The organism is Streptomyces sp. NPDC001351 (genome assembly GCF_042896045.1).
Taxonomy (GTDB): Bacteria; Actinomycetota; Actinomycetes; order Streptomycetales; family Streptomycetaceae; genus Streptomyces.
On the sequence record NZ_JBIAWS010000017.1, the window covers coordinates 1 to 57,671 of the forward strand.

47 protein-coding genes and 2 pseudogenes (1 of these 49 running past the window's edge) are annotated in these 57,671 nt (G+C 71.9%); 27 read left to right on the forward strand and 22 right to left on the reverse strand.

Annotated elements, in window-relative coordinates:
* The 8 genes from ACFY1U_RS42125 to ACFY1U_RS42160 all read left to right on the forward strand — a co-directional run.
* A partial coding sequence (locus ACFY1U_RS42125) for an alpha-glucosidase C-terminal domain-containing protein (protein ID WP_390699365.1) occupies nt 1–405 on the forward strand: 405 nt, incomplete at its 5' end.
* Between the two features lie 25 nt (nt 406–430).
* Nucleotides 431–2,155, forward strand: coding sequence for a maltose alpha-D-glucosyltransferase (gene treS / locus ACFY1U_RS42130; RefSeq protein ID WP_390699366.1), 1,725 nt, complete (start codon nt 431–433; stop codon nt 2,153–2,155).
* Between the two features lie 22 nt (nt 2,156–2,177).
* Nucleotides 2,178–3,539: a maltokinase gene (locus ACFY1U_RS42135; RefSeq protein ID WP_390699368.1), complete on the forward strand. Its 1,362-nt coding sequence runs from the start codon at nt 2,178–2,180 to the stop codon at nt 3,537–3,539.
* A 4-nt stretch (nt 3,540–3,543) separates the two neighbouring features.
* A complete protein-coding gene (gene glgB / locus ACFY1U_RS42140) occupies nt 3,544–5,754 on the forward strand; it encodes a 1,4-alpha-glucan branching enzyme (RefSeq protein ID WP_390699369.1) in 2,211 nt (736 codons plus the stop codon).
* Nucleotides 5,755–5,818: 64 nt separating this feature from the next.
* Complete coding sequence (locus ACFY1U_RS42145; protein WP_390699371.1) at nt 5,819–6,907, forward strand: glutamate--cysteine ligase; 1,089 nt, start codon at nt 5,819–5,821, stop codon at nt 6,905–6,907.
* A gap of 124 nt (nt 6,908–7,031) precedes the next feature.
* On the forward strand, nt 7,032–8,939 hold the full coding sequence (locus ACFY1U_RS42150) for an AMP-dependent synthetase/ligase (protein WP_390699372.1): 1,908 nt from the start codon (nt 7,032–7,034) through the stop codon (nt 8,937–8,939).
* A 232-nt stretch (nt 8,940–9,171) separates the two neighbouring features.
* Entirely contained in the window at nt 9,172–10,545 is a 1,374-nt protein-coding gene (locus ACFY1U_RS42155) for an NAD(P)/FAD-dependent oxidoreductase (protein ID WP_390699373.1), read from the forward strand.
* Nucleotides 10,546–10,624: 79 nt separating this feature from the next.
* Complete coding sequence (locus tag ACFY1U_RS42160; protein ID WP_390699374.1) at nt 10,625–12,868, forward strand: FUSC family protein; 2,244 nt, start codon at nt 10,625–10,627, stop codon at nt 12,866–12,868.
* A gap of 11 nt (nt 12,869–12,879) precedes the next feature.
* On the opposite strand, the gene ACFY1U_RS42165 is transcribed toward ACFY1U_RS42160, so the two are convergent.
* The 5 genes from ACFY1U_RS42165 to ACFY1U_RS42185 all read right to left on the reverse strand — a co-directional run bounded on the left by ACFY1U_RS42165 (nt 12,880) and on the right by ACFY1U_RS42185 (nt 16,326).
* Nucleotides 12,880–13,311, reverse strand: coding sequence for a hypothetical protein (locus ACFY1U_RS42165; protein ID WP_390699375.1), 432 nt, complete (start codon nt 13,309–13,311; stop codon nt 12,880–12,882).
* 28 nt (nt 13,312–13,339) lie between these two features.
* A complete protein-coding gene (locus tag ACFY1U_RS42170; RefSeq protein ID WP_390699377.1) occupies nt 13,340–14,179 on the reverse strand; it encodes a DUF1206 domain-containing protein in 840 nt (279 codons plus the stop codon).
* A 100-nt stretch (nt 14,180–14,279) separates the two neighbouring features.
* Complete coding sequence (locus tag ACFY1U_RS42175; protein ID WP_390699378.1) at nt 14,280–14,513, reverse strand: DUF5133 domain-containing protein; 234 nt, start codon at nt 14,511–14,513, stop codon at nt 14,280–14,282.
* Nucleotides 14,514–14,539: 26 nt separating this feature from the next.
* A complete protein-coding gene (locus tag ACFY1U_RS42180; protein ID WP_390699379.1) occupies nt 14,540–15,391 on the reverse strand; it encodes a SigB/SigF/SigG family RNA polymerase sigma factor in 852 nt (283 codons plus the stop codon).
* Between the two features lie 476 nt (nt 15,392–15,867).
* Entirely contained in the window at nt 15,868–16,326 is a 459-nt protein-coding gene (locus tag ACFY1U_RS42185; protein WP_390699380.1) for an ATP-binding protein, read from the reverse strand.
* Nucleotides 16,327–16,578: 252 nt separating this feature from the next.
* Between ACFY1U_RS42185 and ACFY1U_RS42190 the strand changes: the two genes are divergently transcribed.
* The 3 genes from ACFY1U_RS42190 (at nt 16,579) to ACFY1U_RS42200 (ending at nt 19,090) form a co-directional block, all read left to right on the forward strand.
* Entirely contained in the window at nt 16,579–16,791 is a 213-nt protein-coding gene (locus ACFY1U_RS42190; protein WP_390699381.1) for a hypothetical protein, read from the forward strand.
* 87 nt (nt 16,792–16,878) lie between these two features.
* On the forward strand, nt 16,879–18,366 hold the full coding sequence (locus ACFY1U_RS42195) for an aminotransferase class I/II-fold pyridoxal phosphate-dependent enzyme (protein WP_390699382.1): 1,488 nt from the start codon (nt 16,879–16,881) through the stop codon (nt 18,364–18,366).
* Nucleotides 18,367–18,634: 268 nt separating this feature from the next.
* A complete protein-coding gene (locus tag ACFY1U_RS42200; RefSeq protein ID WP_390699383.1) occupies nt 18,635–19,090 on the forward strand; it encodes a cyclic nucleotide-binding domain-containing protein in 456 nt (151 codons plus the stop codon).
* Nucleotides 19,091–19,336: 246 nt separating this feature from the next.
* Here ACFY1U_RS42200 and ACFY1U_RS42205 read toward each other — a convergent pair whose 3' ends face one another.
* Nucleotides 19,337–20,635, reverse strand: a complete 1,299-nt coding sequence (locus tag ACFY1U_RS42205; protein WP_390699384.1) for an MFS transporter — start codon at nt 20,633–20,635, stop codon at nt 19,337–19,339.
* A 108-nt stretch (nt 20,636–20,743) separates the two neighbouring features.
* Nucleotides 20,744–21,358, reverse strand: a complete 615-nt coding sequence (locus ACFY1U_RS42210) for a LysE/ArgO family amino acid transporter (RefSeq protein WP_390699385.1) — start codon at nt 21,356–21,358, stop codon at nt 20,744–20,746.
* A gap of 66 nt (nt 21,359–21,424) precedes the next feature.
* Here ACFY1U_RS42210 and ACFY1U_RS42215 point away from each other — a divergent pair, with 66 nt between their 5' ends.
* Both ACFY1U_RS42215 and ACFY1U_RS42220 read left to right on the forward strand, forming a co-directional pair.
* Entirely contained in the window at nt 21,425–22,351 is a 927-nt protein-coding gene (locus tag ACFY1U_RS42215; protein ID WP_390699386.1) for a LysR family transcriptional regulator ArgP, read from the forward strand.
* A gap of 32 nt (nt 22,352–22,383) precedes the next feature.
* Nucleotides 22,384–22,869 carry a winged helix-turn-helix transcriptional regulator gene (locus ACFY1U_RS42220; protein ID WP_390699387.1) on the forward strand — a complete coding sequence of 162 codons (486 nt, stop codon included), beginning with the start codon at nt 22,384–22,386 and terminating at the stop codon, nt 22,867–22,869.
* Here the strand turns inward: ACFY1U_RS42220 and ACFY1U_RS42225 are convergent.
* The 3 genes from ACFY1U_RS42225 to ACFY1U_RS42235 all read right to left on the reverse strand — a co-directional run bounded on the left by ACFY1U_RS42225 (nt 22,827) and on the right by ACFY1U_RS42235 (nt 26,763).
* Nucleotides 22,827–24,506, reverse strand: a complete 1,680-nt coding sequence (locus ACFY1U_RS42225; protein WP_390699388.1) for an MBL fold metallo-hydrolase — start codon at nt 24,504–24,506, stop codon at nt 22,827–22,829. The two genes, ACFY1U_RS42220 and ACFY1U_RS42225, sit on opposite strands and share 43 nt — an antisense overlap.
* Nucleotides 24,507–24,525: 19 nt before the next feature.
* Entirely contained in the window at nt 24,526–25,941 is a 1,416-nt protein-coding gene (locus ACFY1U_RS42230) for a DHA2 family efflux MFS transporter permease subunit (RefSeq protein WP_390699389.1), read from the reverse strand.
* 114 nt (nt 25,942–26,055) lie between these two features.
* Nucleotides 26,056–26,763, reverse strand: a complete 708-nt coding sequence (locus ACFY1U_RS42235) for a TetR/AcrR family transcriptional regulator (RefSeq protein ID WP_390699390.1) — start codon at nt 26,761–26,763, stop codon at nt 26,056–26,058.
* Nucleotides 26,764–26,872: 109 nt separating this feature from the next.
* Between ACFY1U_RS42235 and ACFY1U_RS42240 the strand changes: the two genes are divergently transcribed.
* Nucleotides 26,873–28,087 carry a saccharopine dehydrogenase family protein gene (locus ACFY1U_RS42240; protein ID WP_390699391.1) on the forward strand — a complete coding sequence of 405 codons (1,215 nt, stop codon included), beginning with the start codon at nt 26,873–26,875 and terminating at the stop codon, nt 28,085–28,087.
* A 110-nt stretch (nt 28,088–28,197) separates the two neighbouring features.
* Nucleotides 28,198–28,455 carry a WhiB family transcriptional regulator gene (locus ACFY1U_RS42245; RefSeq protein ID WP_390699392.1) on the forward strand — a complete coding sequence of 86 codons (258 nt, stop codon included), beginning with the start codon at nt 28,198–28,200 and terminating at the stop codon, nt 28,453–28,455.
* 202 nt (nt 28,456–28,657) lie between these two features.
* Here ACFY1U_RS42245 and ACFY1U_RS42250 read toward each other — a convergent pair whose 3' ends face one another.
* From ACFY1U_RS42250 to ACFY1U_RS42265, 4 genes are read right to left on the reverse strand one after another with little or no spacing between them, the layout of a single operon-like run.
* Nucleotides 28,658–30,484, reverse strand: a complete 1,827-nt coding sequence (locus ACFY1U_RS42250; protein ID WP_390699393.1) for a sensor histidine kinase — start codon at nt 30,482–30,484, stop codon at nt 28,658–28,660.
* On the reverse strand, nt 30,481–31,179 hold the full coding sequence (locus ACFY1U_RS42255) for a response regulator transcription factor (protein WP_390699394.1): 699 nt from the start codon (nt 31,177–31,179) through the stop codon (nt 30,481–30,483). The genes ACFY1U_RS42250 and ACFY1U_RS42255 overlap by 4 nt, the downstream gene beginning before the upstream one ends.
* A 19-nt stretch (nt 31,180–31,198) precedes the next feature.
* Nucleotides 31,199–31,963 (reverse strand): L,D-transpeptidase family protein, encoded by a 765-nt coding sequence (locus ACFY1U_RS42260; protein ID WP_390699395.1) that lies wholly within the window; start codon nt 31,961–31,963, stop codon nt 31,199–31,201.
* A 41-nt stretch (nt 31,964–32,004) separates the two neighbouring features.
* Nucleotides 32,005–33,459 (reverse strand): M1 family metallopeptidase, encoded by a 1,455-nt coding sequence (locus ACFY1U_RS42265; protein WP_390699396.1) that lies wholly within the window; start codon nt 33,457–33,459, stop codon nt 32,005–32,007.
* A 120-nt stretch (nt 33,460–33,579) separates the two neighbouring features.
* Between ACFY1U_RS42265 and ACFY1U_RS42270 the strand changes: the two genes are divergently transcribed.
* Complete coding sequence (locus tag ACFY1U_RS42270; protein WP_390699397.1) at nt 33,580–33,939, forward strand: DUF488 domain-containing protein; 360 nt, start codon at nt 33,580–33,582, stop codon at nt 33,937–33,939.
* Here the strand turns inward: ACFY1U_RS42270 and ACFY1U_RS42275 are convergent.
* The 5 genes from ACFY1U_RS42275 to ACFY1U_RS42295 all read right to left on the reverse strand — a co-directional run bounded on the left by ACFY1U_RS42275 (nt 33,894) and on the right by ACFY1U_RS42295 (nt 40,323).
* Nucleotides 33,894–35,750 (reverse strand): GMC family oxidoreductase N-terminal domain-containing protein, encoded by a 1,857-nt coding sequence (locus ACFY1U_RS42275; RefSeq protein WP_390699398.1) that lies wholly within the window; start codon nt 35,748–35,750, stop codon nt 33,894–33,896. The genes ACFY1U_RS42270 and ACFY1U_RS42275 overlap by 46 nt on opposite strands.
* Nucleotides 35,747–37,129, reverse strand: a complete 1,383-nt coding sequence (locus tag ACFY1U_RS42280; RefSeq protein WP_390699399.1) for a hypothetical protein — start codon at nt 37,127–37,129, stop codon at nt 35,747–35,749. Before ACFY1U_RS42280 ends, ACFY1U_RS42275 begins: the two co-directional genes overlap by 4 nt.
* Nucleotides 37,126–37,812 carry a FadR/GntR family transcriptional regulator gene (locus ACFY1U_RS42285; RefSeq protein WP_390699400.1) on the reverse strand — a complete coding sequence of 229 codons (687 nt, stop codon included), beginning with the start codon at nt 37,810–37,812 and terminating at the stop codon, nt 37,126–37,128. Before ACFY1U_RS42285 ends, ACFY1U_RS42280 begins: the two co-directional genes overlap by 4 nt.
* Nucleotides 37,813–37,970: 158 nt before the next feature.
* Nucleotides 37,971–39,641 carry an FAD-binding dehydrogenase gene (locus ACFY1U_RS42290; protein ID WP_390699401.1) on the reverse strand — a complete coding sequence of 557 codons (1,671 nt, stop codon included), beginning with the start codon at nt 39,639–39,641 and terminating at the stop codon, nt 37,971–37,973.
* A 55-nt stretch (nt 39,642–39,696) separates the two neighbouring features.
* Nucleotides 39,697–40,323: a TetR/AcrR family transcriptional regulator gene (locus tag ACFY1U_RS42295; RefSeq protein ID WP_390699402.1), complete on the reverse strand. Its 627-nt coding sequence runs from the start codon at nt 40,321–40,323 to the stop codon at nt 39,697–39,699.
* A gap of 122 nt (nt 40,324–40,445) precedes the next feature.
* Here ACFY1U_RS42295 and ACFY1U_RS42300 point away from each other — a divergent pair.
* The 3 genes and pseudogenes from ACFY1U_RS42300 to ACFY1U_RS42310 all read left to right on the forward strand — a co-directional run bounded on the left by ACFY1U_RS42300 (nt 40,446) and on the right by ACFY1U_RS42310 (nt 43,318).
* Nucleotides 40,446–41,076, forward strand: a pseudogene (locus tag ACFY1U_RS42300) (alpha-ketoglutarate-dependent dioxygenase AlkB).
* A gap of 218 nt (nt 41,077–41,294) precedes the next feature.
* On the forward strand, nt 41,295–42,041 hold the full coding sequence (locus tag ACFY1U_RS42305) for an MBL fold metallo-hydrolase (protein WP_390699403.1): 747 nt from the start codon (nt 41,295–41,297) through the stop codon (nt 42,039–42,041).
* Between the two features lie 41 nt (nt 42,042–42,082).
* Nucleotides 42,083–43,318 (forward strand): DUF4032 domain-containing protein, encoded by a 1,236-nt coding sequence (locus ACFY1U_RS42310; protein ID WP_390699404.1) that lies wholly within the window; start codon nt 42,083–42,085, stop codon nt 43,316–43,318.
* A 1-nt stretch (nt 43,319) separates the two neighbouring features.
* Here the strand turns inward: ACFY1U_RS42310 and ACFY1U_RS42315 are convergent, their stop codons facing one another.
* Complete coding sequence (locus ACFY1U_RS42315) at nt 43,320–44,192, reverse strand: universal stress protein (RefSeq protein WP_390699405.1); 873 nt, start codon at nt 44,190–44,192, stop codon at nt 43,320–43,322.
* 61 nt (nt 44,193–44,253) lie between these two features.
* On the opposite strand from ACFY1U_RS42315, the pseudogene ACFY1U_RS42320 reads away from it, so the two are divergent.
* From ACFY1U_RS42320 to ACFY1U_RS42340, 5 genes and pseudogenes are all read left to right on the forward strand, one after another.
* Nucleotides 44,254–44,476, forward strand: a pseudogene (locus ACFY1U_RS42320) (VOC family protein).
* 129 nt (nt 44,477–44,605) lie between these two features.
* The gene (locus tag ACFY1U_RS42325; protein WP_390699406.1) at nt 44,606–46,282 is read left to right on the forward strand and encodes an FAD-dependent oxidoreductase; all 1,677 of its coding nucleotides are present in this window, start codon (nt 44,606–44,608) and stop codon (nt 46,280–46,282) included.
* Nucleotides 46,279–47,736 carry an ATP-binding protein gene (locus ACFY1U_RS42330; RefSeq protein WP_390699407.1) on the forward strand — a complete coding sequence of 486 codons (1,458 nt, stop codon included), beginning with the start codon at nt 46,279–46,281 and terminating at the stop codon, nt 47,734–47,736. Before ACFY1U_RS42325 ends, ACFY1U_RS42330 begins: the two co-directional genes overlap by 4 nt.
* Entirely contained in the window at nt 47,733–48,083 is a 351-nt protein-coding gene (locus ACFY1U_RS42335; protein WP_390699408.1) for a UBP-type zinc finger domain-containing protein, read from the forward strand. Before ACFY1U_RS42330 ends, ACFY1U_RS42335 begins: the two co-directional genes overlap by 4 nt.
* Nucleotides 48,084–48,281: 198 nt before the next feature.
* Nucleotides 48,282–51,254, forward strand: coding sequence for an AAA family ATPase (locus ACFY1U_RS42340; RefSeq protein ID WP_390699563.1), 2,973 nt, complete (start codon nt 48,282–48,284; stop codon nt 51,252–51,254).
* Between the two features lie 2 nt (nt 51,255–51,256).
* Here ACFY1U_RS42340 and ACFY1U_RS42345 read toward each other — a convergent pair whose 3' ends face one another.
* Nucleotides 51,257–52,504: an SGNH/GDSL hydrolase family protein gene (locus tag ACFY1U_RS42345; RefSeq protein WP_390699564.1), complete on the reverse strand. Its 1,248-nt coding sequence runs from the start codon at nt 52,502–52,504 to the stop codon at nt 51,257–51,259.
* Nucleotides 52,505–52,768: 264 nt separating this feature from the next.
* Nucleotides 52,769–54,574 (reverse strand): M4 family metallopeptidase, encoded by a 1,806-nt coding sequence (locus tag ACFY1U_RS42350; protein WP_390699409.1) that lies wholly within the window; start codon nt 54,572–54,574, stop codon nt 52,769–52,771.
* A gap of 262 nt (nt 54,575–54,836) precedes the next feature.
* On the opposite strand from ACFY1U_RS42350, the gene ACFY1U_RS42355 reads away from it, so the two are divergent.
* The 3 genes from ACFY1U_RS42355 to ACFY1U_RS42365 all read left to right on the forward strand — a co-directional run.
* On the forward strand, nt 54,837–56,030 hold the full coding sequence (locus ACFY1U_RS42355; RefSeq protein WP_390699410.1) for a serine hydrolase domain-containing protein: 1,194 nt from the start codon (nt 54,837–54,839) through the stop codon (nt 56,028–56,030).
* Between the two features lie 81 nt (nt 56,031–56,111).
* Nucleotides 56,112–57,599, forward strand: coding sequence for a CAP domain-containing protein (locus ACFY1U_RS42360; protein WP_390699411.1), 1,488 nt, complete (start codon nt 56,112–56,114; stop codon nt 57,597–57,599).
* Between the two features lie 64 nt (nt 57,600–57,663).
* Nucleotides 57,664–57,671 carry the 5' portion of an AIM24 family protein gene (locus ACFY1U_RS42365; protein ID WP_390699412.1) on the forward strand. Its footprint extends 670 nt past the window's final position, so only the first 8 of its 678 coding nucleotides appear in the window; its start codon is at nt 57,664–57,666; its stop codon lies off the right edge, out of view.

Genomic DNA, 57,671 nt, shown 5'->3' on the forward strand with positions numbered 1-57,671 from the left:
GAGAAATACCAGCTGCGCCCCCGCGACTGGGAAACGGCCGAACGCGAAGGCCGCACCATCACCCCCCTCATCACCCGGCTCAACACCATCCGGCGGCGTCATCCGGCTCTTCAGCGCCTCAGGAACCTACGCTTCCACCACACCGACAACGACATGGTCATCGCGTACAGCAAGACCACGGGCCGGGACACGGTCCTCGTCGTCGTCAACCTCGACCCGCACCACACCCAGGAGGCCACGGTCTCGTTGGACATGCCGCAACTCGGTCTGGAGTGGCACGCATTCATGTCCGCGCACGACGAACTGACGGGTGAGACCTATCACTGGGGCAGAACCAACTATGTGCGCCTGGATCCCGGGCGGGCCCCGGCACACGTGCTCCACATCCAGCAGTCGTCCGCGTAGCCACCGATCGGAGATTCAGAGCGACATGACCGTCAACCAGCCCGTCCCGGACACCTTCGAGGACACTCCCGCCAAGGACCGGGACCCGGAGTGGTTCAAGCGTGCCGTGTTCTACGAGGTCCTCGTCCGTTCGTTCCAGGACAGCAACGGCGACGGCATCGGCGACCTCAAGGGCATCACCGCCAAACTCGACTATCTGCAGTGGCTGGGCGTCGACTGCCTGTGGCTGCCGCCCTTCTTCAAGTCACCCCTCCGCGACGGCGGCTACGACGTCTCCGACTACACGTCGGTCCTGCCCGAATTCGGTGATCTCGCCGACTTCGTCGAGTTCGTCGACGCCGCCCACCAGCGCGGCATGCGCGTCATCATCGACTTCGTCATGAACCACACCAGCGACCAGCACCCGTGGTTCCAGGAATCGAGAAAAGACCCGGACGGCCCCTACGGGGACTATTACATGTGGGCCGACGACGACAAGCAGTATGCCGACGCGCGGATCATCTTCGTCGACACCGAGGTCTCCAACTGGACCTTCGACCCGGTCCGCGGACAGTACTTCTTCCACCGCTTCTTCTCCCACCAGCCGGACCTCAACTACGAGAACCCGGCGGTGCAGGAGGAGATCCTGGCCGCCCTGCGTTTCTGGCTGGACCTGGGCATCGACGGCTTCCGCCTCGACGCCGTGCCCTATCTGTACGCGGCCGAGGGCACCAACTGCGAGAACCTGCCCGCCACCCACGCGTTCCTCAGGCGCGTCCGGCGCGAGATCGACGCGATGTACCCGGACACCGTGCTGCTGGCGGAGGCCAACCAGTGGCCGGAGGACGTCGTCGACTACTTCGGCGACTTCCAGAACGGCGGCGACGAATGCCACATGGCATTCCACTTCCCCGTCATGCCCCGCATCTTCATGGCGGTACGACGGGAATCCCGCTACCCCGTCTCGGAAATCCTCGCCAAGACCCCCGCCATCCCCGCGGGCTGCCAGTGGGGCATCTTCCTGCGCAACCACGACGAGCTGACCCTGGAAATGGTCACCGACGAGGAACGCGACTACATGTGGGCGGAGTACGCGAAAGACCCCCGCATGCGCGCCAACATCGGTATCAGGCGCAGGCTCGCCCCGCTCTTGGACAACGACGAGAACCAGATCGAGCTGTTCACCGCTCTGCTCCTGTCGCTGCCCGGCTCGCCGATCCTCTACTACGGCGACGAGATCGGCATGGGCGACAACATCTGGCTCGGCGACCGGGACGCCGTACGCACCCCGATGCAGTGGACACCCGACCGTAATTCGGGTTTCTCGTCCTGCGATCCGGGGCGGCTGTTCCTGCCGACCATCATGGACCCCGTCTACGGCTACCAGGTCACCAACGTCGAGGCGTCGATGTCCGACCCGTCCTCGCTGCTGCACTGGACCCGCCGGATGATCGAGATCCGCAAGCAGAACCCGGCCTTCGGCCTCGGGTCCTTCACGGAACTCCCCTCCTCCAACCCGGCGGTACTGGCCTTCCTGCGGGAGTACGGCGACGACCTGGTGCTGTGCGTGAACAACTTCTCCCGGTTCGCGCAGCCCACCGAGCTCGATCTGCGGGCCTACGACGGGCGCCATCCCGTGGAGCTCATCGGCGGGGTGCGCTTCCCGGCCATCGGTGAGCTGCCGTACCTGCTGACCCTCGCCGGCCACGGCTTCTACTGGTTCCGGCTCACCCGAGTCGCATCCCGCATCGGCCGCCGCCCTCGAGCGTGAGGCGAGGAAAGGACGCGTCACCATGGCGAAGACCGCATCGCTCCGCCCAAGAACCAGCCTCGCCGCCGGGCCCATGGCCTCGCTCGCCGGGCTGCTGCGCGAGTGGCTGCCGCGGCAGCGCTGGTTCGCGGGCAAGGACCGGCCCGTCACGGACCTCGGCCTGCTGTCCATGACGGAGCTGTTCCCCGGCTGTCTGCATCTGCTGGTGCACACCGGTCAGAGCGGCCTGCCCGCGCCCAGCGGCGCCACCCCGGCCGGTGACTGCTACCAGCTGCTGCTCGGCGTGCGCCGGCACATGTCGCCGAGGCTCGGACGGGCCCTGATCGGCAGGGCGGAGGAGGGCCCGCTGGCCGGTCTGACGGTGTACGACGCGCTGCAGGACCCCCGTTCGGCGCAGTTGCTCCTGGAGCGGCTGCGGCAGCCCGGTGCGGCGGGCCCGCTGCGCTTCGAGGCCGACCCGTCCGTGCATGTGCCCGCCGGGCTGGTGCCGCGGGTGCTGGAGGCCGAGCAGTCCAACTCCTCCCTGGTGTACGGCGACGAGTTCATCCTGAAGGTGTTCCGGCGCGTGCAGCCCGGCATCAACCCCGACCTGGAGGTGCCGAGTGCGCTGGCCGGGCAGGGCTGCGGACGGGTGCCGGCGCCGGTGGCGTGGTTCCGCACGACGCATCCGCAGCAGGCGACGCTCGGTGTGCTGCAGCCGTTTCTGCCGGATGCCTCCGACGGCTGGGCGCTGGCCCTGCAGGCGCTCGCCGCCGGCGACGAGTTCACCGTGCAGGCCCGCGAGCTGGGCCGGGCCACCGCGGAGGTGCACCTCGCGCTGGCGGCCGCCTTCCCGGCCGGGGCCCACGACGAGAGCGTGCGGACGGCCGCGGCCATGACCGAGCGCCTGGACGCCGCGGCCCACTGTGTACCGGCGCTGCGCCCGTACGTGCCCCGGCTGCGCACCGCCTTCGGCGCGCTCGTCGCCTGCGATCCGGGGCCGCCCGCCCAGCGCATCCACGGCGACCTGCACCTGGGGCAGGTGCTGCGGGCCGGCCGGGACTGGTTCGTCATCGACTTCGAGGGCGAGCCGTCCCGCCCGCTCGCGGAGCGGCGCAGCACCCAGTCCCCGGTGCGGGACATCGCGGGCATGCTGCGCTCCTTCGACTACGCCGCCCGCCAGCGCCGCCCGTGGCGCCCGGAGTGGGCGCGCCGCTGCCGCGAGGCCTACTGCGCGGGCTATGCCGAGCGGGCCGGCTGGGACCCGCGCAAGAAGCACGGACTGCTGCGTGCCTATGAGACCGATCGAGCCGTGTACGAGGTCCTGTACGAAGCCCGGCACCGGCCGGACTGGCTCCCCGTACCGATGGCGGCGATCGAGCGTCTCGCCGTAAGAGGAGGCTGAACCCGTGGCCCTGCGTGACACCTCGCTCCCCGAGCCGTCCGGACCGGTCACGGCCGGATGCGCGACCGCGCCCGCCCTGGATCCCGGCGAACGCGAACGCCTGCTCTCCGGCCGGCACCACGACCCTCATGCGCTGCTGGGCGCCCACCCGGTCCCGGGCGGCATCGTCTTCCGGGCGCTGCGACCCTACGCCCGCGCGGTGAGCGTCGTCGTCGACGGGAAACGGCGCACGCTGGCCTCGGAGGGCGACGGCCTGTTCTCCGGAGTGCTGCCACTCGACGCGATCCCCGCGTACACGCTGCTGGTGCGGTACGCGGACGGCGAGCACGAGACGGCAGACCCGTACCGTTTCCTGCCCGCCCTCGGTGAGCTCGACCTTCATCTGATCCGCGAGGGCCGGCACGAGCAACTGTGGAAGGCGCTCGGCGCCGAGCCCATGGAGCACGAGGGCGTGAGCGGCACGCGGTTCACCGTGTGGGCGCCGAACGCCCAGGGGGTCCGGGTCGCCGGGGACTTCACCTGCTGGGACGGAACGGCCCTGCCGATGCGGTCCCTGGGCGCCTCGGGGGTGTGGGAGCTGTTCGTGCCCGGTATCGGGGAGGGCGCGCTCTACAAGTTCGAGATCACCTCCCGCTACGGCGGCCGTTTCCTCAAGGCCGACCCCATGGCGCGGTACGCGCAGGTCCCGCCGGACACGGCGTCGGTCGTACACGCCTCGCACTACGAGTGGGGCGACGACGAGTGGATGGCGCACCGCGGTGACCTCCCGGTGCACGAGGCACCCTTCTCGGTCTACGAGATCCATCTCCCCTCCTGGCGGCACGGGCTGACCTACCGTCAACTCGCCGAGCAGCTGCCGCCGTACGTGAGCGGTCTGGGATTCACCCACGTCGAGTTCATGCCGGTCGCCCAGCACCCTTTCGCCGGTTCCTGGGGCTACCAGGTCACCGGCTTCTACGCGCCGATGTCACGGCTGGGTACGCCCGACGACTTCAAGTACCTGATCGACGCCCTGCACCGGGCCGGGATCGGCGTGATCATGGACTGGGTGCCCGCCCACTTCCCCAAGGACGACTGGGCGCTGGCGCGGTTCGACGGGGATCCGCTGTACGAACCGGGGGACTCCCGGCGGGCCGAGCATCCGGACTGGGGGACCTACGAGTTCGACTTCGGGCGCATCGAGGTGCGCAACTTCCTCGTGGCGAACGCTGTTTACTGGTGCGAAGAGTTCCACATCGACGGTCTGCGGGTGGACGCCGTGGCCTCCATGCTCTACCTGGACTACTCGCGCGACTCGGGCCAGTGGACGCCGAACGTGCACGGAGGGCGGGAGGACCTGGACGCGGTGGCGTTCCTGCAGGAGATGAACGCGACCGTGTACCGGCGGGCACCCGGCGTAGTGACCATCGCGGAGGAGTCCACGGCGTGGGACGGGGTCACCCGCCCCACCGACAGCGGCGGGCTGGGCTTCGGCCTGAAGTGGAACATGGGCTGGATGCACGACTCCCTCGGCTACATGGAGCACGAGCCGGTGCACCGCAAGTACCACCACAACGAGATGACCTTCTCGATGGTGTACGCCTACAGCGAGAACTACGTGCTGCCCATCTCGCACGACGAAGTGGTGCACGGCAAGCAGGCGCTGGTGTCGAAGATGCCCGGCGACTGGTGGCAGCGACGCGCCAACCACCGGGCGTATCTCGGGTTCATGTGGGCCCACCCCGGCAAGCAGCTCCTGTTCATGGGGCAGGAGTTCGCCCAGGGCTCCGAATGGTCCCAGGAGCACGGGCCGGACTGGTGGCTGGTCGATCCCGGCTACGGCGCGGAGTCCGACCACCGCGGGGTCCGCGACCTGGTGTGCGACCTCAACGCGGTCTACCGCCGCACCCCCGCGCTGTGGCAGCAGGACACCCGGCCCTGCGGGTTCCAGTGGGTGATGGGGGACGCCGCGGAGGACAACATCTTCGCGTTCCTGCGCTTCGCCACCGACGGCAGCCCGCTCCTCGCGGTCTCCAACTTCTCCCCCGTCGTGCGTCACGACTACCGCCTCTGGGCGCCCGACGAGGTGCCCGCCTGGCGGGAGATCCTCAACACCGATGCCATGCGCTACGGCGGCAGCGACGTCGCCAACCCCGACGACGTCAAGGTGGAGGAGCAAAGCATCACGCTCACCCTGCCGCCGCTCGCCACGATCTGGCTGACCCCGTTGCTGTGACCGGTCAGGCGGGGTACTCGGTCCTCGTCGTAGCCGCAGCGCGGCCACAGAAAGGCGGCCTCACGTGCGCACCGTCGGAGTGGAGGAGGAACTCCTCCTGGTGCATCCGGAGACGGGCGAGCCCAAGGCACTGTCCGCAGCGGTGCTCGCCCGTGCGGCGCGGGACGACACGTGCGAGGGCGTGTTCGAGAAAGAGCTGTACAACCAGATGCTGGAGTTCAACACGCATCCCCAGGCCGACATGGCGGACCTCGGCGCGGAGATCGTGCGCTGTCGCCGGGAGGCCGCCCGGCACGCCGGGGGAATCGGGTGCACGGTGGCCGCGCTCGCCACCTCACCCCTGCCCGTCAGCCCGACCGTCACCAGGGGAAGCCGCTACCAGTGGATGGAGGAGCAGTACGGCATCGCCGTACAGCAGCAGCTCGTGCTCGGCTGTCACGTCCATGTCTCCGTCGACTCCGACGAGGAGGGCGTCGCGGTCCTCGACCGCATCCGGCCCTGGCTTTCGGTGATCTCCGCGCTCAGTGCCAACTCCCCGTTCTGGCAGGGCAGGGACACCCGCTACAACAGCTATCGCAGCCGGGTGTGGCAGCGCTGGCCGTCGGCCGGACCCACCGAGGTCTTCGGCTCGGCCGAGCGCTATCACGGACGAGTGGCGGACATGGTCGCCAGCGGGGTGATCCTCGACGAGGGGATGATCTACTTCGACGCACGTCTGTCCCGGCAGTACCCGACCGTCGAGGTCCGGGTCGCGGACGTCTGCCTGCACGCCGCTACGGCCGCCCTCGTCGCCACGCTGACCCGGGGGCTCGTGGAGACCGCCGCGCGGGAGTGGTGGGACGGCCACCCGCCTCTCAATCACAGTGTCAGCCTGCTCCGGCTGGCTGCCTGGCAGGCCGCGCGCTCCGGTCTCGCCGACGAGCTGCTGCACCCGGTGACCATGCGGCGGCAGTCCGCCGAGAGCGTGGTGGGGGCGCTGCTGGAACACATCGGCGGCGCGCTCGCCGACAGCGGCGACCTGGAGCGTGCCCGGGAGACGTGCGTCCGGCTGCTGAAAGGCGGCACCGGCGCGCAGGTGCAGCGTGAACTCCTGGCGCGCAACCGCAATCTGCGGGAGGTCGTCACGGGGTGCGTGCGCCACACCCAGGCCTGATCATCACGGATCCGCAACTTCGCAGGTTCCGGTCACCATCCGCACCCACCTGGGCTAGATTCGAGCACCGTCGACAACGGAACTCGTCGGCATGGTCACCCTCCGTACAGCTCAGGAGCAGCGCATGCGGGACTTCGCCCTCGCTCCCCCCACCGTCTCGCCCCTGACCGGCGGACTGGCCGACACGATCTTCGACACGGCAGCGCTCAATCCCACCCTGCCGATGCTGGCGCGGCGCCCCACCCCCGCCTCCACCACCTGGGAGGAGCTGACCGCCGTGGAGGTGCGGGACGAGGTGGTGGATCTGGCCAAGGGGCTGGTCGCGTCCGGCATTTCGCCGGGCCACCGCGTCGCGATCATGGCGCGCACCCGGTACGAGTGGACGCTGCTCAGCCACGCCCTGTGGGCGGTCGGCGCCGAAGTCGTACCGATCTATCCGACGTCCTCGCGCGATCAGGTGGAGTGGGTCCTGCGGGACGCGGGCTGCGTGGCCGTGGTGGTGGAGGACGAGCAGGCGGTGATGACGGTCGGCTCCGTCTGCGGGGCACTGCCGCTGCTGCGCCATGTCTGGCAGTTGGACGCGGGGGCGCTCGACGACCTGCGGGAGCGCGGCAGGTTCATCCCGCTCGCCACGGTCGACTCGCTGCGCCGCATCGTGCTGCCGGACTCCACGGCGGCCATCAGCTACACCTCCGGCACCACGGGCCGGGCGCTGGGCTGTGCGCTCAGCCACCGCAACCTGGCGAGCGCCTGCGACACACTGCTGACGGGCTGGGGCCACACCGTGATCCCGCCGGGCGAGCAGCAGGCCTCGGTGCTCGCCTTCCTGCCCTTCTCGCACGTGTACGGCCTTCTGGTGCAGACCCTGTGCGTTCGCGGCGGCATGGTGATGGCACACGAGCCCGACATGAGCGAGGAAGCGCTCTCGGCGTCCCTGCTCTCCTTCCGGCCCACCTATCTGTGCGCGGTTCCCTCGCTCCTGGAGAAGATCTACAAGAACTTCCTGCGCGTCGCCCAGGAGGCGGGCCGCGGCGCGCTGTTCGAGCGGGCCGCGGACACGGCACGCGACTTCGCCGCGGCGCTGGAGCGGCAGCGGCTGGGCGGCGGTTCGGGCCCCGGCTTCGATCTGCGCCTGCAGCACGCCCTGTTCGAGCGGACGGTGTACCGCAAGCTGCGTGCCGCGATCGGCGGCCGGGTGATGCGGGCGACGTCCGGCGGTTCGCCCCTCAGCCGTGAACTGACCCTCTTCTACGAGGGTATCGGAATCTATGTGAACGACGGGTACGGCCTGACGGAGGCCGCCGGCGGCGTCACCGCGCAGCCGCTGGGCCGGGAGATGTCGGGAACCGTCGGACAGGCGCTGCCGGGCAACGAGATCGCCGTGGCCGAGGACGGCGAGATCCTGGTCCGCGGCCCCTCGGTGTTCCAGGGCTACATCAACGCCGAGGCGGCGACGCGGGCCGTCCTGCGCGGCGGCTGGCTGGCCACCGGCGACCTCGGGCGGATCGACGCGCAGGGCTATCTGACGATCACCGGCCGCAAGAAGGACATCATCGTCACCAGCAGCGGCAAGAACGTCGCCCCGGCCGCCCTGGAGCAGCGCTTGAGGATGCATCCGCTGATCCACCAGGCGGTCGTCGTCGGCGACAACCGGCCCTGTGTCGGGGCGCTCATCACCCTGGATCCGAAGTTCCTGGCGTACTGGCGCGGTTCCCTGTCGCTGCAGAGCGACACGCCGAGCCACCAGGCCCGCGAGGAGAACGCGCTGCGGGAGGAGATCGGGCGCGCCGTGGCCGCGGCCAACAGCGCCGTCTCACGCTCGGAGTCGATCCGGGTCTTCCGGGTGCTGCCGGAGCAGTTCGACATGTCCAACGGGCTGCTGACGCCGTCGATGAAACTGCGCCGGGACGCGATCGTGCGGCACTACGCGTTCGAGATCGACGCGATGTACCAGGCACGCACCCGCGCTCCCCGGCAGACCGTGCCGGACGAACTGTCGAGCTGGGACGAGGCCGACAACGTGTTCCGCTGACCAAGCCGAACACGATCTCGCCACTTCCTGTGCGGCACGTGATCCAAAAGGTTCACTCCTGACCGGTGCGTTTCGGCACGCGGGCGGGCATGGTGGTGCTCGACGCGTTCGTCTGCCTGCCGCACCCAGCTGGCGGAACGGCTGAGGCCTCGGTGGGATCGATGTGGTGCAAGCAGCGATCCAGGGCATGCGAAGGGCGTTGGATGCAGACCGCCTGGAGCCGCAGAGAGGGATGAACACCGTGACACGACCCAGGATCCTGGTGGTTGGCGCAGGTTTCGCCGGCGTGGAATGCGTACGCCGGCTGGAGCGGAAACTCGCGCCCGACGAAGCGGACGTCACCCTGGTGACGCCGTTCGCCTACCAGCTCTATCTGCCGCTGCTGCCCCAGGTCGCCTCCGGCGTGCTGACGCCGCAGTCGATCGCGGTCTCGCTGCGGCGCAGCAAGAAGTACCGCACCCGGATCATTCCGGGCGGAGCCATCGGCGTCGACCTGAAGGCCAAGGTCTGCGTCATCCGCACCATCACCGACCAGATCGTCGACGAGCCGTACGACTACATCGTGCTGGCCCCCGGCAGCATCACCCGCACCTTCGACATCCCGGGGCTCACCGATCACGCGTACGGCATGAAGACCCTGGCCGAGGCCGCCTACATCCGCGACCACGTCATCTCCCAGCTCGACCTGGCCGACGCCAGCGACGACCCGGCGGAGCGCGCCTCGCGCCTGCAGTTCGTGGTGGTCGGCGGCGGATACGCCGGCACGGAGACCGCCGCCTGTCTGCAGAAGCTGACGCACGCCGCGGTCAAACGCTACCCGCGCATCGACCCGGCGCTGATCAAGTGGCATCTCATCGACATCGCCCCGAAGCTGATGCCGGAGCTGGGCGACAAACTCGGCCGCAGTGCGCAGGAGATCCTGAAGCGGCGCGGCATCGAGGTCTCGCTGGGCGTCTCCATCGAGAAGGCGGGTCCCGAGGAGGTCACCTTCACCGACGGCCGGGTGATCCCCACCCACACCCTGATCTGGACCGCCGGCGTCGTCGCCAGCCCGCTCATCGCCACGCTCGGCGCGGAGACCGTGCGGGGCCGGCTCGCGGTCAACGCCGAGATGCAACTGCCGGGCCACGACGGCGTGTTCGCGCTCGGCGACTCCGCCGCGGTGCCGGACAAGGCCAAGGACGACGAGGCGGCGATCTGCCCGCCGACCGCGCAGCACGCGATGCGGCAGGGCAAGGTCGTCGCCGACAACGTCATCGCGACCCTGCGCAACCAGCCCCTGACGCCGTACGTCCACAAGGACCTCGGTCTGGTCGTGGACCTCGGTGGCACGGACGCCGTCTCCAAGCCGCTCGGCATCGAACTGCGCGGCCTGCCCGCCCAGGTCGCGGCCCGCGGCTACCACTGGGCGGCGCTGCGCACCAACGTCGCCAAGGTCCGCGTCGCCACGAACTGGACGCTCAACGCGATCGCCGGCGACGACTTCGTCCGCACCGGCTTCCAGGCCCGCAAGCCGGCCAAACTGCACGACTTCGAGTACACCAACGCCTATCTGACGCCGGACGAGGTGCGGGCACACGTCGAGGGAACGGACCGCAGGGAGTGAGACGGGTGGCGCCGCTCCGGTCTCGCCGTGTCATGCTGAGATCCGGATCATGACGTGAAGCGGGAGTGAGTACGGCGGCGTGAGGGCAGCGGGATGGTCGGTCCGGGCACGGCTGCGCGATCTCGTCGCGGCCTCCGATCCCGGGTTGCTGCGGCTGGCCGCGGGCCTGAGAACGGTCGGCGCCATCGCCCTCACGCTGGCCGTGCTCTCCCTGTTCGGCGCCGACGTGCGCCATCTGGTGGCGGGCGCCATCGCGGCGATGGTCTCCACCTTCGCCATCCGGGAGAAGCAGCGCGGGCGGCAGGCCGTCACGCTCGCGCTGGGCCTCGCGGTGGCACTGGCCTCCGTGTCGCTGGGTGCGGTGCTGCACTCCCGGGTGGTGGGCGGAGACCTCTTCTTCGTCGCGCTCATCTTCTGCGCCGTCTACGCGCGCCGCTTCGGCGACCGCGGCACCACGCTCGGGCTGATCGGCTTCCAGGTCTACTTCATGTCCCTGTTCGTCGGGGCCACGGTGTCGGCGCTGCCGCAGCTGTGGGGCGTCGTGGCCGTCGCCGTCGCCTCCAGCGCCGTGGTGCGCTTCGCGCTCGTGCCCGAGACGCCCGCGGGCATCCTGCAGCGGCTGCGGGAGGCCTTCCGTGCCCGGCTGGCCCAGCTGGTGACCGCACAGCTCGCTCTTCTCGACGCCGGCCCGGACGAGATCGACAAGGCGCTTCAGGACGTGCGCGACGGCACCGCCCGGCTCAACGAGACGGCCATGATGATCCAGGGGCGGCTGGAGGAGGGCGCCGCTGACGAGGCCGTGGCCCGGCTCGTGCAGCGCCGCATCGCGGACGCCGAGATCGCCGCCGAACGCCTCGGACTGCTGCTGCTGACGGCCCGCAGCGCCGAGCGGGCGGACACGCTGACCCTGCACCTGCCGGGCGCGCCCGTCCCGCCGGGCGGCCGGCTGCCCGTGCAGGACGAGTCGACGGCGACCCTGCGCCGTGACCTGGAGGCGCTGCGCCTGCTGGTCCTGCGGCCCGTCTCCGAGGACCTGGGAACCGGTCTGGCCCGTCTGCGCAACCGGCTCCTCGGCTACCGCGACGAGGAGAACCTGCCGAAGGCCTCCCCCGCAGTGCAGGACGTCTTCCGCGGTGTGGGCGAGGCCGCCCGCGCGGTGCTCGGCCTGCGGATCGCGCTCGACGGCCCGCAGGACGACTCGGACGACACCCCGTCGACGGCCCGCTCACGCGAGGAACTGGACGCGGAGGACGCGGCGATCGACGGCGGCGGGGAGGCCTCCGAGGAGGCGCCGACGGGGCTGCAGCGGCCCACCACGCGCGCCGCCGTGCAGGTCGCGGTCGGATCGGCGCTGGCGATCGTCGGCGGCGAGTTCCTCTCCAGCCAGCGCTGGTACTGGGCGGTGCTGACCTGCTGGATCGTGTTCATCAACACCGCCTCGACCGGAGAGATCCTGGTCAAGGGCTACCGGCGGCTGCTGGGCACGGTGCTCGGAGTGGTGGCCGGTCTGCTGCTCGCGGGGCTGGTCGGGCACCACACGTGGACGGCGTTCGCGCTGGTGCTGCTGTGTGTGTTCGCGATGTTCTACACCGCCCCGCTGTCCTACACGCTGATGTCCTTCTTCGTCACCGCGGCGCTGGGCGTGCTGTACACGCTGCTGCACACCTACAGCCTGTCGGTGCTGGTGCTGCGGGTGGAGGAGACGGCGCTGGGGGCGGCCTGCGGGATCATCGCGGCTGCGTTCGTCCTGCCGGTGCACACCGACCGCCGTACCAATGACCTCCTGGTCACCACCCTGGACCGGCTCGCCGACGTCACCGAGGCCGCCGTCGACCAGCTCAGCGGCGGGGAACCGGCCGAGCTCCTCGACAGGGCACGCGAACTCGACCAGGCGCTGGCCGACCTGCGCACCGCCACCCAGCCGCTCACCCACCCGGTCACTCCGCTGCGGGCCCGGCGCGACACCGCCCGCTATGTCGTCGCACTGCTGGAGACCTGCGCGTACCACGCGCGTTCACTGGCCGCGATGGCCGAGCTGCTGCCTACGCATCCCTCGATCGCGGCGGATCCGCGGCTGCGGGGGGCCGGCAAGCGCATCCTCCGCAACATCGGGACGATCGCCGCGCGGGTCGCCGACGAGCGGGCCGCCGTCGAGGTCGAGACGGGGGCGAGCATCGCCGCCCTCCTGGACTCCGAGGTGCCCGGCGGCTCGCGCTACGGCCGCGTCACCGACCGGGTGCTGCGGCATCTGCAGCGCCTGGACGAGGCGGTGGTAGGCCTGGCCCGGCCGCTGAAGGTGCCGGTGGCGACGCCGAAGCGGTGAGCGCCCCGCCCTCAGAAGTCGGTGGGCAGACCGCTCACCTCGGCGATGCCGCGCAGCTCCTCGTCCTGGCGGTGCCGTTCCCGGATGTAGTCGGCGATCTCACCCAGCCGCACCGGGTCCGAGGCGGTGTCCGCATCGGTGATCACTCTGACCGGGCCGGTCCCCTCGAGGTCGATCTCGACGACCTCGTTGTCGAGCCGGCCGGTCACGGCGGCGGCGATGACCAGGGCGGCCTCGTCACGGACCTCCTGGGACAGCCCCTCCCCTTCTTCCCCGCCGAGCGCGAAGTCCACGGAAGGCATGCGCTGCTCCTCGAGCGCCCGCAGGACCGGTTCGACCACGTCCAGCAGCTGCCGGAAGTCCTCCGTGTCCATCCGGGTGCGCAGGAGGCCGAGGTAGAGATCGACGGGCCGGTGCTCCGGTGGAAACTCGGATTCGCTCATCAGATCCGTGTTCCCCGTGTCGCGCGTGTCAGACCTTGCACCAGCGGGCGAGCGCGAACGAGAACAGCCCGAACAGGGCGAAACCGGCCGCGACGCAGGCCAGCAGCGACGGACCGAGCGGAGTGTGGGCGAACGAGCGCAGCGTGTCGTCGAGCCCCTTCGCCCGCTGCGGGTCGTAGTCGACCGCGGCGCGCACGGCGAAGGTGCCCGCGGCGGCGAACACCAGGCCGCGCGCCGCGCCGCCGGCCACACCGGTGACGTCCACCAGCCGTCGGGCCCAGGGGGCCATCTCACCGAGCTTGAGCTGCTCGCGGTAGTCACGCCGCACGGCTTGTGCACCGATCCACACGCCCGCCACGACAATGCCGGCCCCTGCCGCGCCCACCAGCCACTGCCCGCCGGGCAGGTCCAGAGCCCGGGCCGTGACGTCGCGGGACTGCACGTCACTCGATCGGCTGCCGCCGCCGCGGGGACCCGCCGCGAACGTCAGCACCGAGTAGGCGACCACCGCGTAGAAGACGCAGCGGGCGAGGGCGACCAGCCGCTTTCGTGGCGCACGGCCGTCCGGGCCGACCGAGCCGAAGACGGCCTCCGACAGCCCCCACACCGCCATGCCGGCCAGCCCGAGACCGAGCGCCCACAGCAGCACGGTGCCGAACGGCTGCCCGGCCAGCGTGGCGAGGGCGCCGCCGCGGTCCGCCTGCCGACTGCCGTCGCCGAAGGCGATCTGCAGCGCCAGGACGCCGACCAGCAGATAGATGACTCCGCGGGCGGCGAGCCCCGCCCGGGCGGCGCCCTCGGTCACCGAGCCGCGCGCCGCCCGCTCGGCCTCGAGCCTGCCCCTCCGCGCCATGGCACTGGAGTTCACAGACGCCTCCCCGGGTCCGTGGGGCAGGTGTGCTTCCCGCTGCCCGGGCCACGCTCCGCCCGGGCAGCAACCTCGACGTTGGCCTTTCCCATGCCCTGTGTCACCGGATTCCGATGTCCGGCGCCTGCGATCTCGGCGGCAGTGTGGCCGCGAGCAGCCGGTGGGCTGCTTCCAGGGCCCGCCCCACGTGGCGCGTGCCGGTCGACACGCACAGGGTGTAGGCCAGATCCTGAACCCGCGGGCTCGCCCCGCCGCCGCGCTCGGCCTCCTCGGCCAGCGCGCTCTCGTACTCCTCGACAAGCCTGCGCAGGACGGCAGGATGGGGGATCAGCATCGGTCCTCCTCCTCGCTGCGGGCCGCTCAAGCCGCGGCCGCCCGCCCGTTGCTGCCCGCCTGCCCCAGTGCCTCCGCCCGCACCCGGGCGCAGCTGCGGCTGATGAGGCGGGAGACATGCATCTGGGAGATGCCGAACCGGTCGGCGATCCGGCTCTGTGTCATGTCCTCGAAGTAGCGCATGTAGAGGATGGCGCGGTCGCGTTCGGGCAGGCGGCGCAGGCCTTCCTTGGCGGCCTCGCGGTCGATCACGATGTCGTACGCGGAGTCCGCCGCGCCGAGGGTGTCGACGAGGCTGTACCCGTCCTCGTCGCCCGAGAGTTCGGCGTCCAGCGACAGGGTGCTGAAGCTGTCGAGGGCTTCCAGGCCCGAGTTGACCTCGTCCTCGGTGAGCCCGGTGTGGGCGGCGATGTCTGCGGCGGAGGGTTCGGGGCTGCCCGGGGTCTGGGTCAGCTCGCGGCGGGCCACCCGTACCTTGTTGCGGAGTTCCTGGATGCGGCGGGGCACCCTGAGGGCCCACATGCGGTCCCGGAAGTGGCGCTTCACCTCGCCGGTGATGGTGGGCACGGCATAGCTCTCGAAGGCTCCCCGCTCGGGGGCATACCGGTCGATCGCCTTGACCAGGCCGAGTGCCGCGACCTGGCGGAGGTCCTCGACGGACTCACCGCGGTCGCGGAACCGGCCGGCGATCCGGTGGGCCATGGGCAGCCAGGCCGTGACGAGCTCGTCGCGGACCGCCTCCCGCTCGGAGCCGTCCTCCAAGGTGACGAGGCGGGCGAAGAGGTCCGCCGTGTCGGGGGCGTCGTCGTGCCGCCGCCGGGTGGGGGCGGCCGTCCGGGCCTGGGTGCCGGAAGTGCTGGTCGACATGTCGATAAGCATGCGGATTCGCTCCTGAACGAGGGGTTTCAGGGACTACCGCGGGAAGGCCGACGCCCGGACCGACTGGAGGGTCCAGGGCAGCCATGTCGCTCCCGCTGGCGCGCCTCCGGTCCGAAGCACGAACATCCGTATGCCCGGCGATCGGGGGAACAAACACCGCCCTACGCTGGAGGGTCTTCAGCAGGATCCTGCGAGCAATCCCAGAGCTTCGGTCCTGGGGAAAATCGCAACCTCTCCGTCGCGGCGCCGAGGCACTGCGGTGGCACCGCTTGTGACCGCCGGTCGGGTGAAGCCGGTACTGCGCGCGCAGTGCCAGGATCACCCGGTCGAGTGCGCAACGTCCGCGCGAGAGCGTGGGAGTTGTGGCGCCGCGGGGCGCCTTCGGTCGTCCCAGGCCCGTCCCCGGCGCCTGAGGATGGGACCGGAGGCGAGCGCAGCACCACAGCCGGTGGCGCACGCTGTGCAAGCCCGTCGCTCTAGCGGCAGATCGTCGCCCGGAAGGGGACCACGGCCGTGATGCACTTGCCGCCGACGGGCAGTTCCGACACCCGCACGTCGCGGGCCAGCCGGCACACGATGGGCCAGCCGTGGCCGCCGACGCGGTGCCGGCGCCGTGGATCCGAGGACGGCCTGGTCACGGGCAGCCGGTCACTGCGGTCGCTCACCGAGACGCGCACGCCCGTCCCCAGGACGTCGACGCGAAAGTCCGTGACGCCGCCGCCGTGCAGGATCGCATTGGTCGTCAGCTCGGTGGCGACGAGCAGGGCGTCCCCCAGGGCCTCCTCGTCGCAGTGGGTGTGGTTGGCCCTGCAGCGTTCCGTGACCGCCCGCTCGACCGCCCTGCGCGCCTCGGCGGGCTTGCACGAGCGCGGCGGTCCGGTCCGCTGCGCGCCCAGTCGCCCGAGGGCGGATTCGGTCCCGTGCTCCTCGCACATCGCCTGGCTCCCTGATCGGTGAAGAACCGGCCTCCTTCTGCGGGGGTAAGGAAGCCGGACCCTGCCTCGCCCGCGGCCGCCGCGGTCCGGGCAAGCGCCTCTCGGACACGGCTGTTCCCCCGCCCGTCCGCAGCGATTCCGCCTCCGCTGCGCGAGCACCGCGGGTCTCCTTCTTCGGCTCACCTGCGCGGGCCCCGCCAAACCTCCCGGCGGAAAGTACGTGCCCCGGCCATCGGGGGGTACGCGGATGTCATGACCGATGTCGTGGACTCAGACGAACTGCTGCGGCGCATCCAGCGTGCGCGGGCCTGCGCACAGCAGGAGAAGCGCCGGTGGCGGGAGCGGGACGAGGGCCTGCGGGCGGACGAGCCGGAGGCGGCGCGCGAGGCCGCCGTACGGACGCTGGCCTACGAAGCCGTCCTCAGGGTGCTGGACGAGATCCTGACCCCGGGCAAGGCCGGCTGACGGGGCTGAGGGTCGGGGTGGGCGTACGCCTCGACGCCTCGGTGTGCGCCCGATTCGCGGTGCCCGATGCCGGGAACCCGGGTGCGCATGACAGTCGATCACAGCCGAGCGCCCATTCTGGAAGCACTGACCGAATACCACCGCCGCGGGCGGTTGGGGTTCACGCCTCCGGGCCACAAGCAGGCTCGTGGCGCCGATCCCGCCGTGCGGGAGGTGCTGGGTGACGCGGTGTTCCTCGGTGACGTACTGGCATCGGGCGGGCTGGACGACCGGCTGACCCGGGGGCGGGTGCTGGTCCGCGCCGAGGAGCTGATGGCCGACGCCGTGCACGCCGAGCACACGTTCTTCACCACGTGCGGCAGTTCGCTGTCGGTCAAGGCGGCGATGCTGGCCGTCGCGGGACCGCACGAGCAGCTGCTGGTCGGCCGGGACGCCCACAAGTCGGTGGTGGCTGGGCTGATCCTGTCGGGCATCGAGCCCGTCTGGGTCGAGCCGCGCTGGGACCCGCGGCGTCACCTGGCGCATCCGCCCTCCGCGGACGGCTTCGAGGCGGCCTTCGAGGCTCATCCCGGCGCGAAGGGCGCGCTGGTCACCAGCCCGACGCCGTACGGCAGCTGCGCGGAACTGCAGGCGATCGCCGAGGTCTGCCACCGGCGCTCCGTGCCCCTGGTCGTGGACGAGGCCTGGGGCGCCCATCTGCCGTTCCATCCCGACCTGCCGACATGGGCGATGGACGCGCGCGCGGACATCTGTGTGACGAGCATCCACAAGATGGGCAGCGGACTGGAACAGGGATCCGTCTTCCACCTCCGCGGCGACCTCGTCCCGCCGGAACTGCTGAAGACGCGGGCCGACCTGCTGGGCACCACCAGCCCCTCGGTGCTGATCTACGCCGGACTCGACGGCTGGCGCCGCCAGATGGCCCTGCGCGGCAGGGAGCTGATGGGCGGCGCGCTGGACCTCGCGGCCGAGGTCCGTGCCGCGGTCGAGGAGATCGACGGGATGCACGTCAACGGCCGGGAGGACTTCTGCGGTCCGGGCCTGGCCGACGACCTCGATCCGCTGCCGGTGATCATCGACATCGACGGGCTGGGCATCACGGGGTTCAGGGCCGCGGACTGGCTGCGGGAGCAACGGGCCCTGGACGCCCATCTGGTGGACCACCGCCGCATCGGCGCGCAGATCACCCACGGCGACGACCGGCAGACGGCGGGCGAACTGCTCGCCGCGCTCAAGGACCTGGCCCGTGCCGCGCCGGGCCTTGGACCGGGCCCGCGGGTGGACGTGCCGTCGCCGTCCGAGCTGCGCCTGACCCAGGCCGCGCTGCCCCGGGACGCCTTCTTCGGCCCCGCGGAGAACGTACCCACCGAGGATGCCGCGGGCCGCGTCGCAGCGGAGATGATCACGCCGTACCCGCCGGGGATCCCGGCCGTACTGCCCGGCGAGCGGCTCACCGAACCCGTGCTGCGCTATCTGCGCACCGGCCTGGAGGCGGGGATGTACCTGCCGGACCCCAGCGATCCGAAGCTCGAGACGATCAGGGTCGTGGCGGCCGGCGAAGAGCCCGAGGAGTGAAACCGGTCACGTGACCCGGTTGTGGGTGAGCAAAACAGCGGCAGATGGTTTACGGTTCATTCATACGTGGTGACGGAGTCGACCGTACCGTCCTCCGACGCCACCGCTTACGGCCCTGGCTGGCCTCCCCCGTCCAGCCAGGGCTTTTTCATGTCCTGGGGGTTCTCGGCAGGAACTGCTGTCCGCCGAGGTGCTCGGGGCGCCGGCAGCGGCTGAAATGAGCGTAGGGAAAGCACCGGAACCGATCCCCGGCGAGGAGCCCCGCGTCATGACCAAAGCGATAAAACTGCTGACCGCCCTTCCCCCACCCCAGCGGCAGAGCCTGATGACGCTCGCGCAGGAGGTCTCCTTCCCGGAGGACACCCGGATCTTCGAGGCGGGCGGCAGGGCCGACCGCTTCTGGGTCATCCGCTCGGGCGCCGTCTCGCTCGACCAGCGGGTCAACTCCCTGCAGCGGGTGACCGTGGCGAGCCTCGGCGCGGGCGATCTCCTCGGCTGGTCCTGGCTGTTCCCGCCGCACGAATGGGACTTCGGCGCGGAGGCCTTCAGCCCCGTCCGGGCCTACGAGTTCGACGCGGCGGCGGTGCTGCGGCTGTGCGAGCAGGACACCCAGCTCGGACTCGCGCTGGTGCGCAGCGTCGCGGAGATCCTCGCGCACCGGCTGGAGATGACCCGGGGCAAGCTCATGGAACAGCACGCGGGCCGCGGACGCAGCGCGCTCTAGGCCTGTACGGCGGATCTGGCCGGCTGGAGGGAACTGCGCGTCGTGGCCGCCCCGAGGGGGGTCATGGGCGTGCAGCTGCAAGGTGGAGGAGGCTGCCCCGGGAGCCGGTGCCGCGGCGGGCGACGCAAGCTCGGGCAGCCGACGGCACGCGCCGGGTCCCCACGCTCTCAAGGCAGTGCAGGAACGCGTGCCAGGGACCGCGACGCCGGGCTGATCCGGCGGACGGTCCCTGGTCCGGCCCCGCGGTCAGATGCGGTAGCGGCGCAGGGCCGGGATCGCGGCGGCCAGCGCCAGCATCACGGCGACGACGAGGAGCCCACCGCCCGCCACGGCCGCGCGCGGGCCGAAGGCCGAGCCCGCGGTGCCGTGCAGGACGTCGGCCAGGCGCGGGCCGCCCGCGACGACGACCGTGAAGACACCCTGCATACGGCCGCGCATCTCGTCGGTGGCGGCGGACAGCAGGATCGCCCCGCGGAAGACCATCGAGACCATGTCGGCGACCCCGGCCAGGGCCAGGAACGCGGCCGCGACCCACAGGTTGCCGCTCAGCCCGAAGCCGGTGATCGCCGCGCCCCAGGCGACTACCGCGCCGATCACCATCCAGCCGTGCCGGCGGGCCCGGGAGAAGGTGCCCGAGAACAGTCCCCCGAGCACCGCGCCGATGGGGATCGCCGCGAACAGCAGGCCCAGGGCGAGCCCTTCGCCGTAGGAGCCGTAGGTCTCTGCAGCGAGCTGCGGGAACAGGGCGCGGGGCATACCGAGGACCATCGCGACGATGTCGGCGAGGAAGGACAGCAGCAGCACCTTGTGCAGGGAGATGTAGCGGAAGCCCTCCGCGATCTCCCGTACGCCTGCGCGTCGTTTTTCCGTGCCCGCCAGGGGCGGCAGGGAGGGCAGTCGGTAGACCGCCCACACCGTGACACAGAGAGCGAGGGCGTCGATCAGATACAGCTCGGGCAGGCCGATGACCGGGATGAGGGCACCCGCGAGCAGCGGTCCGACCACCTGCCCGGTCTGCATGACCGTCGAGCCGAGCGCGTTGGCGGCGGGCAGCTGGCCCTCGGGGACCAGGCGGGCTATGGAGGCGTTGCGGGCGGGGGCGTTCAGGCCCCAGAACGCCTGCTGCATCGCGAGCAGCACCATCAGCGCGGCCACGGACTCGAGCCCCGTGAAGGCCTGGAGCCAGAACAGCAGCGAGGTGACGGCGATGCCGCTGTTGGTGATCAGGAGCAGCCTGCGGCGGTCCATGCTGTCGGCGACCGCGCCGCCCCACAGCGCGAACACGATCAGCGGCAGCAGCCCGGCGAGGCTCGCCGCGCCGACCCACGCGGAGGAACCGGTGATGTCGTAGATCTGCTTGGGCACGGCGACCGCGGTGAGCTGGCTGCCGACGGCCGTGACGATCGTCGAGGACCACAGCCGGCGGTAGGCCGGAATGCGCAGCGGACGGGTGTCCATGGCCCACCGGCGCCAGCCGCGCCGGGGCGGGTCGACCGCGACCGGGTCCGGTGTCTGCGGTTGGGTGCTGCTCTCGCTGGTGTCCACGGGCTTCCTGGGTGCTCGATACATCTTTCGGGTCCGGGTTCACTATCCCAGCACCGCCCGGGAGTTCGGGACACGCGATCTCAGCTTGTGGACCTCACACCGCGGACTTCACGCCCTCGCAACGAGCATGCCGCCCAGGGCGAGCATCGTTGCGGCGACCAGTCCGTCCAGTACCCGCCAGGCCGCGGGCCTGGCCAGGAAGCGGCCGAGCCCGCGGGCGCCGAAGCCGAGCGCGGCGAACCAGCACAGGCTGGCGAGGGCGGCGCCGAGGCCGAACGTCCAGCGCAGTGTGCCGCGGTGGGCGGCGATCGAGCCGAGCAGGAACACGGTGTCGAGGTAGACGTGCGGGTTGAGCCACGTCAGTGCCAGGCAGGTGAGCACGGCCCGCCTGCGCGAGCCCGTCGTCTCCCCCTCGGTCCGCAGGGCGCCGCCCGGCTTCAGCACCCGGCGGGCGGCGAGGGCGCCGTAGCAGAGCAGGAAGGCGCCGCCGACCCAGCCGACCGCGGTGAGCGCCTGCGGGTACGCGACCACCACCGCGCCCACGCCGCCGACGCCGAGTGCGATGAGGACGGCGTCGGACAGGGCGCAGATGCCGACGACGGCGAGGACCGCGTCGCGGCGGATCCCCTGGCGCAGGACGAAGGCGTTCTGGGCGCCGATGGCGACGATGAGCGAGAGGCCGGTGCCGAAGCCTGCGGCCGCGGCGGTCAGAGCATGGGTCATGACCTTGACGCTACGGAGCCGATCATTGCACGTACAGCTAAAGATTCTTACGTATCATTAGCTGATGTGAAGACGGAGTTGACGGAGCTGCCCCTCGACCAGGTGCGGACGCTGCTGGCCGTGGTGGACGAGGGCACGTTCGACGCGGCGGCCGCGGCGCTGCATGTGACGCCCTCGGCGGTCAGTCAGCGGGTGAAGGCGCTGGAGCAGCGCACCGGCCGGGTGCTGCTGATGCGCACCAAGCCGGTGCGGCCGACCGAGTCGGGTGAGGTCGTCGTGCGGTTCGCCCGTCAGCTGGCGCGGCTGGAGCGCGATGCACGCGCGGAACTGGGCATGAGCGGGGCAGGCGAGCCGACCCGCGTCTCGATCGCGGTGAACGCCGATTCCCTGGCGACGTGGCTCCTGCCGGCGCTGACGCGGGTGCGGCATGAGCCCCGGCTCTGTTTCGAGCTGCGCCGCGAGGACGAGACGCGTACGGCGTCGCTGCTGCGGGAAGGGCTGGTGATGGCGGCGGTGACCTCGTCCGCCGAGCCCGTCACGGGCTGCAGCGTGCGCGCGCTCGGGCGGATGCGCTATGTGCCGGTGGCCAGTCCGGACTTCGCCCGGGAGCATTTCGGCGGGCCGTTGCGGGAGGCGCTGGCGGCGGCGCCGACGGTGGCCTTCGACCGCAGCGACGACCTGCAGGACGCCTTCGTGCGCAGGCTGCGACGCGGCAGGCGCGGTGCCAGTGCGGTACGGCACTTCGTGCCGACCTCGGAAGGGTATGCCGAGTCCGTCGCGGCGGGCCTGGGCTGGGGTCTGGTGCCCGAGGTGCAGGCCGAGCCGCTGCTGCGGACCGGGCGTCTGGTGCACCTCGCGCCGGACCGGGCCCTCGACGTCCCGCTGTACTGGCAGCAGTGGAAGCTGGACTCCCCGGCGCTCGCCGCGGTGGCCGAGGCGGTGACGGAGGCGGCTGCCGGGGCGTTGCGGGGCGGGGCCGCCGGGCGCCACTGACTTGCGTGATGCAATCGACGTACGATGGGGGCGTGCTTCCTCGTACGTACGAAGGTCAGGTCTGCTCGATCGCCCGGTCGCTCGAAGTGGTGGGTGAGCGCTGGACGTTGCTGATCGTGCGGGACGCGCTGCGCGGCACGCGGAGGTTCGAGGACTTCCGCAGCGGCCTGGGCATCGCGCACAACGTGCTGTCCGACCGGCTGGGCAAGCTCTGCGAGGCGGGGATCCTCGAGCGGCGGCTCTACCAGACCCGGCCGGAGCGGTACGAGTACGTGGTGACCCCGGCGGGCCTGGACCTGTGGCCGGTGATCATGTCCTTGCTGCTGTGGGGGGACGGGCACCGGGCGCCGCAGGGGCCGCCGCTGGTGGTCGTGCACCGCGGCTGCGGCGGCCGGCTGCGGCCCGGGCTCACCTGTTCCGCCTGCGGGAAGCCGCTGGGGCCGTACGACTGCGAGATGGAGCCCGGGCCCGGCGCTCAGCCGGCGGGTTCCACGGTCAGTCCCGCGAGCCCCGCGTAGTAGGCGAACCTGAACGGGCTGAAGAGCTGGTGCCGTTCGACGAGAGCATGCAGGATCCGCCCGCGCAGCTCGGCGAGCGGCGTGTCGTCCGGGTGGCTGAGCAGGGCGGAGTCGACGATCCTGAGCGCAGCGGCCGGCTCCCCGCGCGTCAGCAGTTCCTCACCCGCCGCGGCGAACGCCTCTGCCCGGCCGCCGGCCAGCAGGTCCAGCGCCGCGGCCCACTGCGCCCGGCCGACGGGGTCCACGCCCTCTCCGTCCGCCTTCCAGTAGCCGGTCCGCTGATCATGGACGCGCTGCACGAAGCCCTCACGCATGATCAGGTACGGGAGGACCGCGGCCGGATGCCCGCGCAGCACCTCGGGAAGGTGGTCGCGCTCCAGCACGTCGGTCAGCGACCGGCCCGCCACGATGTCGTCCGCGACGACGGCGTGCAGGTCCCGCAGGGCGGCGAGCAGGCCGGGCAGCGCCTCGACGGTGAAGTTCTCGGTCAGCGGCGGGTGGCCGTGGATCAGCAGCCGGGGGCGCAGGTCCTGGACCGTCCGCAATGCGTCGAACAACCCCTCGGCCGAGCCTTCGGCGAAGAACGGCGCACCGAGATACGGCATGCACATGTCCCCGGTGAACACCACGCCCTCGTCGGGCAGTTGGACGAGAAGGCCGTCGCGGGTCTCGCCCCCGGCGACGGGAATGAGCGTGAACCTCCGACCGCCCACGGTCAGGGTCTCGGGCTCCTGCACGAACCGGTCCGGGACGACGTCCGGACGGCGCTCCTGGCCGTCCGGCAGCAGGGCCGGGAAGGGCGGCGGGCTCACGGCCTGCAGCGCGAGTTCGTCGGGGAAGGCGACCTGGGCGACGACCTGGGTGCCGGGGCCGGCGAGTGCCTCCAGGCCGCCGATGTGGTCGAAGTGCGCGTGGGTGAGGATCACATGGGTGATCGGAGCTCGGGTGACGGCCCGCAGATCGCGCAGGGCCGCCTCGACGTGCCGGGGGTGGCTCGCCGCGTCGATCGCCACGATGCCGTCGTCGGTGACGACGAAGGCGAAGTCGGCGAAGTCGTAGCCCTGGGCGACATGCACGCCCGGGGCCATCTCGACCAGCCGTGGCGCGGTCATGCGCAGACCGTCCTCGGCGCTGACCAGGTACTCCGTGACGAGTGACAGGCCGGGGGCGTGTCCGAGGCGCTCGCGCGCATCCCGGGCTTCCTCCCTACGGCCCTGGCAGGTGTAGGCACGGGCCAGGGCGGCGTGCACGGAGCGCAGGAACCCGGCCGGGAACTGGTCCCGCACGGCGAGCACGAACTCCAGATCGGCGATCACCGTGTCGGCCCGGCCCGCGCAGTCCGGCAGCCCCGCGAGGGCGGTTCCCCGGAAGTACTGCGGCAGCCCGAGCCCGCGTTCCGCGGCCGCGTCGAGCCGGGCGATCGCCTTCTCGTCCGGTCCGTCGAGGCGTGCCTGGAAGACTCCCGCCAGGCTTTCCAGCAGCGCCGATTCGGGACGTTCGGCGCTGAGGGCGGTGAAGTACTCGTGGCCTTCGCGGAATTGGCGGGCCGCGAGCATCTGCTGGGCGAGCACGGCGGTCACCCGGTCGGGGATGCCGGGCCAGCGCACGGCACGGCGCAGGGCGTCGGTCTCCTTCATGGCCTCTCCTTCTGTGACGTCACGGCGCTTCGTTCAGTGGCGCGGTCGGCCGGTGGGCAGCCGTCTCGGGGTCCGGCCGCGGTGCCCGGACTCGGCCCAGCGCGAGCGAGACGACGGCGGCGAGCCAGCCGGCGCCGGTGATCATGAGCCAGGCGTGGCGGAAACCGCCGAGGGCCTGGGGTCCGGCCGCGCCGAGGAGGGCGACCAGGGCCGCGACGCCCACGACGGCGCCCAGTTGACGCAGGGCGGACGTCATACCGATGCCGGTGGCCAGGCTCGGCGGCGGCAGCTCCAGGACGGCGGCGCCGCCGAGCGCGGGCAGGGACAGGCCGACTCCGACGCCGGTGATGGCCGCCGCCGGGAACAGGACCGGCCAGTAGTGCGGTTGGGCCGTGGCGGTCAGGGCGAGGAGGAGCGGGCCGGTGCCGAAGAGGAGGGTGCCCGGCACGGCGGCGACGCGCGGTCCGTAGCGGTCGGTGAGCCGGCCCGCCAGCGGCGCCATGAGGGCGGCCGCCACGGGTCCCGGTGTGACCGCGGCTCCGGCGCGCAGGACCGGCCAGTGCCACACAGTGGTCAAGAACAGCACGTTGCACAGCAGCGAGGCGAAGAACCCGGCGCCGAAGACGAACGTGCCGAGGGTGGCCACGGTGAAGGAGCGGAGGCGGAACAGGCCGAGGTCGGCCACCAGTGTGGCGTGGGTGACGGACCGCAGGACGAACAGCGGCAGCAGTACGGCGGCTGCCCCGAAGGCGGCGAGCACTCCGCCCGAACTCCAGCCCCAGTCCGCGCCCTTGACGATGCCCAGTGCGAGGCCGCCCACGGCGCCGACCAGCAGCAGCGCGCCGAGGGCGTCGGGAACGCCCTGCGCCCGCTCGTCGCGGCTCTCGCGCAGCAGCCGTGCGGCCGCCACGAGCGCGGGCACGCCGATGACGAGGTTGACGAAGAACACCGCACGCCAGCCCTGCCAGTCCACCAGCAGCCCGCCGAGCGAGGGCCCGACACCGGCGGCGACCGCGCCGGCAGCCGTCGGCAGGGCGATCGCGGTGCCGCGCCGCTCGGGCGGGAACTCCGGCAGGGTCAGGCTCAGCGAGGTCGGCAGCACGGTAGCGGCGCCCAGTGCCTGCACGACACGGGCCGCGACGAGGACCGGCACCGACGCGGCCAGGCCGCTCGCCACGGACGCGGCCAGGAACAGCAGCAGCCCGGCGAGGAAGAGCCGCCGGCGTCCGTACCGGTCGGCCAGGCGGCCTGCCGGTACGAGGGCGGCGGCGAACACCACGCTGTATCCGTTCAGCACCCATGACAGGTCGGCGAGGGAGTCGCGCGGGAAGGACCGCCCGAGGTCGGTGAACGCGATGTTCACGATGGTGACGTCCAGCAGGGCCATGAAGACCACGGCCGAGGTGACGACGAGGACCTTCCAGCGACGCTCCATGTTCCGCTCCCTGGCACCGAACCGTCGATTGTTTGATGCAATCGACTCGACCGACTATAGAGAGGTGACTTGCATCAAGCAATCGAGTGGGCGGATATGAGTGGGCGGACTACGTCAGGAACCCAGCGCCGCCAGCTGCGCCGCGGCGCTGTCCAGCAGCATCTCCAGTGCCGTCGGATACGCGCTGTCGACCATGCGAGCCGCCAGCAGGGGTGCCGCCTCGGCGATCCGCGGGTGGGTGGTGCGGGGCAGCCGGGCGTACGTCGAGCGCCACATGTCCTCGTCGGCGCGCAGGGCGGCGCTGGGCAGGGCGAGGGAGGCGGCGTCGAGGGCGGCGAAGGCCAGGGTCTGGTCGATGAAGGCGTGGTAGATGCGCACGGTGTCCGGGAGCGGGAATCCGGCGGTGCGCAGGATGTCCAGTACGGCCTCGTCGGCGGCCAGTTCGTTGGCCCGGCCGGTGACCCGGCTGGTGGTCAGGACCGCGGCCTGCGGGTGGGCGAGGTAGGCGGCGTGGATGCGCAGGCCGACCGCGCGCAGGTCGCCCCGCCACTGTCCCGTCGGGCGCCAGCCGTCGAGGGCCTGGCCGATGAGCGCGTCGCCGATGGCGAGGGTGAGCTCGTCCATGCCGCGGAAGTAGCGGTAGAGGGTGCTCGGGTCGGCGTCCAGGGCGAGGCCCAGGCGGCGGGCGGTGAGGCCCGCGCTGCCGTGTTCGCGCAGCATCCGCAGCGCCGTCTCGACGATCAGCCGCTCCGACAGGACCGTGCCGCTCTTGGTGGGCCGGCGCCTGCGCCGCTTCTCCTCGGGCACCACCGGTTTGGGCATGACAACCTCCGGTCCCTTATGCCAACGCCATTGACCTTACGTGGACCGGCGGCGTTGTATCTCCGGCGGGGCCCCTCGTCATCAACCCCTCCGGACAGGGAGATCTGTCATGCGTGTCCTGCTCGTGGGCGCCGGCGGTGTCGGCACCGCCATCACCCGGATCGCCGCCCGCCGTTCGTTCTTCGAGGCGATGGTGGTGGCCGACTACGACCCCGCACGGGCCGACGCGGCGGTAGCGGCCCTCGACGACGGCCGCTTCGGTGCCGAGCGGGTCGACGCGAGCGACGAGTCGGCCGTGGCGGAGCTGCTGCGCCGGAACAACTGCGACGTGCTCCTCAACGCCACCGACCCGCGCTTCGTGATGCCACTGTTCCGCGCGGCGCGCGCCGCCGGCGCCGGCTACCTGGACATGGCGATGTCCCTGTCGCACCCGCACGCCGAGCGGCCGTACGCGCAGTGCGGGGTCAAGCTCGGCGACGACCAGTTCGCGCAGGCCGAGGAGTGGGCGAAGGCGGGCGCGCTGGCCCTGGTCGGCATGGGCGTGGAGCCCGGTCTGTCGGACGTCTTCGCCCGGTACGCCGCCGACGAACTCTTCGACGAGATCGAGGAGATCGGCGTCCGCGACGGCGCGAACCTCACCGTCGACGGCTATGACTTCGCCCCCTCCTTCAGCATCTGGACCACCATCGAGGAGTGCCTCAACCCGCCCGTGATTTACGAGGCCGGGCGCGGCTGGTACACCACCGAGCCGTTCAGCGAGCCGGAGGTGTTCGACTTCCCCGAGGGCATCGGTCCCGTCGAGTGCGTGAACGTGGAGCACGAGGAGGTGCTGCTCGTCCCGCGCTGGGTGGACGCGCGCCGGGTCACCTTCAAGTACGGCCTTGGCCGGGAGTTCATCGAGACGCTCAAGACGCTGCACCTGCTGGGCCTGGACCGCACCGGGCCGGTGACCGTGCCGAGCGCCGCCGGACCGGTGGCCGTCTCGCCCCGGGACGTCGTCGCCGCGTGCCTGCCGGACCCGGCGACACTCGGCGAGCGGATGCACGGGAAGACCTGTGCGGGCACCTGGGTGCGCGGTGTCAAGGACGGTGCGCCGCGCGAGGTGTACCTGTACCACGTGGTCGACAACCAGTGGTCCATGGCGGAGTACGGCAGCCAGGCGGTGGTGTGGCAGACCGCCGTCAATCCGGTCGTCGCGCTCGAACTCCTCGCCACCGGCGCCTGGTCCGGCGCGGGCGTGCTCGGCCCGGAGGCGTTCCCTGCGCGCCCGTTCCTGGATCTGCTGACCGCCTACGGCTCCCCGTGGGGCATGCGCGAGCAATGAGCACCGTATCTGCGTGATTTCCGTCGTTTCACTCGCGCATCGACAGGTGACTCGAAACCGAGTAAGCCATTCGCGAGGGCACGTACGACTTCGATCGCAGGTGACATTTCATGGATGACTGGCGAGACCAGGCCGCGTGCCGAAACGAGGACCCCGAGCTGTTCTTCCCGATCGGCACCTCAGGCCCCGCGTTGATGCAGACGGAGAAGGCGAAGGCGGTGTGCGCCCGCTGCCCGGTCCGGGAGCAGTGCCTTGAATGGGCGCTGGGCCACGGGGAGATCCTGGGCGTGTGGGGCGGCACCGGTGAGACGGAACGGCACGCCATGCAGCGCAGGCGGCGCCGGCGCGCGGCCGCGCGCAACGGTTAGGGCCGGCCCGGCTGCTCAGCTCGGCGTCGAGGGGGCCCCGCGCGCGCATTCCCCACTGCCTTGAGGCGTGGGGCCACCCCCGGCGGCGTTGTCGCCGGTCGCCGAGGCCCCGTGTCACCCACCGCGGCAGCGGCTTACGTCATCTGGCCGCGCCTCCTGCGGCCGGCCTGTCCGCCGCACGGGCGCCTGGCCGCGAGACGCCTCAGGCCTTCGGGGCCGGGGCGCCCGGCAGTCGCAGGGTGAACACGGCGCCTGCGCCCGGTTCGCACGCGGCGACGGCCGTTCCGCCGTGTGCGGCGACCAGGTGACGGACGATCGGCAGGCCGAGGCCGCTGCCGCCGGTGCGCCGGCTGCGGGACTTCTCGGCCCGCCAGAACCGGTCGAAGACATGCGGCAGGTCTTCCGGCGCGATGCCCGTGCCGGTGTCGGTCACGGTGAAGACGACCTCGTCGCCGTCCCGGCGGGCGGCCAGGGTGACGGTGCCGTCCGCGGGCGTGTGCCGCAACGCGTTGGAGACGAGGTTGCCCAGCGCCTGCCGCATACGCACCGGATCCGCGTCGAGCCACGGGCTGCCGTCCTCCTCGGTGCGTACGGTGACGCCGGCCGCGTCGGCGGCGACGCGATGGGCGGCGGCGACCTGGTCCAGCAGTTCGTCGGCGCGGACCGGTTCGCGGTGCAGGCGCAGCGTGCCCGCGTCGGCGGCCGCGAGGTCCTGGAGGTCGTCGATGATGCGCTGCAGCACCAGCGCCTCCTCGTGCAGTGAGCCGAGCAGCGCGGGATCCGGGTCGACGACGCCGTCCCGGGTGACCTCCAGCCAGCCGCGGATGTTGGTCAGCGGGCTGCGCAGTTCGTGCGCGATGTCGCTGACCATGGCCTTGCGCTGGGCCTCCAGACGTGCGCGCCGCTCGGTGAGGTCGTTGAACGCCTCCGCGAGGATGCCGGTCTCGTCCCGCGTGGTCACCGGCACCCGCACATGCCTGTCGGGCGGCTGCTGCGCCGCCTCGGTCAGCGCCCGCAGGGGCCGTACGAGCCGGGTGGCGACGACGGCCGTGACGGCGAGGGTGACGGCGAGGACGAGACCGGCGGCACCGACGATCTTGGCCTTGTTGGCCGGGGACATGTCGAACCGGGGCGGGGTGGTGTCGTCGCCGCCGAGGTACAGCTCGGCCACGGGCGCGACATACGGGTCGAGTTGGGCGCGCAGGGCGTCGTCGGTGCACATCTGCGCCGTCTCCGTCGCCTTCGCGTCGCCCTCCTTGGCGAACTTGGCGACGGTGTACCGGCTCACGGGGGCCTTGCCGGTGGGATTGAGCATCAGGTAGAGCGGCCTGCCGAGGTCCAGACCGTGCTGGTGCAGACAGGCACGGGCGCCCTCGGTCAGATCGTCGAGTGCCTTCTTCTCGGTGCCCGTGGGGTCGCTGAGCAGTCCGTAACCGCAGTCCCCGGTCAGGTAGTCGGGGGCCGGGCTGCCGTCGGAGCTGACGATCACGGGACGGCCGCTCGGGCTCTGCTCGACCTTGGTGTCGACACCGAACCGGCGATAGCACGTCCGCTGTTTCTCGGCCATCGCCTCCAGCTGTGCGCGCTCCTTCGCCGTGAGCCGGTAAGGGCCCACGGCACGGGGATCGATCCCGCTCAGCTGTGCGCCGGTCTCGGTGTAGGTGTCGGTGTGCAGGGGGTCGACGGTGGCGGCGGCGCCGAGGGGCAGCGAGGTGCCCTTGCGCGCCGAGTCGGCGATGAGGGTGCGGTCGGCGGTGGTCAGGGCGATGCGCCGGCCCATGGTGGCGGCCAGGGAGCGGACGGTGGCCCCGACGCCCTTCCAGTCGGGGTGGGTTGCCGCGTAGCCGCTGAGTTCGGCGAGGATCCGCATGTCGTCGGCGAGGTCCTGGCCCTGTTCCTCACGCAGGGCACGGGTGGTGGTCTCCACCGCCAGCCAGGCCGTCGCCGCCACGGAGCACACCGCGATCAGCACCGACGCGATCAGCAGCCGCACCAGCAGCCGCTTGCGCAGCGGTATGCGGCGCTTCACGGACGGCCGCCGCTGAGCTTGTAGCCGACCCCGAACACGGTCAGCAGCCGTACCGGCCGGCGCGGGTCGGTCTCGATCTTCCTGCGCAGATTCATGATGTGGACGTCCACGGCCCGCTCGGTGGAGGCCCGGTCGAAACCGCGGGTGCACTGCAGCAACTGGCGCCGGGTGAAGACCCGTTCGGGCTCCGCCGCCATGGCGAGCAGGATCTGGAACTCGGCCGGTGTGCACTCCACGGGTACGTCGTCGCAGCGCACCTCGTGCCGTTCCGGATCGACGGCGAGCCCGGCCGCCCGTACGACGGGATCCTCCCGCACGCCGGCCGTCCGGCCGCTGCGCCGCAGCACGGTACGGATGCGGGCCATCAGCTCGCGCGGGCTGTACGGCTTGGTCATGTAGTCGTCGGCGCCCAGTTCCAGGCCGAGCAGGACGTCGTCCTCCTCGGACCGTGCGGTCAGCATGAGCACCGGTATGTCCTCCTCGCCCCCGCGCAGCACCCGGCACACCCCGAAGCCGTCGACCACCGGCAGCATCAGGTCGAGGACCACGAGGTCGGGTCTGAGCCGGCGGGCGGCGTCCAGGGCGGCCGCGCCGTCATGGACCACCGTGGCCGTGTGGCCCTCCGCCAGCAGGGAGCGGCGTATGAGTTCGGCCTGCATCTCGTCGTCCTCGGCGACCAGCACATGTGCGCACACGCGGCGGATCCCGGGCGCTTCAGCGGGCGAGGGACTTCGCGTCGCCCATGACGACGACGGGGTGGAGGCCGGGGTCGAGCGCTCGCAGCAGGTCCTTCATGTGCTCCTCCGAGACGCTGACGCAGCCGTGGGTGGGGCCGCCGTGGTCGACGTGGAACCATATGCCGCCGCCGCGGCCCGCGCCGAGGGGCCGGGTCCAGTCGAGGGGTGAAGTGCCCGGCTCGCGGTTGTAGTTGATGGCGATCACGTAGTCGAAGGAGCCGGCGAGGGGCTCACCCTCGAAGCCCGTGCCGGGTGAGGTGAACGCGCCGGAGCGGTGGTACGGCAGCCGTGTGCCCGGATCGCCGAGCAGCCCGCCCGCGTCGGTGAGGCCGTACACGCCGACGGGTGAGCGCAGGTCGCCGTCCGTGTGGTGGTCGGACCAGCCCTTGAGCGCGTTGTGCGCGGGCCAGTCCGCGCCCGCCTGCCAGCCGGCCGGGGTGCGTTCGTACAGCACGACCGTGGACAGCGGGGAGTTCCTGCCGCGTCCGGTGACGACGACGGCCTGGCGGGCGTCGGCGGGGATCGCGGCCAGTGTCCTCGGCCCCAGGCCCGGCAGGTGCAGCGGGGCCGCCTGGACGGAGATCTCCGGCGAGGGCGGAGCGAGGGTGGCGACGTCCGGTGCGCCCGTCGTGGCTGTGGGGGCGCCGGGCGGGTGGCCCGGGGACGCCACTGCCCCGCCGCCGCATCCCGTGAGGAACAGGGACGCGGCGAGCAGGGCGACACGGGGTCTATTCATGATCACGGGTCGACTCTGACCGACACATGTGAGGAACTCGTCAGGTTCTAGGCTTCGTTCGGCTTCCCGCGACTGTACAACCACGTGGTGAACAGGTGGTTGAGGTCCTTGCCCGACGTGCGCTCCGCGAGGCGGACGAACTGCGCGGTCGTCCCGTTTCCGTCGTGGTGTTCGGTCGCCCAGGCCCGCAGGATGCCGAAGAAGGTGCGGTCGCCGACGGCGGTGCGCAGTGCGTGCAGGGCCATGGCGCCGCGCGCGTAGACGGGGGTGTCGAAGATGTTCTTGCCGCTGCCGGGGTCGCCGGGCGGGAACGACCACAGATGGTCGCTCGCCGGCCGGTTGTAGAGGCCGTCGAAGGTCTTCTGGGCGCTGTCGCCGCCGTGCTGCTCGCTGTAGAGCCACTCGGCGTAGGTCGCGAAGCCCTCGTTGAGCCAGATGTCCTTCCAGGAGGTGAGCGACACGGAGTCGCCGAACCACTGGTGGGCGTTCTCGTGGACGAGGGTGCTCAGGTCCGGCGCCGAGTCGTACAGCGGGCGCGACTGGGTCTCCAGCGCGTATCCGACGTCCGGAGCGTGGTCCACGATCGACCCGGCGTTGCGGAACGGGTAGGGCCCGAAGAGCTTGCTCTCCCATTCCAGGACGGACGGCAGTTTCTTCAGGACGGGCGCCGCCTCGGACGCCTCGCGCGGGTCAACGGCGTTGTAGACGCGGATGCCGTCGCGGGTGGTGTACTGCTCGACCTTGAACTTCCCGATCGTCGCGGTGGCGAGGTAGGCGGCCATGGGTTCGATCTGGCGCCAGTGGAACGTGGTGTGCCCGTGCGCGGTCCGCTGCCCGACCAGGACGCCGTTGGCCACGGCGGTGCGGCCGTCGGGGACAGTGACCGTGATGTCGTACGAGGACTTGTCCTTGGGGTGGTTGTTCGCCGGGAACCAGGTCATGGCGCCCTGCGGCTCACCGGCGACGAAGGAGCCATCGTCGGTCCGTATCCAGCCGTCGGCCGAACCGTCGGGGTCGGTGACCTGCTCGGGGATGCCGCTGTAGGTGACGGCGACGCGGAACTCCTGGCCCTGGTGCAGGGCGCGGCGCGGGGTGACGACGAGTTCCTGGCCGTCGCGGCGGTACTGCGCCCGGGCGTGATCGACGGTCAGGCCGGTGACCTTCAGCCCCTTGAAGTCGAGGTCGAAACGGGTGAGGTCCTGGGTGGCGCGGGCGGTGAGGACGGCAGATCCGTCGAGGTGACGGCTCGTCGGGTCGTAACGGAGGGTCAGGTCGTAGTGGTCGACGTGGTAGCCGCCGTTTCCGGCGAGCGGGAAGTACGGGTCGCCGGCACCCGATGCGCCGCCGGTGCCGGCGGTCGCGGGTCCGGCGGCGGCGAGCAGTGCCGCGAGGGCGACCGGGACGGTCGCGGTCAGGGCCTCGCGGCGAAGGACGGTGGTGGGTCTGACGGCGTGACGGCTGGACTGCCTCACATGCGCTCCTGGGGGGTGGCCGATGATCATAAGAATCCAGGTTATGGGCAGCCCGGCCCGGTTTCCTCCTCGATTGGGTCAAGTGATACGGCGTCACCCGGTGCCCGCTCACTACGCTCGATGTCATCCGCCACTCAGAAAGGCCCGATCGTGAGCGTTCGCGTGCGTCGCGTCTACGAACCGCCCGAGCCGGACGACGGTGTACGTGTACTGGTCGACCGGCTGTGGCCGCGCGGCCTGTCCAAGGACGCCGCGCACGTGGACGAGTGGCCCAAAGCCCTCACGCCGTCCACCGAACTGCGCCGCTGGTATCACGCGGATGAGGGGTCGTACGAGGAGTTCGCCGACCGTTACGAGGCGGAGCTGGACACCCCGGAGGCGGCCGAACTGCTCGGCCATGTGCGGGAGTTGGCGGCCAAGGGGCCCGTGACGCTGCTGACCGCGTCCAAGGACCCCGAGCAGAGTCATGCCGGGGTGCTGGTCCGGCTGCTGGGTTCGCGTTCGAGGTAGGTCTCGGTGACGGCCAGGGCGGCCGCCATGATGCTCAGTTGCGGGTTCACCTCCGGGCAGCCCGGCAGGACGGACGCGTCGGTGACGAGAACACCGTCGACGCCCCGCAGCCGGCCCTCGGAATCGGCCGGCGCCCGCTCGGGGTCGCCGCCCGCGGCGACCGTCCCGGCCGGGTGGAAGGCTGACAGGTGCAGGTCGCGCGGGGTGATCCCGGCGAGCAGCGCGTCGAGTTCCGGGAGGGTGCGGGCACGCGGTGCCCGTGGGATGCCGGTGAGCACCTCCAGGGCCCCGGCGGCGAAGAGGATGCGGCCCATGGCCCGTACGGCCGTCGTCAGCCGAGCGCCGTCGCGGGGGTCCAGGCGGTAGCGGACGAGGGTGCGGCCCCGGCCCAGGACCCGGCCCGCGGGCCGGTCGGCGATCATGGCGCCGAGGACCGCCAGCCGGTCGGCCCCTTCCAGTTCACGGCGCAGGGCCCGCCCGAGGCCGGGCAGGACGAAGCTGCTCATGCCGGGCGGGCTCGCGGTCGCCTCGATCAGGATCCCGCGGTCGTGCAACTCCTCGACGCCGGTGCTCTGCAGGACGCCTTCCCAGGAGGTGACCGGTTCCGCGAAGCGGCCGGCGACGCTGGTGGCCGGGTGCACGCTGAGATTGCGGCCCAGTCGGGGATGACCGCCCAGGCCGCTGCGGCGCAACAGCGGCGGGGTGTGCAGGGCGCCCGCGGCCGCGACGACGAGCGGGCTGAGGATCTCCAGTTCGCTGCCGTCCGCCCTGCGGGCCAGGATGCCGGCCGCCCGGGGCGGGCCCGGGCGGTCGTGGTCGAGCAGGATGCGCAGCACGCGCGCGCCGGTGACGATGCGCGCTCCGTGGGCGCACGCGTCGGGCAGCACGGACAGCTGCACGCTCTGCTTGGCGCCGGTGGGGCAGCCCACCACGCACTGGCAGGAGCCCTTGCAGCCCGGGGCGTTGCGGCGCAGCGGGCCGGCCCGCCAGCCCAGGCGCTCGGCGCCGGTCAGGGCGAGCAGGCCGTTGGTGCCGAGGACGTCGAGGGGCTGGGTGGCGACGCGCAGGGTGCGTTCGATCTCGTCCAGCCGTGCGGGGAAGCCGTCGGCGAGGCGGAAGCCGTGACGGCTGCTCCAGCGGTCGAGGACAGGGTCCGGGGTGCGGTAGCAGGTGCCGGAGTTGACGACGGTGGTGCCGCCGACGGCCCGTCCGACCGGCAGCAGCAGCGGCGGATCGCCCAGGGCCGCGGTCGCCCCGCCGTCCCGGTACAGGTCGGTGAAGCGGTCCAGCGGTGCGCGGCGGCCGAAGGAGGCCGTGGTGTGGTGCTCGCCCTCCTCCAGTACGACGACGGCGAGTCCCGCCCGTGCTAGCGTACGGGCGGCGACGGCTCCTCCGGCGCCCGATCCCACGACGACGGCGTCCGCGAGGGCCCGCGCGGGCCACTCCTCGGCCGGGATGCAGTCCAGGGGCGGATCCTCGGGCGCGACCGGCGCCCGCGGGACGGGCGTTCGCTCGGTGGCCGCGGCGAGCAGCACGGGGACCTTCAGGAGCTCCAGCGCCGGTACGAGCCCGGGGCGCGCGGCAAGGGAGCCGAGCACCGTCTCGCGCTCGCTGGGAGTGAGTGCGGCCAGGCGGCGCCCGCTGTGCAGGACGGCGTACGCGTCCACGGCGAGCGCGGCGGCCTGCACCGCGGCCCGTACAGGAGCGGGCAGTGCGGCCAGGAACGTGTCGAACCTGCCGGGCACCCGCGCGAGCCACTCCTCGTCCCCGCTGTCGGCAAGCAGGGCGGCGACCAGTCCCCGCCCGGTCACCGGTCCCCCACCTCGGCGTGTGCGGTGCCCTGCAGCGTCCACGAGGCTTCGGTGCGCCAATGGCCCCACCAGCGCTCCAGCAGGATCTTCGCGTCGGCGCTCTCGCTGTTGCGGCACACCGCCGGGGCGCCGTCCGGGTCGCGATAGTCCAGGACGAGGGTGCGCTCGGCCGGCTGTGTGACCTCGACGTGGATGCGCCGCAGCAGGGTACGGCCGGTCACGGTCCACTCGGGCAGTCCGATGCGGGCGCGGAACCGTCCGATGCCGAACAGGCCCACCGCGGAACGCTCCGCCCGGCGCGGCCAGGTGCCGTCGCGGTGCCTCAGCCGCAGGAAGACGAGCGGTGGCAGCCGCCGCAGCACGGGCCGTGTGGACACCGCGGCGATCACCTCGAGGACGTCTCCGTCACCCAGTTCCGCGTGGAGCCACGCCCAGCGGCGGGCGTTGCCGTGGCCGTGGATGCGGGCGGAGGCGCCGGGGGCGCCGCGCAGGGTCAGCGTCTGTTGTCCGTCGCTGAAGGTTCCGTCGTAGGTGGCCCGGGCCGCCGGAAGCATATGGGCGGCAGGGAGCAGGGGGTGCCGCCAGGACCAGCGGGGGAAGGTGAACAGCGGCTCGGCCAGGGGTTTTTCGGCAAGATCCCAGTGGAAGTCGCCGACACGTCCGGTCAGTTGCCCCGGGAAGGCGGAGACGCCGTTGGCGGTGAACCCGTGCCCGGGGTTGGTCCAGGGGGCGGGCCCGAAGCGGACATGGCGGGCCTCTGAGTCGGGTGGGAAGGCGGCGGCCCAGCCGTGGGCGTGCGGGGTGGATCCGTCGGTGGGCGAGACCAGTTCGTGGTGGAGCCAGACGCCGGTGCCGGTGGCGGGGTCGGTGAGGGTGGTGTACCAGACCTCGGTGCGGCCGGGGCTGCCGTCCCAGCGGGGTGCGAGGTACTGGGCCGGGTCCTCCTGCCGGGGAAAGCGGAAGCTCAGGAGGAAGGGCACCAAGCCGGTGGTGACGGGGAAACGGAGGGTGCCCCGGCCGACCCGCGCACTGTCCTCGTACAGCGTGAACGGCAGCACGGTCATCGACCTCACCGGATGACGCGGGGTCACGGACTTCCAGCCGTCCAGGGTGAGGAGGCGGCCGTCGGCGGTGAACGTCAGCCGGTACCGGATGCGGCGGCGGGCAAGCGGCGAGATCTCCAGCTCGCCCGTGGTGCCCGGGTCGTCGGCCAGTCCGCCGATGCGTATACGGCCGTTGAGCCGGGCCCGGGTGGTGCGGTGCGGGCGCAGGACCTCGTCGGCCTCGGCCCGCAGGTCGAGGCGGATACGGCGCACCGGGTCAAGGCCGTCGAGCCGGAGCGTTCCGAGCATGGTCTCCGTGAACGAGGTGCCCCTCACGCCAGTCCCTCCAGCATGATCTGCTCGGTGTCGCGCAGATAGGTGTCAGCGGCCGCGTGGGCCCGGCGGCTGTCGCCGGACCTCACCGCCTCCACCACGGGGGCGAGGCGCCGGTGGGCGGCCTCGGGATCGGTGAAGGGCCCGCGCAGGGCGGCGCGTACGGGGAGATAGGCGTTGAAGAGGGTGTTGGTGAGCAGGACGTAGACCCGGTTGCCGGTCGCCCGGGCGAGGGCCCGGTGCACCTCGACGTCGGCCAGCTGCACGGCGTCCGGACCGTCCGCGTCCCGTACCGCCTCCAGGAGGCGGCCCAGTTCGGCGTGGTGCGCCCGGGTGACCCGGGCCGCCGCCCGCTCGGCGATCAACGCGCCCACGGACCGCCGTACTTCGAATATCTCCCGGACCCACTTCCCGTCGTGCCGTACGAGCATCGGCAGGAGATCCGCGCCGCCGAGCCGGGCGTAGTCGCGGACCTTGGTGCCGACGCCGTGCCGGGTCTCCAGCAGGCCGGCCTGGACGAGACGGCCGAAGGCGTGTTTGAGGGTGGTGCGGGTGACGCCGTAGCCGTCGGCCAGTTGACGCTCCGGGGGCAGATAGCTGCCCGCCGGATGGCGTCCGCCCAGGATGTCCTCGCGCAGCCGGGCCTCGAGGACGTCCACGATGGTCTCGCGGGGCAGTGCCTCCACGGATGCCTCCTCGCAGTGCAGGAGTGGATGAGTGGCTCAGCCACTGCAGCAGTGGAGGTGTCCGCGGGTCAATCCCCTTGCGCCGACCCGTCGTTGACGGGGAATGCCGCGGGGGCGGCCGGTTCGTACTCCGGCCGCCCCTGGCGCGCGTCCGCCGGTCAGGCGGTCTGCTTCGCCGCCGCCCGGCCGGCTGCCCGCCCGGAGAAGAGGCAGCCGCCGAGGAAGGTGCCCTCCAGGGCGTTGTACCCGTGCACGCCTCCGCCGCCGAAGCCCGCGACCTCGCCGGCCGCGTAGAGGCCGTCGATCGGGTTGCCGTCGGCGCCGAGGGCGCGCGAGTCGAGGTCGGTCTGGATGCCGCCGAGGGTCTTGCGGGTGAGGATGTTGAGCTTGACGCCGATCAGGGGGCCCGCGGCCGGGTCCAGGATGCGGTGCGGGGTGGCGACGCGGCCGAGGCGGTCGCCGATGTAGCGGCGGGCGTTGCGGATGCCCTGGATCTGGGAATCCTTGCTGTAGGGGTTGGCGATCTGCAGGTCGCGTGCCTCGATCTGGCGGCGCAGGACGTCCGCGTCGAGCAGCGGCTTGTCCGTCAACTCGTTCATCTTGGTGACGAGTTGCTCCAGGGTGGGCGCGGTGACGAAGTCGGCGCCCTTGCGCAGGAACGCGTCGACCGGGGCCGGGGCGCCCTTGCCCAGGCGGTTCTTCAGGACCGCGCCCTTGTCCTTGGCCGTGATGTCGGGGTTCTGCTCGGAGCCCGACAGCGCGAACTCCTTCTCGATGATCTTCTGGGTGAGGATGAACCAGGAGTGGTCGTAGTCCGCGATGTCCGGGGTGGTACGCAGGTACTTGAGGGTGCCGAGGGTGTCGTAGCCGGGCAGGCAGGGGTCGGGCAGGCGGCGGCCGAGGGCGTCGAACCAGAGGGAGGACGGACCGGGCAGGATGCGGATGCCGTGGCCGGGCCAGATCGGGTCCCAGTTCTGCAGGCCCTCGGTGTAGTGCCACATGCGGTCGCGGTTGACCAGGCGGACGCCGGCCTCGGCGCTGATGTCGAGCATGCGGCCGTCGACGTATGCGGGGACGCCGGTGACCATCTCGGTGGGCGGGGTGCCGAGGCGCTCGGGCCAGTAGCGGCGGACGATGTCGTGGTTGGCACCGATGCCGCCGGTGGTGACGACGACGGCCCGGGCGGTGAGTTCGAAGTCGCCGGCGCGGTCGCGGTTGGAGGCGGCGCCCCGGGGCGAGCGGTCTTCGGCGAGTACCGTGCCGCGCACTCCGCGGGCGGCGCCTTCCTCGATCACCAGCTCGTCGACCCGGTGGCGGTGGTAGAAGGTCAGCAGTCCGTCGCGGGCGGCCTGCTTGGCGTGGTCGACGAACGGCTCCACCACGCCGGTGCCGGTGCCCCAGGTGACATGGAAGCGGGGGACGGAGTTGCCGTGCCCGTCGGCCCGCAGGTCGCCGCGTTCGGCCCAGCCGACCGTCGGCAGCAGCTTGATGCCGTGCCCGTCCAGCCAGGACCGCTTCTCGCCCGCCGCCCACTCGACGTAGGCGCGCGCCCAGCGCACGGCCCAGGAGTCCTCGTCGTCGACCCGGTCGAACCCGGCGCTGCCCTGCCAGTCGTTCCAGGCCAGGTCGAAGGAGTCCTTGATGCCCAGACGGCGCTGTTCCGGGGAGTCGACGAGGAACAGCCCGCCGAAGGACCAGAACGCCTGGCCGCCCAGGTTGGCGGCGTTCTCCTGGTCGACCAGCGCGACCCTGCGGCCCCGGCTGGTGAGCTCGTGCGCGGCGACCAGGCCCGCGAGGCCCGCTCCGACGACGATGACGTCCGCATCCATGGCGAGGGTTCCTTTGCTCGTTGGGTGGTCCGGTAGAGGGGCTCGTTCGGCGATCTCATCGGGAGGTGTCGCTGCCATCGGTCAGCAGCGCGGTGAGCAGTTGCTTGAGCCAGCCGCGGGCGCTGTCGACGTCCTTGTCCAGCAGCAGTTGGGTGGTGACGCCGTCGTAGGCGGCGACCACGGCGTGCGCCGCGCCGTCGATGTCGCCGAGCACGGCGGGCAGTCGGGCAAGGCCGTGCGCGCGGGCGAGCCGGTCGGCGACCGCCTGCCGCAGCCGCGCCCGGTGTTCCAGGAGGGTCCCGGCGACCTGTGGATCGCGGGCGGCGTGCACCAGGAAGTCCGTCTTCACCAGCAGCCAGTCCAGGTCGAGGAGCAGTACTTCGGTGACGCGGTCGACGGCGGCGGGCACGTCCAGGTCCGGACCGTCCAGGGCGAGGGCACCGGAGACCTGGTCCGCGATGAGGTCGGCGCGCTGCTGGTAGAGGGCGAAGAACAGTTCGTCCAGGCTGTCGAAGTTGGAGTAGAAGGCGCCCCTGCTGTAGCCGGCGGCCTCGCAGACCTCCTCGATGGAGACCCGCCCGAAGCCCTTGGCGGCGAACACGGCGAAGGCGGCGTCGAGGAGGTTGGCGCGGGTGCGGACCCGGCGCCTGGTCACGCGTGGGGCGGCTTCCTCCGTCGTCATCCTCGACCTCCGTTCGATACAGGAATGTATCCGATACACCGATGTATCGGAAGGCGGGTCCGGCGTCATTCCGACGGAATACGATAGGAACAGATTTTCGAATATAGGAGTACGCTGAATCCGTGAACACGCACCTCCAGGGCTCGCTCTTCGACCAGACCGACGAGTTGCGTCTCCGCTCCCTCGACGGGATCCGGCGGACGCACCTCGGCCTCGGCGCCTGGATCGACGTCCGGATGGCTCGGATGGCTCGGCGGCTCGGACATCCTGTTCGAACAGCTGGCCGCAGAGGTGCCCTGGCGTGCGGAGCGGCGCAAGATGTACGACCAGGTCGTGGACGTACCCCGGCTGCTCGCGTTCTACGGTGCGGGCGAAGCCCTTCCCCACCCGGTGCTGGACGAGGCGCGCGAGGCCCTGTCCGCGCACTATGCCGACGAGCTGGGTGAGCCGTTCACCACGGCCGGGCTCTGCTACTACCGCGACGGGCGGGACAGTGTCGCCTGGCACGGCGACCGGATCGGGCGGGGCGCCCGCGAGGACACCATGGTCGCCATCCTCTCCGTGGGCACGCCCCGCGATCTGCTGCTGCGTCCGATGGGGGGCGGCGAGAGCGTGCGACGCCCGCTGGGGCACGGCGATCTCATCGTGATGGGCGGCTCCTGCCAGCGGACCTGGGAACACTCCGTCCCGAAGACGACACGCGCCGCGGGACCGCGCATCAGCATCCAGTTCCGCCCGCACGGCGTGCAGTGAGGCGGAGAGGCGGCCGCCTCGGCTGCACGCAGGGGGCTGCCTCCGGCGGACGGTGCCGGAGGCAGCCCTTCCGCTGGGTGCGCCCGGCAGGGGTGGCGCGCCTCCTTTCCGGCGTGCGTCCCTGAGCCCGCAGATTGGCGCGGACCTGCCGCTTCCGGTACGGGCCGGGTCTGCTTTGCTTGTGCCGTCGGTCAGGGACCTCACCACGCGGGGCAATCATGCAGGCAGACGTGCGGCAAGTCGCCGACGGCATTCACCTGGTACACGGCAGCAACACCAACTGGGTGATCCTCACCGAGGGCGACGAGATCACCCTGGTGGACACCGGCTACCTCGGAGACCGGGAGCAGCTGCTCGCCTCCCTGGAGGCGGTCGGCGGCGCACCGGAGGCCGTCGCGGCGGTGCTGATCACCCACGCGCACAACGACCATCTGGGCTCCGCCGAGTATCTGCGCTGCACCTACGGCACTCCCGTGTATCTCCACGAGGCCGAAGTGCCGCACGCTCGCCGGGAGTTCCTGCAGCAGGTGACCGTCGGGCAGGTCGTGAAGAACAGCTGGCGGCCAGGGGTCCTGCCCTGGTCGGTGCACACCCTGCGCGCCGGCGGCATGGCCCATGTGCCGGTCGCCGCCCCGGAGCCGTTCCCGGCGGCAGGCCCGCTGGACCTGCCGGGCCGCCCCGTGCCGGTGCACACGCCCGGCCACACCGACGGCCACGCGGCCTTCCACCTGCCGGACGCCGGGGTGCTGATCTCGGGTGACGCCCTGGCCACCGGCCACGCCACCTCGCGGATCCAGGGGCCGCAGCTGCTGCCCGACATGTTCCACCACGAGCGGGCCCGTGCCGTGGCCTCGCTGGACATCCTGGCCGCACTGGACGGCGAGCTGCTGCTGCCGGGACACGGCCCGGTGCACCGCGGTCCAGTACGTGAAGCGGCACTTCAGGCCAAGGAGCGTGCCCTCTAAGGTGAGGTGACGATCACCCGCGAGGCAAGGACACGCACGCCATGGCACTGCAGATCAGCGCGACGAACCCGGAGCACCCCGCGCTCCTGCTGGCCCTGCCCTGGCACCTGCCCCTGGAGGAGTGGCCCGACGAATACCTCGTCCCGCTGCCGCGCGGCATATCCCGCCACGTCGTGCGCTACGCCCGCGCCGGCGACGAGGTGATCGCCGTCAAGGAACTCGCCGAACGGCCCGCCCTGCGCGAGTACGAGCTGCTGCGCGACCTGGACCGGCTCGGCATCCCCGCGGTGGACCCGCTGGCCGTGGTCACCGGACGCGCCGGCCAGGACGGCGACCCGCTGGAACCGGTGCTGATCACCCGGCATCTGCGCGGCTCACAGCCGTACCGCTCGATGTTCGAGACGACGATGCGCCCCGCCACCATGCACCGCCTCATGGACGCCCTGGCCGTGCTGCTGGTGCGCCTGCACCTCGCCGGCTTCGCGTGGGGCGACTGCTCGCTGTCCAACACCCTCTTCCGGCGTGACGCGGGCGCCTACGCCGCCTACCTCGTGGACGCCGAGACCGGTGATCTGCATCCCCAGCTCAGCGGCGGGCAGCGCGAGTACGACCTGGACCTCGCCCGCGTGAACATCAGCGGCGAACTGCTGGACCTGGAGGCCTCGGGGGCGCTGCACCCGTCCGTGGACCCGGTCGAGTTCGGCATGGAGATCTGCGCCCGCTACGGGGACCTGTGGCAGGAGCTCACCCGCACGTCCGTGTACCCGGCGGGCAAGTACCACTACATCGAGCGCCGCATCCGCCGCCTCAACGACCTCGGTTTCGACGTGGCCGAGATGCAGATCCAGCACTCCTCGAACGGGGACACCGTCACCTTCGTCCCCAAGGTCGTCGACGCCGGCCACCACCAGCGCCAACTGCTGCGTCTGACCGGCCTGGACGCGGAGGAGAACCAGGCGCGGCGGCTGCTGAACGACCTGGAGAGCTGGATGGCCACCCAGGACGACTACGCACCCGGCGACCCCCTCGCGGCCCGCCCCGAGGTGCTGGCGCACCGCTGGGTACGGGACGTCTTCCGGCCCACCGTGCGCGCCGTACCCCTCGAACTGCGCGGTGCGATGGACCCGGCGGAGATCTACCACGAACTGCTCGAACACCGCTGGTACCTGTCCGAGCACGCGCAGCACGACATAGGGCTGGACACGGCGGTCGAGGACTACATCGAGAACGTGCTGCCCAAGGCGCGCGAGACCCTGGAGCCGGTCACCCCCGAGTGACTCAGGCGTGCGGGACCACGGCCACCGGGCAGTCGGCGTGGTGCAGGACGCCGTGCGCCACCGAGCCGATGCGCGCGCCGACGGCCGTGCGGTGCGCGCGCCGGCCGACGACCATCAGCTGGGCCCGCCCGGCCACCGACAGCAGCACCTGGCCCGCACTGCCGATCTCCAGGTGCTCGATCACGGGCACATCGGGGAAGCGCTCCCGCCAGGGCCGCAGTGCGGCGGCCAGTGCCTTCGCCTCGAACGGTTCCAGGCCGCCGGCCTCGTCGAGGAGGTGCATCGAGCCCGGGCTGTACGCGAACACCGGTGGCAGCGTCCAGGCCCGCACCGCACGTACGGTGGCGCCGCGGGCGGCCGCCGTCTCGAAGGCGAACCGCAGGGTGTCGGCGCTGTCGTCCGGCTGGCCCTGCTGGCCGACGACCACCTCCCGTCCGGCGGCCTCGGCCGCCGGCTGGTCGCCCGCGCGCACGAGCACCACCGGCCGGGTCGCCTCGGCGATCACCTGCTGGCCCACGGAGCCGAGCAGGAAGCCGACGACGGGACCGTGCCCGCGCGAGCCGAGCACCAGCATCTCGGCCTGAGCGGCCGCTTCGAGCAGCGTGTCGACCGTCTCCCCCGCCACGACGTCCACGGCGACGTCGAGGTCCGGATGGCGCGCGGTGACACTCCGCACGGCCTCGGCCAGCGCGTCCCGCACCCAGCCGGCCTGTGTGTCCGGGTCCGCCGCGTCGATCGCCTCGTGCGGCTGGAAGCGCCAGGCCTGCACCACGCGCAGCGCCAGCCCCCGGCGGACCGCCTCCCGGGCCGCCCAGTGCAGTGCCGCGATGCTCTCCTCGGTTCCGTCGACACCTGCGGTGATCGGGCGGGTCATGCGGCTGCCTCCCAGTCTCGTGATCAGGTCACTCGGACCCAGTCTTCACCAGGCTCCTGCCATGGCCATGGAATGGGAGCAAGTGAACGTCGACGCGGCACGACGAGTTCGAGATCCGGCCCGAAAAGCTCGACTTCCGTCCCGATGACCAGGACGCCGAGGTGGCCCGGCTGCTTGCGTCGGGCGCGCGGCGCGTGGACGTCGGACAGGGCGAGCAGCCGTGGGTGGTGCTGGCGGATCCCGAGGGGAACGAGTGCTGCGTGCTCTCGTCGAGGCGCCGCTGAGCGGCGGCCTCGCCGTATACCGGAGCGAAGCGGGACGATCGAACATACGATGGGCGGGAGCCGGTGCGGCGACTGCCTTTGCGACAGGGCTCGCCGGCCGTCAGTCCGACCACTCGGGGTGGGAGACGCATGGCACAGCCGTCCGACGCAGCGCGGACCGTCATCATGACCGTCGACGACGATCCGGGAGTCTCCCGGGCCGTCGCCCGTGATCTGCGGCGGCGCTACGGCGAGTCGTACCGGATCGTGCGCGCGGAGTCCGGCGAGTCCGCGCTGGATGCGCTGCGGGAGCTGAAGCTGCGCGGCGACCTGGTGGCCGTGATCCTGGCGGACTACCGCATGCCGCAGATGAACGGCATCGAGTTCCTGGAGCAGGCCCTGGACGTGTATCCGGGCGCCCGGCGGGTGCTGCTGACCGCGTACGCGGACACCAGCGCTGCCATCGACGCGATCAACGTCGTCGACCTGGACCACTATCTGCTCAAGCCCTGGGACCCGCCCGAGGAGAAGCTCTACCCCGTCCTGGACGACCTGCTGGAGGCGTGGCGCTGCAGCGACTTCCGGCCGGTGCCCAGCACCAAGGTGGTCGGCCACCGCTGGTCGGCGCGTTCCTCGGACGTACGGGAGTTCCTGGCCCGCAACCAGGTGCCCTACCGCTGGTACTCGGCGGACGAGCCCGAGGGAAAGCGGCTGCTGGCGGCGGCCGGGCAGGACGGGCAGCGGCTGCCGCTCGTGATCACTCCGGACGGGACGCCCCTGGTCGAGCCGGAGGCGCCCGAGCTGGCGGCGCGGGTGGGGCTGGCGACGACGCCGGCGGCGGACTTCTACGACCTCGTCGTCATCGGCGGCGGGCCCGCCGGGCTCGGGGCCGCGGTCTACGGGGCATCGGAGGGGCTGCGGACGGTGCTCGTGGAGCGGTCGGCGACCGGCGGGCAGGCGGGGCAGAGCTCGCGGATCGAGAACTACCTGGGCTTCCCCGACGGCGTGTCCGGGGCGCAGCTGACCGACCGGGCGCGGCGGCAGGCGGCGAAGTTCGGCGCCGAGATCCTCACCGCGCGCCAGGTGACGGGGCTCGAGGTCAACGGGGCCGCGCGGACCGTGCGGTTCTCCGACGGTTCGGCGGTCGCCGCGCACAGCGTGATCCTGGCGACCGGCGTGTCGTACCGGCAGCTGGACGCGCCGGGCTGCAACGACCTGACCGGCTGCGGGGTGTTCTACGGCTCGGCGCTGACCGAGGCGGCCTCCTGCCAGGGCCACGACGTGTACATCGTCGGCGGCGCCAACTCGGCCGGGCAGGCGGCGATGTACCTGTCCAGGGGCGCCAAGTCGGTGACGCTTCTGGTGCGCGGGCCGGACCTGTCCGCGTCGATGTCGTACTACCTGATCCAGCAGATCAACGAGGCACCCAACATCTCGGTGCGCGCCCGTACGGTCGTCGAGTCCGCGCACGGCTCCGGCCGGCTGGAGCAGCTGACCCTGCGCGACACGGAGACCGGCGAGACCGAACTCGTCGACGCGCAGTGGATGTTCGTGTTCATCGGCGCGGCCCCGCTGACCGACTGGCTCGACGGGACGGTGCTGCGCGACGAGCACGGGTTCATCCTGGCCGGGCCCGACCTGACCCCGGACGGGCGGCCGCCCGCGGACTGGGAGCTGGACCGGCCGCCGTACCACCTGGAGACCAACATTCCCGGCGTGTTCGTGGCGGGCGACGCCCGCGCCGAGTCCGCGAAACGGGTCGCGTCCGCCGTCGGAGAGGGAGCCATGGCCGTGATGCTCGTCCACCGGTATCTGGAGCAGTCGTGAGCGGGCAGGTCGTGCCCTGCAGCCCGCAGGAGATCGGCTCGCTGTTCCTGTTCGAGAAGCTCACCCCGGAGCAGCTCGGGCGGCTGTGCAGCGAGGGGCGGGTGGAGCGGTTCGAGCCGGGGCCCGTGTACACCGAGGGCGAGCCCGCCACCTGCTTCTTCGTGATGATCGAGGGCACGGTCGTGCTGTCCCGCCGGGTCGGCGGTGACGACATCGAGGTGACGCGCACCTCGCAGCCCGGCGTGTACTCGGGGGCCATGCAGGCCTACCTCGGGGACCGGGTACGGCAGCTGTACAACAACTCCATGCGCGTGACGGAGCAGACGCGGTTCTTCGTGCTGCCCGCGGACACGTTCGCGGCCGTCATGCAGGAGTGGTTCCCGATGGCGGTGCATCTGCTGGAGGGGCTGTTCTTCGGTTCGAAGAGCACGCAGCGGGCCATCGGGCAGCGGGAACGGCTGCTGGCACTCGGCTCGTTGTCCGCCGGGCTGACCCATGAGCTCAACAATCCGGCGGCGGCGGCCGTGCGGGCCACCGCGACGCTGCGCGAGCGGGTCGCGAAGATGCGGCACAAGCTGGGCGTCATCTCCGCGGGCCCGTATCCGCGCGAGGCCCTGGCGAACCTCATCGAGGTCCAGGAGCGCACCGCCGAACTCGTCGCCAAGGCGCCGACGCTGAGCCCGCTGGAGGCCGCGGACCGGGAGGACGCCCTCACCGACTGGCTCGACGACCACGGCATCCCGGACGGCTGGCGGCTCGCGCCCACGTTCGTACAGGCCGGTCTGGACATCGACTGGCTGGACCAGGTCGCGGCGGACGTGGATCCGGAGATCCTGCCCGGCGCGATCGGCTGGCTCAACTACACGGTCGAGACCGAGCTGTTGATGGACGAGATCGAGGACTCCACGACGCGTATCTCGCACCTGGTCGACGCGGCCAAGCAGTACTCGCAGCTCGACCGGGCCCCGTACCAGAACGCCGACGTCCACGAACTCCTCGACAGCACGCTGCTGATGCTGTCGGGCAAGATCGGCTCACGGATCGAGGTCGTCAAGGACTACGACCGCACGCTGCCGAAGATCCCGGCCTACCCGGCGGAGCTCAACCAGGTGTGGACCAACCTGATCGACAACGCGGTCCACGCCATCAACAGCACCGGCGGGGAAGGCACCCTGACGGTGCGGACGGCTCTTGACCACGACCGGCTGCTGGTCGAGTTCCGCGACACCGGGCCCGGCGTGCCGCAGGAGATCCGCGGCCGCATCTTCGACCCGTTCTTCACCACCAAGCCGGTGGGCGAGGGCACCGGGCTGGGTCTGGACATCTCCTGGCGGATCGTCGTCAACAAGCACCACGGCACCCTCCAGGTGGAGTCCGAACCCGGGGACACCCGCTTCCAGGTCCTGCTGCCCCTGACCGCGGCGGACGACGACACACCGGAGGAGCCCACATGACCACTGCCAACGGAATCGACCCCGGCGTTCCCCCGAGCGGCAGCGGGTGCGTCGAGTGCGACGCGGCCGGCGGCTGGTGGTTCCATCTGCGGCGCTGCGCGCAGTGCGGGCACATCGGCTGTTGCGACGACTCGCCCGCCAAGCACGCCACCGCCCACTACCGGGACACCGGCCACCCCGTGATCCGCAGTTTCGAGCCGGGCGAGGAATGGTTCTGGAACTTCGACACCAACGAGCTGTACGAGTCCGGGCCCGACCTCGCTCCCCCGGTGAGCCATCCCGCGGACCAGCCGGCGCCGGGCCCTGCGGGGCGGGTGCCTTCGAACTGGGCAGAGACGCTGCGCTGAGGCTCCGCCGGTCATGCAGTGAATGGTCTGCGGGTACGTCGCGGCTGGTCGCTCCCCCACTCTCGGCTTCGCTCGAGCGGGGGGACCCCCATCGCGGCGGAGCCGTAAATCGATGCAGCCCCGCGCCCCTTTGGGGCGCTCCCGAAGCGCCGCGGACTTGTCAGTGCCGCGTGCCAGGATGGTTACGTGCCGCAGACCATGTTCACCACACCGCTCATAGGGCGGGACGAGGAGATCGCCCGGCTCGCCGGGATGCTGGAGCGTGCCCGGGGCGGGGAGGCCCGGGCCGTGCTGCTCGCCGGGGACGCCGGAGTGGGCAAGACCCGGGTGCTGGACGAGGTCGCGGGGCGGGCCTCCCGGGCCGGGATGACGGTCCTCACCGGTCACTGCGTCGACCTCGGTGACGTCGGGCTGCCGTATCTGCCGTTCACCGAGGTCCTGGGCGCGCTGGCGGCCGACGAACGGTTCGCGGACGCGCTGGCCCGGCATCCGGTGGTGGACCGGCTGCGGGGCGCGGGCACGGACGCGGTGCGGGACGAGGGAGGTCTCGCCGCGCGTCCCGACAGTGGCGGTGGGCGGCTGCGGCTGTTCGAGGGCATGGCGGGGCTGCTGGCCGACCTGTCGGAGATCGCTCCGCTGCTGCTGGTCCTGGAGGACCTGCACTGGGCCGACCAGTCCTCCCGGGACCTGCTGCGCTTCCTGCTCAGCCGCGGCATCCTGCAGCGGTCGGCCGGCGGCGCGCCCACGCACCGGCTGGCGGTGTTCGCCTCCTACCGGGCGGACGATCTGCACCGCCGCCACCCCCTGCGCCCGCTCCTTGCCGAGCTGGTACGGCTGCCCGCCGTGGAGCGGCTGGAGCTGCGCCCCATGGCGGACGCCGAGGTGACCCGGCTGGTGCGCGCGCTGCAGGAGCGCCCGCTGCCGGAGGCCACGGTCCGCGGGATCGTCGAGCGCGCCGAGGGCAACGCCTTCTACGCGGAGGAGTTGCTCGCGGCCACCGACACGGAGGCGGGCGGTGTGCCCAGCGGCCTGGCCGACGTCCTCCTCATCCGCATCGAGCAGCTGTCCGACACCGCCCAGCAGGTGCTGCGCACCGCCGCGGTCGCCGGGCGGCGCGTGGAGCACGACCTGCTGCGCGAGGCGGTCGGGCTGCCCGAGGACGAGCTGGAGGCGGCACTGCGCGAGGCCATCGGCCGCCAGCTCCTGGTCCCCGGTGACGCCGACACCTACGCCTTCCGGCACGCCCTGGCCCGGGAGGCGGTCTACGCGGATCTGCTGCCCGGCGAACGGGCCCGGCTGCACGGCGCGTTCGCCCGGCTGCTCGCCGGACGCGGGCACCTTGCGGAGAGCGCCGCCGAGCGCGCCCACCACTACCGCGAGAGCCATGACCTGGCCGAGGCGCTCTCCGCCTCGCTGGAGGCGGCCGACCACGCCGGCCGGGTGGGCGCGCCCGCCGAGGAGCTGCGGCACCTGGAGACCGCGCTCGACCTGTGGGCGTCGGTGGACCCGGCGGTCCGGCCCCCGGGCGACGGCATCGACCGTGTGACGCTGACACTGCGCGCCTCGGCGGCGGCCGCGCACGCCGGTGACTCGCACCGGGCGGTGTCCCTCACTCGGGCCGCTCTCGCCGGCATCGGCCAGGACACGGACTCCGAACTCGCCGCCCGGGTCCGGTACACCCTGGCCGGCAATCTGATGAGCGTCGACAACCTGACGGCCGCGTTCGCCTACAGCAGCGAGGCGCTCGCCATGATCCCGGCCGAGCCGCCGACCCGGACGTGGGTGTGGGCGGCGGCCACGCATGTCATGGCGGCCCGCCACATCGGGGACGACGAGACGGCGCGGCGGGTCGCCCACCAGGCCCTGGGCGTGGCCGAGCAGCTGCGGGTCGCGGACGCGCAGGCCGACCTGCTCATCTCGCTGGCGAACCTGGAGGGCGGCGGCCGGCGCAGCGTCGAGGGCCGCGAGCGACTCAAGGAGGCCCGGGAGCTGGCCCGGCGGGCGGGGAACGCGCCGGTGGAGATGCGCGCCCTGTTCAACCTGGCCGTCGGCTGCTTCGAGGCGGGTGACCTCGAAGGCTGTCTGCCGTGGGTGACCGAGGGCCTGGAGCGGGCCCGGCGGGCCGGGCTGCTGTCGTCGCCGTATCCGCTGGAGATGCGTTATCTGCATCTGCTGGCGCTGTACACGCTGGGCCGGTGGGACGAGTGTGTGCGGGCCGCGGCGGCCGATGCGGCCGTGCTGCCCTCGGCGGGCGGCTATGCGATGGGGCCCGCGCTGTATGTGGCGCTGGCCCGTGGGGACATGAGCGCCGTCGAGCGGGCGCGGGTGCTGCTGGAGGGGCCCTTCGACTGGATGGCCACGCTGGTCGCGGGCATCGCGCTGACCGAGGCCGCCGTGCTGCGCGGCGAGCCGGAGGCGGCGGTGGAGCGTACCCGGGCGACGGTCGCAGCGCTGACCGACGAGGCGGGCCACCTCCCGTACGCCTCGGTGCGGTTCGCGGCGCTCGCCCTGACGGCGGTCGCCGACTCGGCCATGGAACTGCGCTCGTCGGGCGGCGAGTGGCACCGCTGGAAGGACACCGCGGACGAACTGGTCGAACTCGCCCGGCAGTCGGCCCTGCACGGCGAGGACGGCAGCCCGCAGGGGCCCGAGGGGATGGCCTGGCTGGCCCGCGCCGAGGCGGAGTGGCTGCGGGTGGTGTCCGGGCCGGACGCGGCGGCCTGGGAGAAGGCGGTGACCGCGTTCGGCTTCGGGGACGTGTACGAGCGGGTCCGCTGCCAAGTGCGGTTCGCCGAGGCCCTGTTGGCGGCCGAGCGGCGCGAGGAGGCGGCCGTGCAGGCCCATGAGGCGCGAGCGGTGGCAGAGCGGCTCGGCGCGGTGCCCCTGCTGGAGCGAATAGACGGTCTGATACGCCGCGGCCGCCTGGCCACCGCCCCGTCGGACGGGGAGCGCCCCTCGCCGCTGACCGCCCGGGAGCAGGACGTGCTGCGACTCCTCGCCCGGGGCCGCAGCAACCGGCAGATCGGCGAAGAGCTGTTCATCACCGGCAAGACGGCCAGCGTCCATGTCTCCAACATCCTGGCCAAGCTGGGTGCTTCGAGCCGTACGGAGGCGGTGGCGATCGCCTACCGGCAGGGGCTGATCGCACCGGAGCCGACGGCGTCGGGCTGACCTCAGCCGCCGGGGTGCCGGGCGGCACAGTCGAGGCTCGTCGGGTCGACGGCTTCGGCCAGGGCCCGCATGCCCTTGTCGTTCGGGTGGAGATGGTCGCCGCTGTCGAAGACGGTACGCACGTGCTCCGGGTCGTAGGGGCTGCGCAGGACATGGTCGAAGTCCGTGACGGCGTCGAACTCGCCGCTGCCGCGGATGAACCGGTTCACTTCCCCCCGTACCTTCTCGCCGGCCGGATCCCATTCCGGCCAGCCCTTGTACGGGGCGACGGTCGCCGCGACTACGCACTTCCCGCCCGCGTGCGCCCGCTCGACGATCTCGCGGTAGCCGGCGATCAGGTGCTGGGCGGTGACTCCGGTGTGGGCCTTGATGTCGTTGACGCCTTCGAAGAGGAAGACGGTGCGGACGCCCGGCTGGGAGAGGACGTCACGCCGCAGACGCTTCAGCGCGCTCTGGCCGCCGCCGTCCGCGAGGACCTGGTTGCCGGAGATCCCTTCGTCCGCCACGCCTTTGACATGGCTGCCGGAGGACCGCAGCCGGCGGGCGAGGTAGTCGGTCCAGCGGCGGTCGAGGTCGCTGGTGGACTGCCGGCCGTCGGTGATGGAATCGCCGAGGGCCACGACCGCCCCGGTGCCGGCGGGCGGGCGCACGGAGACGGCGTCCAGGTAGAACCAGGAGCCGGTCGTCTGCGTCCAGTGGGCGGCGCCCGCCTCGGCGGTGTGGTCGCCCTGGGTCGTGTAGGACGTCTGCAGGGCCAGCCAGTGACCGGTCGCGGGTCCCGCCGCGTCCGGTGAGTGGATGCTGACCGCGAGGTCGGTCGCGGCGGGCAGTCGGCCGGGCAGCGGATCGCTGAGGGCGGCGGCGCCCGCGGGGACGGTGACGGATCGGGCGCCGTCGAAGGTCAGCCGGTGATTGCTGCCGGGGACCAGCCGGGCGCCCTGCTGCCGCAGACCGGCGTAGACGCTGTCGAAGGTCACCGGCCGGTCGCCGAAGGCGTTGGAGAGCCGTATCCGCAGGTCGCTTCCGGCCGTGCTGGTGTGGACGACGAGCCGGTAACCGCGGTCGGCGACCGCGCCGTCCATGCGTTCGGCGCTCGCCCCCCAGGTGACGACCTCACGGCGGTCCGCGGGCGCGCCCACCACGGTGGACGGGGCCTGATCGTCGGTTGCGTGCACCGGGGTGGCCTGGATGGCGCCGGCCAGCAGCAGGAGGGCGCCGAGTCGGCCGGCCCGGACGGAGCGGGCCTTCACGGGGCGATGTCCTTCGGGGTGACGGAGCCACTCGCCACGGTTGTCGGGGGACATCCACTCCTCCAGCCAGACGGGCTTCGGGCTCACCTGCGGGAGATACAGCTGTGTGCGGAGACCGGCAGCGGCAGCCCGCGTACGCATTGTCGCACTTCAGTTCGGTCGCCGCAGTACGGTGGCTGCCGGACCCTTCACAAGAGGGTAGATGCGCCAGATCCGGGCGCCCCACCTGACGGGGGCGCCCGGACCGGTGTCACCGTTTTGCGGTCAGCGGTGTGCGGCCGGGGTGTTGGCCGAGGTGACGTTCACGGCGGACCAGGCCTGGTCCACCGTGTTGTACTCCGTGCTGTTGGCACCGTAGAGGTCCTTGGCCGCCTTCAGCGTCGCGTCACGCGCGTCGTGGAAGTCGGTCGTGGAGACCATGTAGCGGGTCAGGGCCCGGTAGAAGATGGCCGTGGCCTTGGTGCGGCCGATGCCCTTGACCGTCGAGCCGTCATAGGTCGGCGAGTCGTACTGGACGCCGCCGATCGTCTTCCGGCCGCTGCCCTCGGCGAGCAGGTAGTACGCGTGCGAGGAGACGCCGGAGCCGGCGTGCACCTCGGTGTCGTACGCCTCGGGCGACCAGTAGTCGATGGTGCCCTCGAGCCGGTCGAGCGACGGGTGGTCGAGGCGGCGCAGGAACTTCTGGGCCAGGCCCATCTTCTCGCCGATGAGGTAGTCCGGCTTGTCCGACGCGTTGTTCGCGAAGAACTCGACGTTGGAGCCGAAGATGTCGGCGAGGGACTCGTTCAGCGCGCCCGGCTCGCCGTACTGGTTACCGTCCGCGTCGACGCGGGTGGGCTCCAGCTTGGCGGTGGCGTCGACGACACCATGGGTCAGCTCGTGGCCGCTGACGTCCAACGCGACCAGCGGCTTCTTGAACGTGTCGCCGTCGCCGTCGCCGTAGAGCATGCAGCCACAGGTCGAGTCCCAGAACGCGTTGGCCACCTTGTTGCCGAAGTGGACCATGGCTTCGGCGCCCTTGCCGTTGTTCGCGATGCCCTTGCGACCGAAGGTCTTCTTGTAGAAGTCCAGGGTCTCGGTGATGCCGTACTGGGCGTCGGCGGCGGCGGTGTTGCGGCTGGTGACCCTGCCGTTGCCGAAGACGTCGTTGGTGGTGGTGATCTTCTTGCCGCGGGCGAAGTTCTCCAGTTCCTGGCCCTTGGCGTCCCGGGTCTCGGTGCCCCAGCGGGTCGGGTCCTTGAGGAGGTAGGTGGTGCGGGCCGTGCGGGTGGTGGTCAGCGGGACCGTGCCGACGAAGAGGGACTTGCCGGTGCCGTGGGCCGTCGACGGATAGCGGGTGGCAGCGGACGCCGACGAGGCCGACGCGGCCGCGAGTCCGGCCGTCTGCGCACCGGCGCCCGTGGCGGGGTCGAGCTTCTCGCCGCGCTCGCGCAGGGTCTCGAGCAGCGCGGGCGAGAGGAACTCGTCGCTGTCGGGCGTGTTGCTGCGCACCTTGCCGGTGACGGCGTCGATGACGACCGTCCGCGACCCGGCGCCCTCGGCGGCAGCGCTGCCGCTGACCGGCACCTGGTAGGCGAGAGCGGACGCGCCGTCGCGGGCGTCCACGACGAGCTCGGCGGTGCCGGCGTCACCCTTGGCGGCCGTGGCCGCCTTCTGCTGGGCCTCGGCGGCCGACAGCCTGGCGGCGGTGGCGGCGGCGGGCTTGACGGTGTGTCCGGCGGCCCGGGTGACACCCGCGTACGTCAGCTGCCTGGTGAGGTGGACGACGAGGTCGCCACCGAGCACCTGCATGCCCTGGTGCGCCCGGGTGAACCGGACGTGCCGGGCACCCTCCGGGTCGATCATGACGTCCTCGGCCTGCAGTTCGTCGCCCTGGGAGACGCCGGTCGCGGACGAGTGGGCGAAGGCGGCCGCGCGGGCGGCGGACACCACGGACGCGGCCGAGGTGCCGGCGGTGGCAGCGGTGCGACCCGTCCCCGTGGTGGTGCCGAAGGCGGTGCCGGCCAGGCCGGTGGCGGCCGTCGTCACGGCGATGGCAACCGCCACGCTGCGTATGTGCGGTCTACGCACTGATGAGGGTTCCTTCCTTGCAAGGCGGCCGGGATCACCAACTGCCTTGACGCATGGTGCTGTTGAGCGCCATGGGGGCTGGTCGGGCCCCGGCAAGAAACCCTTTCGGACGAGTCATGTCCATGTAAAGACTAAAATATCGCTTTCCGTGCGATATATGGCAATACTTTGCAAATCCACATCGCTCAGTGATCAGTGGGTGACCAACTGTGCGTCGACTGTGGAGATGTGACGACACGGAAGAAAGTTGCCTCACGTGAATGTGACTCATCTCGCATCCAAGGGCACGGTCCTGGGAACGGTCGTGCTCTCCCTGCTCGTGGTCCCCTCACACGCCACCCCCACCGCGCCGCTGCCCGGGCCGGACCTGATCGGCCTTCAAGGCCGTCTCGCCACCGCGGTGAAGCAGGGCGCACCGGGCGCGATCGCCCGGATCGACGACCACGGCAGGGTCGAAGGGTCCGCCATGGGCATCGCCGACCGCAGAAGCAGACGGACGATCAGCAGCGCCGACCGCTTCCGTATCGGCAGCGTCACCAAGACCTTCACGACCGTCGTGCTGCTGCAACTGGCCGACGAGGGCAAGCTGAGACTGGACGCTCCGGTCGACCGGTATCTGCCGGGGCTGCTGCCGGACCGCACGATCACGGTGCGCGAGATCCTGGGCCACCGAAGCGGCCTGTACGACTACACGAACACGATGTTCGCGAAGACGGTCCCCGGCTTCCAGGAGGTCCGCAACAAGGTCTTCACCTACCGCGAGCTCGTCAAGCGCTCGCTGTGGCACCCGCGCACCGGCGCCCCGGGCACGTTCTCGTACTCCAACACCAACTTCGTCGTCGCCGGCATGCTCATCGAGAAGCTGACCGGCCACTCCGTACGGACGGAGTACGAGAACCGCATCTTCAAGCCGCTGAAACTGCGCGACACCTTCTACGTCCACCCCGGCACGCGGATCCCCGGCCGCCACGCCAGGGGCTATCTCGCCCCGGACCAGAAGGACGCGCCCCTGGTCGACGCGACCGAACAGACGATGTCCTGGGCTCAGAGCTCGGGTGCGATCATCTCCACCACGCAGGATCTGAACACGTTCCTCTCCGCCCTGCTCGGCGGCCGGCTGACCTCGCCGGCGCAGCTGCGGCAGATGGAGCGCATGGTGCCGGTCAGCCGCACTCAGGGGTACGGACTGGGGCTGGGGCGCCGCGACCTGTCCTGCGGAGTCTCGGTGTACGGGCACACGGGCGTCGTCCAGGGCTACTACACGTACGCGTTCGCCACGAAGGACGGCCGGCGCAGCTTCACGGCGGTGGCCACCACGTCCAACAACGTTGCCGTGCTCAACACGATGCAGGGCTCGCTGGAGTCCGCGTTCTGCGGCAAGCAGTCGAAGCCGCGGCGTGCCGCACAGCCCGTCGAGCGCTACGAGGACATCGCTCCCGGGATTGCCCGGGACTGAGCCGGCGGGAACCCGGCCGCCCCGGTGGACGTTGTCCGGTGGAGCCCATCGAGGCGTGAGCGACGACACCGGGGCGGCGGGATGAGCGAGTTGGTGCCCGGGGGCAACATGCCCCTTCCGGACGGTGCCATCACCGTCCGGGTGCCCGGCCCCTTCGACGTGTCCGCGCTGATCACGGACGACGGGGGCAGGGTCCGCGGCGACGGCGACTTCGTGTTCTACAACCAGCCCTCAGCCCCGGGCGCCCGACTCGCCGGCGACACCCTCACCGTGGACCCGCTGAGGCTGCGCCCGGGAGCCACCAGGGTCACGGTGGTGATCAGCCCGGCCGAGCCCGGCACTCCCCTGCTCCGCCTGCCCGCGCCCACGCTCCACGTCTCGTCCCCCGCCGGCCGCCCACTCGCCCGCTTCACCCCGCCGCGCCCGGGCCAGGAGACGGTGCTGCTGCTCGCGGAGATCTACCGGCGGGGCGGCGGCTGGAAGCTGCGGGCCCTGGGGCAGGGCTACGCCGACGGGCTCGCCGGGCTTGCGCGGGACTTCGGCGTGGACGTCCTCGACGAAGGGACCGGGACGGCGACGGCCCCCGGGGCGGAGCCCGGGTCTGCGACGCGAGGGGCTTCCCGGGGCCGTGCCCCGGCCCCGACACCGGCGTCCCCACCCGCGCCGTCGGCCCGGCCGTCCCGCCCCACTGCCCCGGCGGCACCGCGCGCCGGAACCTGGCCGACGCCCTCGACACCGCCGGTCCCGCAGGCCCGCTCCCACTCCCCCGCCATGGGCGCGCCGGACTCCCCCGCTCCGGACGGCTTCCTCAGCCTGGTCAACTCCGCCCGTGCCGCGGCCGGGTCCCCGCCCGTCGCCCTCGACGCCCGTCTGACCTCGGCGGCCCGCGCCCACGCCGGTGCCATGGCCTCGGCGGGCCGCCTCGCCGTCGAAGGCGGAGACGGCCTCTCCCTCTACCAGCGCGTCACCGCCGCCGGGTACACGTATCTCACCGTCGGCGAGCACCTGGTCTCCGGCCCGCGTACGTCCGCCGAATTCGTCGAGTACTGCCTGAGCGAGGAGCAGCCCGGCCGCATCCTGCGCGAGCGGGCCTTCCTGCATGCCGGGCTGGCGTACGTCGGCGACGGCCCGTCGGGAGACATCTACTGGACCGCGCTGTGGGCCAGGCCGCTCACCCCGGGCGACCTGGCGCGGACGGTGTCCGAGGTCGTCGCGCTCACCAACCGGGAGCGCGCCGGCGCCGGTCTGCCGCCCCTGGCCACCGACCCCCTGCTCGCCACCGCGGCTCAGGCACACAGCGCGGACATGGTGGCCCGCGCCTTCTACTCGCACACCTCACCAGAAGGAAGCCGGCCCTGGGACCGGGCCGCCGCCGCGGGGGCACGACGGCGCTCGATCGGCGAGAACATAGCCTGCGGCCAGCGTTCCCCCGCCGAGGTCGTGGACGGCTGGATGAACAGCCCCGGCCACCGCGCCAACATCCTCGAACCCGACTTCACCCACATCGGGATCGGCTTCGCGGGCGGCGGCCCGGCAGGCACGTACTGGACCCAGCTGTTCGGCGCCTGACCACCGGAAACCGACCCTTCCCGCGATCTTGGCGGAACGCAATCCTCCGGGACAGGATGCCCGCATGAAGGG

What these genes read in the sequence shown, in the direction of transcription:
- ACFY1U_RS42185 (WP_390699380.1), bottom strand. Translation starts at nt 16,326, where the DNA reads ATGTGCGAGGAGCACGGGACCGAATCCGCCCTCGGGCGACTGGGCGCG.
- treS (WP_390699366.1), top strand. Translation starts at nt 431, where the DNA reads ATGACCGTCAACCAGCCCGTCCCGGACACCTTCGAGGACACTCCCGCC.
- ACFY1U_RS42310 (WP_390699404.1), top strand. Translation starts at nt 42,083, where the DNA reads ATGGCACTGCAGATCAGCGCGACGAACCCGGAGCACCCCGCGCTCCTG.
- ACFY1U_RS42230 (WP_390699389.1), bottom strand. Translation starts at nt 25,941, where the DNA reads ATGGAGCGTCGCTGGAAGGTCCTCGTCGTCACCTCGGCCGTGGTCTTC.
- ACFY1U_RS42175 (WP_390699378.1), bottom strand. Translation starts at nt 14,513, where the DNA reads ATGCTGATCCCCCATCCTGCCGTCCTGCGCAGGCTTGTCGAGGAGTAC.
- ACFY1U_RS42155 (WP_390699373.1), top strand. Translation starts at nt 9,172, where the DNA reads ATGAACACCGTGACACGACCCAGGATCCTGGTGGTTGGCGCAGGTTTC.
- ACFY1U_RS42200 (WP_390699383.1), top strand. Translation starts at nt 18,635, where the DNA reads ATGACCAAAGCGATAAAACTGCTGACCGCCCTTCCCCCACCCCAGCGG.
- ACFY1U_RS42210 (WP_390699385.1), bottom strand. Translation starts at nt 21,358, where the DNA reads ATGACCCATGCTCTGACCGCCGCGGCCGCAGGCTTCGGCACCGGCCTC.
- ACFY1U_RS42180 (WP_390699379.1), bottom strand. Translation starts at nt 15,391, where the DNA reads ATGCTTATCGACATGTCGACCAGCACTTCCGGCACCCAGGCCCGGACG.
- ACFY1U_RS42335 (WP_390699408.1), top strand. Translation starts at nt 47,733, where the DNA reads ATGACCACTGCCAACGGAATCGACCCCGGCGTTCCCCCGAGCGGCAGC.
- ACFY1U_RS42305 (WP_390699403.1), top strand. Translation starts at nt 41,295, where the DNA reads ATGCAGGCAGACGTGCGGCAAGTCGCCGACGGCATTCACCTGGTACAC.
- ACFY1U_RS42165 (WP_390699375.1), bottom strand. Translation starts at nt 13,311, where the DNA reads ATGAGCGAATCCGAGTTTCCACCGGAGCACCGGCCCGTCGATCTCTAC.
- ACFY1U_RS42360 (WP_390699411.1), top strand. Translation starts at nt 56,112, where the DNA reads ATGAGCGAGTTGGTGCCCGGGGGCAACATGCCCCTTCCGGACGGTGCC.
- ACFY1U_RS42245 (WP_390699392.1), top strand. Translation starts at nt 28,198, where the DNA reads ATGGATGACTGGCGAGACCAGGCCGCGTGCCGAAACGAGGACCCCGAG.
- ACFY1U_RS42340 (WP_390699563.1), top strand. Translation starts at nt 48,282, where the DNA reads ATGTTCACCACACCGCTCATAGGGCGGGACGAGGAGATCGCCCGGCTC.
- ACFY1U_RS42225 (WP_390699388.1), bottom strand. Translation starts at nt 24,506, where the DNA reads ATGAAGGAGACCGACGCCCTGCGCCGTGCCGTGCGCTGGCCCGGCATC.
- ACFY1U_RS42295 (WP_390699402.1), bottom strand. Translation starts at nt 40,323, where the DNA reads ATGACGACGGAGGAAGCCGCCCCACGCGTGACCAGGCGCCGGGTCCGC.
- ACFY1U_RS42325 (WP_390699406.1), top strand. Translation starts at nt 44,606, where the DNA reads ATGGCACAGCCGTCCGACGCAGCGCGGACCGTCATCATGACCGTCGAC.
- ACFY1U_RS42315 (WP_390699405.1), bottom strand. Translation starts at nt 44,192, where the DNA reads ATGACCCGCCCGATCACCGCAGGTGTCGACGGAACCGAGGAGAGCATC.
- ACFY1U_RS42195 (WP_390699382.1), top strand. Translation starts at nt 16,879, where the DNA reads ATGACAGTCGATCACAGCCGAGCGCCCATTCTGGAAGCACTGACCGAA.
- ACFY1U_RS42150 (WP_390699372.1), top strand. Translation starts at nt 7,032, where the DNA reads ATGCGGGACTTCGCCCTCGCTCCCCCCACCGTCTCGCCCCTGACCGGC.
- ACFY1U_RS42190 (WP_390699381.1), top strand. Translation starts at nt 16,579, where the DNA reads ATGACCGATGTCGTGGACTCAGACGAACTGCTGCGGCGCATCCAGCGT.
- ACFY1U_RS42135 (WP_390699368.1), top strand. Translation starts at nt 2,178, where the DNA reads ATGGCGAAGACCGCATCGCTCCGCCCAAGAACCAGCCTCGCCGCCGGG.
- ACFY1U_RS42265 (WP_390699396.1), bottom strand. Translation starts at nt 33,459, where the DNA reads ATGATCATCGGCCACCCCCCAGGAGCGCATGTGAGGCAGTCCAGCCGT.
- ACFY1U_RS42240 (WP_390699391.1), top strand. Translation starts at nt 26,873, where the DNA reads ATGCGTGTCCTGCTCGTGGGCGCCGGCGGTGTCGGCACCGCCATCACC.
- ACFY1U_RS42235 (WP_390699390.1), bottom strand. Translation starts at nt 26,763, where the DNA reads ATGCCCAAACCGGTGGTGCCCGAGGAGAAGCGGCGCAGGCGCCGGCCC.
- ACFY1U_RS42290 (WP_390699401.1), bottom strand. Translation starts at nt 39,641, where the DNA reads ATGGATGCGGACGTCATCGTCGTCGGAGCGGGCCTCGCGGGCCTGGTC.